The following is a 57,671-nucleotide window of genomic DNA, read 5'->3' as shown; positions in this document are numbered from 1 at the left end:
GTTGCGTGGCTCCAACCTGATCGATACCAACTCTGGCAATGTAGAGCGGGGCATCTGTGCACTGCCTTACGTACGTCAATCCGATCAGCAAACCGTGTACTTCCCGTCCAACCTCTTGGAAAACCTGTTTCTAAGTAACGGTATGAGTGCCGGTAATAATATTTATGAAGCCAAAGTGCAGTGTCTGTCAGAAATCTTTGAGCGGGCAGTGAAACGCCAGATCATCGAAGAAGAACTGGTTCTGCCTGATGTACCGCAGGAAGTATTGAATAAATACCCGAGTATCGTTGCAGGTATCAAAGGGTTGGAAGAGCAAGGCTTCCCGGTTGTCGTAAAAGACGCATCTCTGGGTGGTTTGTTTCCGGTCATGTGCGTCACCTTGATGAACCCAAGAACGGGCGGTGTATTTGCTTCATTTGGTGCGCACCCAAGCTTTGAAGTGGCGCTTGAGCGCAGCCTGACCGAGCTGTTGCAGGGCCGAAGCTTTGAAGGTTTGAACGACGTACCGCCACCGACATTTAACAGTCTGGCGGTGACTGAGCCGAACAACTTCGTTGAACACTTTATCGATTCAACAGGGGTTATCTCCTGGCGTTTCTTCAGCGCCAAGCATGATTTCGAGTTCTGTGAGTGGGATTTCTCCGGCACCAACGAAGAAGAAAATGCCGCGCTTATGGATATCCTGAACGAGCTGGGCAAAGAAGTGTACGTGGCTACCTTCGATGATTTTGGTGCGTCTGCCTGCCGTATCTTAGTGCCGGGATATTCAGAAGTGTACCCGGTTGAAGATCTGGTCTGGGATAACACCAACAAGGCACTTCAGTTCCGTGAAGACATCCTCACTATCCACTCATTGGGTGATGAGCAGCTGGTGGATCTGGTCGAGCGTCTGGAAGAGAGCGGTGAAGACAACTACACCTTTATCCGCACCCTGATCGGTGTTGAGTTTGATGAAAACACCGTCTGGGGCCAGCTCACTGTGCTGGAACTGAAGATACTGATCCACCTAGCGCTGCAGCAGTTTGAAGAAGCGATCGAGCTGGTGGAAACCTTCTTGCAGTTTAACGATAACACCGTTGAACGTGGTCTGTTCTACCGGGCAGTCAACGCGGTGCTGGAGATTGCGCTGGACGAAGAGTTGGAACTGGAAGACTACCACCACAATCTGAGCCGTATGTTTGGTGAAGAGGTGATGGCAAACGTGGTTGATTCCCTTAACGGAGACGTGAAGTTCTACGGTCTGACTCCAACCAATATGCAGCTGGAAGGCCTTGATAAACACCTGCGCCTGATTGAGAGTTACAAGAAACTTCACGCGGCGCGTGCGGCCCGGACTGCTAAGTAAGCAGTATGACCAGAGCGTTTATTGAGCTTTATGAATACAAAACCCAGCTTACTCAGCTGGGTTTTTTTATGCCAGATCATTGCTAACCACAACATTAAAAGAGCGCTTGGGATTTGCGTCTGTTGTAGTTATCTAGACTGTGCACGGGCCTGCGAGTATCGATGCTTGGAGCAGCGTTATATAACCTCAACAATCGCAGAGATATCAACAGCAGCACCCATTGGCAAGCTGGTACAACCGATAACCGTTCTGATATGACCAGATCGTTCACTCAGTACTTTGTAAAGCAGATCGGATGCTCCATTCAGCACCGCTGCATGCCGGTATCAGTGATCTGGCAGAGGTGGGCACCAATAGGAGTAAGCGGCTTCCGCCCTGGTTCACGTTAAAGACAACAAGGATGTAGTGTCCCTCAACACGCTTTGAAACGCATGGTTGTCGGGAGGCTGTGCACCTGCACATACGTGTGTACAATCCACGATGGCGAATGAGGCGGTTCCGGTTGAAGTAACCTTTATCGGCGCCTTGTAAGGATTTGTTGCGGTTACCTTTCTATAGTTGGGTTACAGACTCCAACCTTCCCCTAAAATCTTAGCCCTGTAACGATAACGTTATAGGGGTTCGGACAATGAGACACAAATCATGGATATCATCCGTAAACGTACTAATGAAAAGGTCAGCCGTATAGTCGTTCATAACGATACGGTATACCTGTGTGGACAGGTCGCTCTTGATGCGAACGAAGATATCGTTGGTCAAACCAAGTCGGTATTGGCGCGAATTGACGATCATCTGGAGGAAGCTGGCACGGACAAAAGTAAGATTCTGTCTGCGTTGATTCATGTGAAGGAGACTAAAGATATTGGTGCCTTTAATGAGCTTTGGAATGCATGGCTTCCAGACGGTTGTGCCCCAGCCCGCACTTGTGTTCAGGCCTTGATGGCGCGTGAAACTTTGCTGGTAGAAGTGACCGTGACGGCGAGCCTGTAAACGAGGCCTCTGTCTTTTGTAAGCGTTGAGTTCTCTTCGTACGCGTAATCATCAATTACCCGTTTTACAGTACCCAACGCTCTCTCCAACTCCTCCAACTCCTCCAACTCAACTGACCCAAGCGCCAGCCTCAACCCAGAGGCAGGTGAGGATGGTCATCAAGCCCTATGTTCTCCAGTTCTACATATACCCGAGATGCTGAGGCTAGGGCGATACTGTGTTGTGCTGCAAGCTGCCGGGTGGTGAGAAAGAGCATTATGTGACGCTGGCAATTAGCCATATTGAACCGTTCCTCAAGGCTGATGTGGTGCGGAGCTAAGGGTTGTTATCAGAGTGAAGCTCCGAAAAACATGTCCGCAAAGAGGGAAGTGGGCCTATAGTGGAACAAGTGATCATGAATATGTTCTCACTATCACGATTGTCTTTTAGCCTGCGGCAAACCTTGGATAGGAGAGTCCCCTATGAAACAGCAAACCTGTGCGCTACTTCTGTTATTTAGTGGTTCACTACAAAGCGCAGAACTGGTGCTGAAAAACGGTCATATCCTGAAAGTGGATGCTGAGTTTGGACAGGCGAGTGCGCTGGCTATTGATGGTGGCAGGATCGTTGCCATCGGTGATGAGTCTGACATCACCAGTCATATCACCGAGAGCACAGAAGTGATTGATCTCGAAGGGCGGACGGTCATTCCCGGTTTGATCGACAACCACATGCATCTGGTGCGGGCCGCCCAGAATTGGCAACAGCAGATCCGTCTCGAAGGGGTACTCGACTACCGACAAGCTCTCCAGCGTATTGCCGATATCGCCGCAAAGGCGAAGCCCGGACAATGGCTGATCGCCAGTGGGGGCTTTGTCGAACGTCAGTTTTCAGGACGGCCGAAGGCCGGTTTCCTGCGTGTGGATCTGGATAAGGCTGCCCCGAATAATCCTGTTTACCTGCAACACCTTTTCGACTGGGGCTATGCCAATAGCCAAGCCATGAGGCATATCGGAGTTGATGCCACGAATCCGCCACAAATGCCGGGACTGCTGCTCGACGGAAAAGGTTTACCCGAAGGGCCGGTGACCAAGCGCGCCCAATTTCTTATCGAACAGAAGATCGCTGAACTGCGTGGGCAGGAGCAATTGGCGCATAGCCGTCAGGCACTGAAAGACTTGGCGCGCGCGGGACTCACGACGGTGGTTGATGCGGGTGGGTTTGATACCCATGATCGCCTTTACGAGCCGTTTGAGCGTCTCGATTCGCGGGGCGAGATGCCCATCCGGCTGTTTTATATGAAACAGGTTATTCCTTGGGGTAAAGAAGATCTGAGTCCCGATTTGGCCCGTCTTGAGGGTGTCACCTTTAACCGTGGCAGTGCATTTTTCCGCCCGGTGGCAGTGGGTGAGCAGCTAATGCTGTCGGTGCAAGATAGCGCCGGGCGAGCGGCTCGTAGCAGTGAGCAAGTGAAAGCTGAGTTTCTGGCGAATGCCCGCGAGCTGGCGAAACAGGGTTTGCCATTGCATCTGCATGCGGTGCATGACACATCGATTAATCAGCATCTGGATGCCTTTGAAGAGATAAACAAAGAGTACCCGTTGGCTCCGTTGCGTTGGACGTTTGCGCACGTCGACGGCGTCAAGCCCGATACGATTGAGCGCGCAAAGGCTCTGGGTGTCCTGTTTGCCATTCACAGTCGGCCGGTGCTGATTGGCTATCGCTTTCAGGCGAGATTTGGTGCGGCTGCGCAGCAGATGACACCGATGAAAACCTTGAGTGACAAAGGTGTGCTTTGGGGGTTGGGTTCTGACAGTCCGGTGGTTTCGATCTACAACCCGTTTCGCACGTTATGGTGGGCCGTGAACGGGCAGATGATTGATGGTACGCAGATATCCGAGCAGAACGTAGACCGGCGTCAGGCATTGATTGCCCATACCATCAACAATGCCAAACTGGCGTTTATGGAGGATCAGATCGGTTCATTGGAGGTGGGCAAACGTGCCGATCTGCTGATATTGAATCAGGATTACCTGAGTGTCGATCGTCGAAAAATCGCCTCGATCAAGCCGTTGGCGACGATGGTAGAAGGGCGTTGGGTATACCGATCCGGTGAGCTTGGGCCGTTTGTAGATAGGGTTGAGCAAAGCGATACCCAACACTAAGACGTCTATTGGGTATCATCTCTATATTTCTGCTCATCGTAGCAGTTGGCATATGCTGTATGAGTGCCTACGGAGTTCCGTGGAAGCTAAAGTCTGATCCTCTATCTCACTTCAATGTACCGCGTGGGTATGGATGCTGAAATCTGAGCATCTGTATCAATAATACCCAGAATTCTTTCCCAATCCCCGTTGTTTTAATAGGGGGTCTGCAAGGCCATGGTTCTGGCCACAACATGTTGTCTCATATCTCAGGATGTCACCCTCAGATTCATCGCAGTTAACGGGCGTACAAGCGGGATGTTATCTGTTTGAAGGTCGGCCTTTTTAATCTCCATATTCGTGCTTTTAGGGCTCGCTATTACTGGATCTTGTGCTACCGGGCTAGGGATATCTGAGTGATTTATACCATGACTTAGTAGCAATACAGTGAAGGCATCAAAACTGTTGGCCATTAATAAATGAATATGAGAGGGTTATTTAGACTTAGCATCTAGAGAATCGCCGCTTGATGTTGTTTCTAAGTGGACTCGGAGTCGTAATGTTTTTATGGATGAAAAAGAGGCTTTATGAACTCATTGCAATTCAAAATTAGTGCGATAGCTGGCACGACAACTATTATCATCGTGACAGTGCTGACCCTTCTTAGTTTTTTCGAGCTTGATTCGACCAAGAAAAATATGGCGGATCAGTCATCTTCCTTATTCTCAGAGTCGGTATTGGGGCGAATACAAAGCTCAGCAAAATATCAGGCTTCAGAAATTGCAAAACAGCTGAAAGCAACTCAGTTAGTATCCGAGTCTTTGGCTGCGTCCCTTCACCAATATCGAGCATTGCATCAATCGTCACCTCTGCTACGTAAAAACAGCATCGAGATTCTGGCCAGTGTTTTAGATGCAAATCCACAATTTCTGGGCATCTACGGAGCATACGAACCTAACGCTTATGACGGCAGAGATCGGGACTTTATCAATGATAAATTAACCGCGAGTGATCAGTCCGGGCGCTTTATCTCTTATGTGGCACGGTCTGATACGGGGGTCGTGTGGGAAGCTCTGGTCGATTATGAAAATGCCAGCCGGGATAAAAACGGCATCCGGGCGGGAGAATATTATCTGTGCCCTAAAGACCGCAAAGTCACCTGCATTACAGATCCCTATACCTATCCGATTAATGGCAAAGATGTGCTGTTGGCGAGTATCACATCACCGGTTGTTGAATCGGGACAATTCCAGGGCATTGTAGGTGTTGATATCGGTCTGGAATTTATTCAAAAGTTTATCGAAAACCAGAATAAAGACTTTTTTGGTGGGCAGGGCTCTATGGCGATCGTCAGTCAGAATGGCATTGTCTCTGGCTTTACCGGGCGCTCAAACTTGCTGGGAAAAACGTTAGAAGGTGACGAGTTTTCCAATTGGAATCAATTAAGAAAGACCGCAAACAATGAGCCGAAAGTGGTGATCTATGAGCATCAGGTTTATGCCATATCGCCAATCATAATTAATGATAAACCGACCGGTTGGTCGATCTTAATTGCACTGCCTGACACCGTTATTAGTGGTTCTGTCGATCAACTGACAGCCATTATTTCAAAAAGTATCGACAGCCTGAATCAGAACAATGTGCTGTTCGGTTTATTAGGCGCGATCATCGCCGTACTGAGTATCGCATGGGTTATTGGGCGCGTATTGAAGCCTATCCGTTATACCGTGGATATGCTCAAAGATCTTGCTGAAGGTGACGGTGATTTAACGGCAAGGCTGGCTGTGAAATCTAAAGATGAAATTGGTGAAATGGCCGCGTGCCTGAACCAGTTTCTTGATCAGATGCACAACATCATCAGCGAGATTGAAAGCACCAGCGTTCTACTATCTGAAACGGCTGAGAAGAGTTATCGCTCTGCTGAAGTAAGCCACACTAGCATGCAGCAACAACAAAGCGAACTGAACATGACTGTGTCTGCGGTGGAGGAGATGAATAACTCCTCAACAGAAGTGGCAGGCAGTGCAGCGAACGCATCCTCTGAAGCAGATAAGACCTTTGCGTCGGTTCAATCCAGCAAAACGACGGTTATTGAAGCCGTGAACTCGATCAATAAGTTAGCCAGTGAGGTCAAGGCAGCGTCTTCCGATATGGATGACCTGGCCAAACAAAGCGACGACATCAGCAAAATCATTGTGACCATTCAGTCGATCGCAGAACAGACAAACTTACTTGCGCTGAATGCTGCGATTGAAGCGGCGAGGGCAGGGGAAAGTGGTCGCGGATTTGCGGTAGTCGCTGATGAAGTCCGGCTGCTCGCACAGCGAACACAAGTTGCAACCAGTGAGATTCAAGCAGTGATAGAGCAGCTGCAATCAGGCAGCAGTCAGGTGTCCGCGATTATGAAGAACAGCCAACAATACTCGTTGCAGAGTGTTGAGAAGGTGGATGAAGCGAAAGGATCGCTGGATGAGATTCAAAGCCATGTGCACCTTATCAAAGACATGAGTCAGCAGATCGCTGTTGCTTCTTCGGAGCAAAGTCAGGTGACCGAAGAGATCAACCGTAACATGTCCAATGTCGATATGGCCTCTGTATCTATTGGTGAGCAGGTGGAGAAAAGCAATCATTACGCGAAAGACCTTCACTCCCTTGCCGAGACGTTAAACACGATGGTGAGGCGCTTTAAACTATAAGCGCTTTATCCACTATGAGGTTCTAAGGTACCGCACCACTCTGAATGATTTTATTGATGGCTCTTTGTAGGTTGGGTTGAGCAACGCGATACCCAATACACCGCAGCAATTGGCATATGCTGTATGGGTTCCCACAGTAAGACCGTGGGAACCGGAGTGTGCCTAGATCTACCTCGTTCCCATGCTCCCGCGTGGGAGCGCATATTGAAGCCTGAACCGCTCAGGCAATAGCATCCAAACCTTTCTCCTTGACCAAAATGAGTAGCTTCAAGGCGGCCCCCGAAGGCTGTTTTTCACCCCGTTCCCATTTCTGAACACTCTCCGTGGACATATTTAGATACTTGGCAAACACGCTCTGACTGACATGGCTTTCAGCGCGAATACGCTTGATCTCGGCAGCAGACAGCGGTGTCACCTCAGTCAGACACGCCGCGTTTAACTCACGCATGGTTGTTTCGTTAACAAGGTCCGCATTTTTCAGCGCCGTCATATCGTTCTGCAATGATTTCAGCAAGTTACTCATTGTTGTCGTCCTACGCTCTATCAATGTGGCAATCTACGTCATCCGTCTGAAATATAGTGTTCAGTACTACGATCCTCAGTGCTACGGTCCCTGCTTCACAATATAGATAATGGGTGTTCGATTGGAAAACGAATAGCTCTGATTGTAGAGGATATGCGTATTTGATCCGTATGAACCCGCTAAGCGATTGGTGTATCCTTACCGTCTTATCGATAATTGATTGAATGATTATTTTATCTACGCGACAAGGAGCTGCTGCGTGGCCATCCCCGATATAATGCCCGTTTCATCTGTATCTATTATTACTCTAAACGGCTTCATCCACTGTATTCATCAAGGTTAAGTATTACTTCATGGCAAAAGCACCGGCAAAGAAGCAGGCTAAAAACCAGAAAGGCTTCGAAGAAACCCTGTGGGATTCCGCTAACAAACTGCGTGGCAGCGTTGAGTCCTCCGAATACAAGCACATTGTATTGAGCCTTATCTTCCTCAAATTTATCAGCGACAAGTTCGAAACCCGTCGTCAGGCGATGATTGATGAGGGGCAGGGTGATTACGTGGATATGGTGGAGTTCTACACCATGGAAAACGTATTCTACCTGCCGGAAGAATCGCGCTGGAATTACATTCTCAAACACGCCAAGCAAGATGATGTGGCCGTTAAGATCGATACCGCGCTGCATACGGTCGAGAAGAACAACCCGGCGTTGCGAGGCGCATTGCCGGATAACTACTTCTCCCGTTTGGGGCTGGATGTTGCCAAACTGGCGGCACTGATCGACACCATCAACAATATCCAGACCCTCGCTGACGAATGCCATATGACCGAGCAGGATCTGGTGGGTCGTGTGTATGAATACTTCCTTGGCAAATTTGCGGCCAATGAAGGTAAAGGCGGAGGCGAGTTCTATACGCCTAAATCGGTGGTAACACTGATTGCCGAGATGATCGAGCCGTATAAAGGCAAGATTTATGACCCCTGCTGCGGTTCTGGCGGCATGTTTGTGCAGTCGATCAAATTCATCAACAGTCACAACGGTAACCAGAAAGACATCTCCATCTACGGTCAGGAGTACACCGGTACCACCTATAAACTGGCCAAGATGAATCTGGCGATCCGCGGTATTGCGGGCAATCTGGGTGATGTGGCCGGTGATTCCTTCTTTAAAGACCAGCACCCGGATCTGAAAGCCGATTACATCATGGCCAACCCGCCGTTTAATCAGAAGCAGTGGCGTGCCACGGACGAGCTGGTGGACGACCCACGCTGGGCCGGGTACCCGGTGCCACCCACCGGCAACGCCAACTACGCCTGGATTCTGCATATGATCGCCAAGCTAAGCGAAAACGGCACCGCCGGTTTTGTGCTGGCCAACGGCTCTATGTCCTCCAATACCAGCGGCGAAGGTGATATCCGCAAGCAGATGGTTGAAAACGATCTGGTGGATTGCATGATCGCGCTGCCGGGGCAGTTGTTCTACACCACCCAGATTCCGGTCTGCCTCTGGTTCCTGACCAAGAATAAAAACGCCGATTCTGAGCGTGGCTTTCGCCGCCGTATTAACCAGACCTTGTTTATTGATGCCCGCAATATGGGCACCATGATCAGCCGTACCCATAAAGAGCTGACCACGGAAGACCTTGCCGAGATCACCCGGACCTACCATGTATGGCGTGGCGAAGCGGGGAATGGGGAGTACGAAGACAAGGCTGGATTCTGCAAGTCTGCCACCTTTGATGAGATCGAAGCCAACGACTTTGTTCTGACACCGGGCCGCTATGTCGGTGCCGCTGAGATTGAAGATGACGGTATCCCGTTTGAAACCAAGATGGCTGAACTGAGCCAAACCCTCTATCAACAGATGGACGAAGCGGCAAAGCTGGATAAGGCGATTCGGAAGAATTTGGGGGTGTTGGGTTATGGGGACTAAATGGATTGATACCACTATTGGCGACATAGTTACGTTGCAAAGAGGGCATGATTTGCCATCGCAGGATCGCAATGAGGGTGTCGTTCCTATTATGGGGTCATCTGGCCTAACCGGGTTTCATGATGAAGTGAAAATCAAAGGGCCGGGAGTTGTTATAGGACGAAGTGGGAACTCGATGGGCGTGGTTAATTATACGCAGAAGGACTACTGGCCGTTGAACACCTGCCTTTATGTTAAAGATTTTAAAGGTAATGATGAGCGATTTATTTATTACTACCTTCAAGGGATTGATTTCGACCAATTCAATTCAGGCAGTGCTCAAAAATCGTTAAATAGAAATGCTGTGTACCCTTATCAAATTAAGTTCCCAGCAGAGCTATGTGAACAGAAAGCTATTGGAGAATTTCTTGGCAGTTTAGAAAATAAAATCGAACTCAATTGCCAAATGAATGAAACCCTCGAACAGATGGCGCAAGCCCTGTTTAAAAGCTGGTTTGTGGATTTTGATCCGGTGATTGATAACGCACTGGATGCGGGCAACCCGATTCCTGAAGCGTTGGCCGTCAGAGCCGAGCAGCGTAAACAGCTGCGTGCAACGGCAGAAAAGGGAGAGGCTGAAGTTCCAGCCCTGCCTGATGATATCCGTTCACTCTTCCCAAGCGAATTTGAATTCACAGAAGAGATGGGGTGGATTCCGAAGGAGTGGGAGATTGATTGCCTTAGCAGTAGGGTTTCCATCTTGAATGGCTTTGCCTTTAAAAGTAAAGATTATGCTGATGAGGGGACTTTTGTTCTTAGGACGAAAAACTTCGATGCTAATAAAGTGAAAAGGTTAGAAGATGATGTGAATCTCCCTGAAATATTCTTAACCAGCCACGAAAAATACCTGTGCAGCGCATTTGACTACCATTTGGTTATGGTTGGAGCGAGTGTGGGGAATAGAGCGATTATTTATCCTCATTCACTTCCCGCTTTGCGTAACCAGAATATGTGGTGTTTTCGTACGAAAAATCAGAACATAGTTTCGCAGTCATTTGTGAAGTACGTTGTTGATCTTGTTACTGAGAGATCTCTTGGGTTGGCCTCAGGAAGCGCTAGAGAGTTTTTTAGGAAAGGTGATTTTGGCGATCAGTTTGTATGTTGGGGTAACGAGACCGTACAAGCATGCTTTGATTCTTTATGTACTAAGTACCTAGAAAAAATGGGGAAATTGGACAGTGAAGCAATTCGATTGCAAGAGCTACGTGATTTATTGCTACCCAAACTAATCTCCGGCGAACTCCAGATCCCCGAAGCCGAAAAACTGATCGCTGAAGCACTGAGCTAAAAAGGATATCAGGATGAAATCCATTAATGCCAAACCGGAACAGGCCTCCACGCAACTGCGATCACATAGCAGGAGATCACAATGACCCTGTCAACCCTGCCCATGGAGATCTTTACCTCGGAAGATGGTTCGATCCGCCTGCAGCTGAAGTTAGTGGACGATACCCTGTGGCTGACGCAGCGACAGATCGCTGAGCTGTATGAAAAGTCGCCCAAAACCATTAGCGAGCATCTGGTTAATATCTACGATGAAGGTGAGCTAGAGCCTGATTCAACGATCCGGAAATTCCGGACAGTTGCCCGCGAAGGCACGCGGGACGTGGAGCGGCTGCTGGATCACTACAATCTGGAAGCGGTACTGGCGGTGGGGTATCGGGTGCGTTCCAACCGAGGTGTGCAGTTCCGTCAGTGGGCGACACGGGTACTGAAAGCGTACCTGATCAAAGGCTTCGCCATGGATGACGAGCGCCTGAAAAATCCGGGTCGCGACCTCAGTGCTGATTACTTTGATGAGCTGCTGGCGCGTATCCGCGATATCCGGGCATCGGAACGGCGTTTCTATCAGAAGATCACCGATATCTATGTAACGGCGGCGGATTACAACAAAAACGCAGAGCTAAGCCAGCAGTTCTTTGCCTCGGTGCAGAACAAACTGCATTGGGCGATTCATGGCCATACCACAGCAGAACTGATTCAGGCACGGGCCGATAACACCCAGCCCAATATGGGGCTAACCAGTTGGTCGGGCAGTCGGGTGCATAAAAAAGATGTCAGCGTTGCGAAAAATTACCTGACGCAGGACGAGATGACCGGGTTGAACCGGATTGTGACCATGTATCTGGATTATGCTGAGAATCAGGCCGCCAAACAGAGCCCGATGACGATGCAAAGTTGGGCCGATAAATTAGATGTCTTTTTGGAATTTAACGAACACGATGTCTTGCAGAATGCCGGGAATGTCTCTGCTGCGGTGGCGAAACAGCTGGCAGAGGCTGAGTTTGATCAGTTTGAAATGCGGCGACGTGAGGCCTTAGCTGAGCAGAAAAGTGATTTTGACGCACTCATCGAACAGACGAAACAGCTCAAATCTAAAACCACGGGCAAGGGCAAGCCGTAAGCTCATTTTAACAGGGAATCAGGGATATGAAGTTCACCGAAGCCAAACTGGAACAGGCGATTATCCAACTGCTGGGCGAGCAGGGTTACACCCATCAGCCAGGTGGGGAATTGGTGCGTTCTTTAGATCAGGTATTAATAAAAGATGATCTGAGCAGCTATCTGGCCAAACGCTATGCCGGAGAAGGGATCACCCCCGGCGAAATTGAGTCGGTGGTGCGGATGCTGGATACCTTGCCTGCCAGTGACCTTTACGACAGTAACAAGCAGTTTATGAAGTGGTTGTCGGACGGCTTTCTACTCAAGCGTGAAGACCGCAACCAGAAAGACCTCTATATCCAGCTGGTGGACTACCGGGGTACCAAGCAGGCATTTGCCCAGTCTATTCAGTCTATGGACGAAGCATTGCCAATGGCGGCAGAAACATCGGCAGGTTACATGGTGGATCAGAATATCTACCGGATGGTCACTCAGTTGGAGATCGAGGGTGTTGCTTCATCCGAGGCCGGTGAGAAGCGTATCCCGGATGGAATACTCTATCTCAACGGGTTGCCGCTGGTGGTGTTCGAGTTTAAGAGCGCTATCCGGGAAGAAGCGACCATCCATGATGCCTACGTGCAGTTAGCCACCCGTTATCGCCGTGCGATTCCGCAACTGTTTGTGTACAACGCCCTCTGCGTCATCAGTGATGGTGTGAACAATAAGATGGGCTCTATCTTTGCACCTTACGAGTTCTTCTACGCCTGGCGTAAAGTGACGGGCGATGAATCGGTCGAGAAAGACGGCATCAATTCCTTACATACAATGATCAACGGCCTGTTTGATCGTGACCGCCTGCGCGATGTGATCCGCCACTTTATCTATTTCCCAGACAGTTCCAAACACGAGGTGAAAATTGTCTGCCGCTATCCCCAGTATTACGCGGCGAACAAGCTCTACCGGAATATTCTGGCGCACAAAAAACCGCACGGCGACGGTAAAGGTGGTACTTACTTTGGTGCGACCGGCTGCGGCAAGAGTTATACCATGCAGTTCCTCTGCCGCTTACTGATGAAGAGCGTGGATTTTGAAAGCCCGACCCTTGTATTAATCACTGACCGTACCGATCTGGATGATCAGCTCTCAGCGCAGTTCACCAATGCCAAAGAATACATCGGGGATCAGAACGTGATCAGTGTGGAGAGCCGCGACCAGTTGCGAGCGTTGTTGAAAGGGCGTAACAGCGGCGGGGTTTTCCTCACCACTATCCATAAGTTTACCGAAGATACCGAGCTGCTTACAGATCGCAACAATGTGATCTGTATCTCCGATGAGGCGCACCGCAGTCAGGTCAATCTGGACCAAAAGGTTCGGGTGACCGAGAAGGGTGTTAAGCGTACCTACGGTTTTGCCAAGTACCTGCACGACTCGCTGCCTGGGGCGACATTTGTGGGCTTCACCGGCACCCCGATTGACGCCACTCTGGATGTATTCGGAGAAGTGGTGGATGCCTATACGATGACGGAATCCGTCCATGATGAGATTACGGTGCGTATCGTCTATGAAGGCCGTGCAGCCAGAGTTACGCTGGATAACAGTAAGCTCGATGATATTGAGGCGTACTACAAGCAGTGCGCTGAAGATGGTTCGAACGACTATCAGATCGAAGAGAGTAAAAAAGCCGTACTCAGTATGAACACGATTCTGGGGGACGAGGATCGTATTCGAGCGCTGGCGGCTGATTTTGTGAAGCACTATGACAAACGGGTGGCTGAAGGTTCGACCGTCAAAGGTAAAGCGATCTTTGTCAGCAGCGCCCGCCCCATTGCGTATGACCTTTATAAAGAAATTAGAGCGCTGCGTCCGGCGTGGTTTGAAGTGAAAGCCTGTGATGAAGGTATCACCCTGACCGACAAAGAACGCAAAGAGATCAAGCCGTCGGAACAAGTCAAAATGGTCATGACCCGTGGCAAAGATGACAGCAAAGCGCTGTGGGACCTACTGGGCACTAAAGATTACCGCAAAGAACTGGACCGTCAGTTTAAGAACCCCAAGTCCAATTTCAAAATCGCTATCGTCGTGGATATGTGGCTCACCGGCTTTGATGTGCCGTTTCTGGATACGATCTATATCGACAAACCTGTGCAGCGGCACAATCTCATTCAGACGATCTCCCGTGTAAACCGTAAGTTCGAAGGGAAAGAGAAAGGGCTGGTGGTGGATTACATCAGCATCAAGTCACAGATGAATAAGGCGCTGGCGCAGTACTCCAAGTCGGAAGAAACTAACTTTGAAGATATTAAGCAGTCAGTGATCGCGGTGAAGGATCATCTGGATCTGCTTAACCGGATGTTCCACCGCTTTGATATGCAGCCGTACCTGAGGGGTGAACCACTCGCACAGCTGAACTGCCTCAATATGGCAGCAGAATACGCCATGATCACCGATAAGCAGGAGAAGCGCTTTATGGCGCTGGTGAAACGCCTGAAAGCCGCGTATGACATCTGCTGTGGTAATGAGAGTTTAAGCCAACAAGAGCGAGACTTAGTGCACTTCTATCTGGCCGTGCGCTCTATCGTTTTTAAACTGACCAAAGGTGATGCTCCGGATACTGCACAGATGAACGCCAAAGTGCGTGCAATGATCGAAGATGCACTGAAAAGTGATGGTGTGCAGGAGATCTTTAAACTGGGCAGTGATGACGAGTCGGAGATCGATATCTTTGATGATGATTATCTGGCGAAGATCGAAAAGATTAAACTGCCCAATACCAAGATCAAATTGCTACAGCAGATGTTGGCGAAGGCCATCGGCCAGTTCAGCCAGACCAATCGCTCACAGGGTATTGAGTTCACCAAACGTTTCAGAGCGCTGGTAGACAAATACAATGAGCGTAAAGAAGATGATGTGCTGGTCAGCGATGTGCTGGAAGATTTCTCAGACGAGATCATCAAGCTTTATAACGCGCTGCGGGAGGAGATGAGCTCCTTTGAAGCGTTGGGTATAGATTTTGAAGAGAAAGCCTTTTACGACATCCTGAAAACCCTCGCCATTAAATATGACTTCAGTTACCCCGAGGAAAAGCTGATTGCATTGGCCAAAGACGTAAAACTAACCGTCGATGATAAAGCCAAATACACCGACTGGAGCGAGCGCGAGGATATTAAGGCCGAGTTGAAAGTAGGACTTATTATGTTGCTGGCTAAGCATGGATATCCACCTGTTACCAAGGATGAAGTGTATAAAGAGATCTTTGAACAGGCTAAAAATTTTCGTAAGAACAGGACGGACAAAACGTCTGTTATTAGTTAGCGGAAATTGGATTTGGCAGGGGGTTATTTTCCAGTACTCCCTTCTGGTCTGAGGGTCTACCAGTCGGCTTTCTTGTTCTGGCAAGGGGAGGCCCTGGTTATTAATTACGCCTATTACACTGATGATTTTACGTAGCATTTTCTTTTCTCTTGATGTTCGGGAGATAATTAAGGAATAAATCGCTGTGTATGGGTTCCCACGGAGGACCGTGGGAACCAGAGTTTCCAGAGTGCGCCTTACCTCGTTCCCATGCTCCCGCGTGGGAACGCATACCACTACGACATACCACCCAGCCTACCGATGACTTCCGTATGGGTTCCCACGGAGGACCATGGGAACCAGAAACACCCTCGTGTCACACCCTTTCAGGCTAAATTTAACCTCTCCGTATTACCAATACTTCGGATAATTCGCCTGCCGACTCACGTTGTTGTATATCAGCGCAACGGCGACAAGCAGTACGGCCCCTACAAGTGTGGGAAACAGCAGAAAATCCCACGCAGGTTGAGTCAAAAACACAATCACGGGGTTAGAACCCGCCGGAGGGTGAACGGTCCGTGTCGCCATCATTAGGGCAATTGCCGTACCTACAGCCAGTGCGACAGACCACCACGTAGGGCCGCAGAGTGTCAGGAAAACTAATCCAACCAATGAACTCAAAAAGTGTCCGGCGACAACGTTTCTTGGTTGAGAAAACGGCGCGTCCGAAAAACCAAAGACCAGCACACATGAGGCACCGAAGGAGCCAAGTACCAGTGCTGCCTGAAGGTTATCTGCGATACCTGCGATCACCGCAATAGCAATAAAACCACCCATTCCAGCCAGAAGGATGTTCTTTAGCGGGTGCTTTGGCGGCAGAGCTGCTCCATCGCCTTTAAGTTTATTTAACAACGCAGACATAGCGTATCTCCTGAAGTCCCGGTTTTTAGGGTGTGGAAAGAGGTAGACCGACTTGTCTACTTTTGTGCATGGTAGACAGGTCAGTCTACCTGTGTCAATATCATTTTTCTTATCGGGAACCTTGAGTCTTATGTCTGCGAAACGACTTCATCTGATCACTACTGCGTTTGAGCTTTTCTACCAAAAAGGTGTTCATGCGGTGGGTATCAACGAAATCCTATCTGAATCGGGTGTGGCCAAGAAAACCCTTTATCACCATTTTGCAGGTAAAGATGAGCTGGTATTGGCGGTGCTGGAGTATCGCGATCAGCGCTTTTGTCACTGGCTTCAAGGCAGCCTTGATGCGGCGACGTCTGTGACGGATAAAATCGATGCTCTATTTGATGCGCTGGATGACTGGTTCAATGATCGGGTAGATGCACTGCGGCCATTTCACGGTTGCTTCTTTATCAACGTCAGCGGTGAATACAGTGCGCCTGATCATCCTATCCACCTACAATGCACGCGCCATAAGATCAATGTGGCGATGCTGTTGCGCGAACAGTTCGAGGCGCTTGGCATGGCGTCTTCACTGGGTTCAAGACTGACTGATGATCTTTGCCTGTTGAAAGAGGGGGCGATCACGCTGGCCTACGTGCAGGGTGATTGCAATGCGGCGCTTAAAGCGAAAGACACTGCAACACGATTGGTTGCAGCGGTCCTGTAGAAAGGGGCGTCATCAACATCCCAGTTTAAACTGCCCAACTAACTGTTGCTGCTGCTCGGCCAGTGAGATCATTCCTTCGCTTTCGTTAGCGATACGATCCGCGTCGCCTGAGCACTCTTCTGACATTTTGGCAATCTTCTGCACGCTGGTGGATATTTCAGTGCAGGTATAACTTTGCTCTTCGGCGGCAGTAGCGATCTGTTCACTCATGGCGCGGATAGAAGCCAGATGCTCGACCATATCGGTCAGGTCATTGCCAGAACGTTCTATGTTATCCATGCTTTTCTTCACTTCACCGGAACTGTGATTCATGATGGTGACCGCTTCTGATGCGCCTTGTTGCAGACGTTCGATGATCTCCTGAATATCCGACGTGGCATTTTGAGTACTGGCGGCGAGTGAACGTACTTCATCGGCCACCACCGCAAACCCCCGTCCATGATCGCCCGCACGGGCCGCTTCGATGGCGGCATTCAGCGCCAACAGATTGGTTTGCTCAGCGATCCCACTGATTACTTCAAGAATGTGCCCAATGGAGTCTGAACAGCCATGGAGCTGATTCACTACCTGAGTGGCATTGCCAATATCTGCGGCGAGTTGCTGAACCATGCGGATATTGTCGTCCATCGATTGATGATTACGATGGGCGTTTTGGTCCATTTTGATAATGGCGTTCTGAGCCAATTCTGCACTTTGAGCCACTTGTTGAACGCAGTCCAGCATCTCATCCATCGAGCTGACGACGATAGCGGTCTGGTCGCTTTGACGTTCCATGTTGTTGCGGGTTTTCTGACTCAGCTCGGCGGTGCCGCCAATTGATTGTGCGACTTGCCCTGAACCACGACATATCTCGCTGATGGTGCTGCTCAATCGTTCAGCTAATTGATTGATCCAGTTGGACAGCTCGCCAAATTCATCCTGCCGAGAGACTTTGATTCGATGGCTCATATCACCCTCAGCCATCAGACTGAGCATCTTCATGATTTCCTGTAGCGGTGTCCGGATGCTCTTGTAAACCGAAATACCGATCAACGTTGCGATAAGGATCGAGACCAGACCGATGATGATATTGGTTGTTTGCGCGGAGTTAGCTGAGGAGCCGGCCTGTGTTTGTTCTGCGCGGCTGAGTTGTTCAACCTTCGCCATCAATTGGTTGATTTTACCGGTCGCGGCGTTGATTGAGCGGGCGAGTGTAGTGAGTAGCTGATCAATGTCCTGAGTGCGCTTAAGCTGAAGGGTGGCAAGATCAAGCAGGCCGTTATCACCGTCGAGAAATGCTTTGATCTCATTGAAACGGTTCTCAAAGCCGGAGGCTGTTTTGGGGTGAGTTTTTGCCAGGCTACTGATCCGCTCGGCTATTCCCTCCATATCGCCAGTAATCATATGTATCTGGGAGCGCAGGTCCGTTGCGTCTTTTGTATCCCGTAGCATCCCCAGAGTTTCAGTGACGGTCGCAAGCCTTGCCGAAAGCGTCGTGGCGGCTGAAATTTCGCGGTGGTCATCACCGTAATTGGCAACGTCATCCAGCTCGGTTGCAAAGACACTGAGGAGTTGTTTTACACCCTCAAGCTTGATCAAAAAGCCGGGCGCAGTTTTGACGAACTGCAGGTGGAGGTTACGAATTTCCTGTGAACCTTTCAGAAACGCGTCGCCATCTTTGTTTGATAAGGCGAGATCGTCGCTGATCTCAGGGAAGGGGCTGGATAGCGTTTCCAGATCGGATCGGCGTTGATCATATCTGGCCTGCTGTTCCTTAAAAATCGTGTTGTGAGTGGTTATCTGTTTGGGATTATCGGATGCAAGATATTGCATCAGTGTTTTGTTCGCGGAGAGCAACGCAACACCCATCGCTCCGCTGGTGACGAGCATGGGGGTGATCTGTTCACCTGATCGAGTCATCTGTTCATTGAGTTGTTTGATGCCCTGATAGGAGCTGAAACTCATGAACAGCATGAGAATGACGAGCAAGCCGAAGCCCGCGCCGATGCGCTGATTTATTGTTATTTTCATATGTCTTGCTGTTCCCGTTTAGAATCATATAAAAGAATCTAAAAATGCATTAAACGATACTTGGAGAATCAAATATAGTTGAAAATGTTATTTGTGTGTGATCTATTGTTGTACAGAGCAGTTGGGGAACCCCTGCTAGGAGTACGCAACGTTGTCTTGGAAAGGAGGAGATAGCGATCGGGTTCTGTTCAGAAAAACGTCAATATGAGGTGAATGTATGCTGCCCGAGGTCAAACACATTTTGTACGCATCCGATATGGGGAAGGCATCTCGTCCGGCTTTTCTTAAGGCGGTGAGTGAAGCGGTTAATCATGGCGCTGAGATTACGTATCTGCATGTGATGGAACCCATGAACCGCTCGACTGAGACAATGATCGAAAGCTACCTCTCAGAGGACGTCCTGGAGTCGTTGCGTGATAAGGGCGTTGAGGCGCTGAAGGATAAAATGATTGAGCGAATTGATGTAGCGATCAGTGAAGAGCTCGAAGGCATCACGCTCCCTCATGGCACACCACATAACCGCATTGAGGCAGGTGCACCGCATGATGTGATTATGCAGGTGGCAGGAGAGATCGGTGCGGATCTGATAGTCATGGGCACTCGCACACACTCGTCACTGAGCAAACTGCTGGTGGGTTCAACCGCGCAGAAGGTACTACAAGCATCGGATATTCCGGTCATGGTTGTACCACTGAAGTAATCGTTGTTAGATTAGTTCGTCAGTCCTGAACTCAAACAGGCGTAATACTTTAATTCGGTAGGAGTAAACCTATGGGTCTTGGTGGAATTAGTCTCTGGCAGATCGCAATTGTTCTGGTCATTGTGGTCGTACTATTCGGTACTAAAAAGCTAAGAGGGGCTGGCGGCGATCTGGGTGGCGCTTTTAAAGGTTTTAAGAAAGCTCTGAACGAAGGCGATGCAGCAAAGGTTGAAAGTAAGGCGCAGAAACCTTCGTAAGACCTGTGGTTGATTTGTGCTTCGACCGGAAGGCACCCTGAGCGGTGCCTTCGTAATTTTGAGTGTTGGGCCGGGTCTGCTGTTCGGCTATGCACTTTTAAACTTATCCCGTGCATGGCTCGGTGACAGGCCAAAGTAGTCCTTGAAGCAATTGCTGAAATGACTGGACGTAACGAAACCACAGGCCAGTGCAATGTTGGTCACAGGTTCATTACTCTGCATCAGTAAGCGACGCGCATGGGTGAGGCGCAGTTCAAGGTAATATCGGCTGGGCGAGGTGTCTAAGTGGTTCTGGAATAATCTTTCCAACTGACGACGAGAGATGCCAATAATGGCACTCAGCTCTTCCATACTCATGGGTTCTTCAATATTCGCGGCCATGAGTTCCATAATGTCGCGCAAATTCTGCGGCAGACAGGGGTCATCACCGATACGGCTTAAGCAGGTATTGCTGTTTTCAGAGGTCTGATCACAGCTCAGGATCTCGCGAATTGCACGAACCACCTCTGTCCCCTGAGTCTGCCCGATCATGCTGAGCATCATCTCCAATGCACTTGCCGGTCCCGCACTGGTCAGACGTGCCTGATCACTCACAATGACCTGATCTGAAACCCTGACCCGGGGGAAATGCTCCTGCATAAAGGCATGGTTGTCGGGATGCAACGCACATTCCTGATCGTCCAATAATCCCGCATGGGCCAACGCTATGGCACCGTTCCATAAGCTGCCAATCGTCACATTATGTCGCTGGGCATCTTTCAGAAACTGGCTCAGATGAGGTTGTTGCTCCGTGGAGCAGCGATACCCGCCACACACCACCAGAATATTGGGCAGTTTGTGTCGACCGTTTGTAAAGTCACGAATGGTATCTTGTGCGGCAATACCGATCCCCAGATCACTGGTCACGGGGGAGCTATCCACCGCCAGTGTCTGATAGCTAAAGAGGGGGGTGGTACGCACGAGGTTGGCGGTAATCAGTGCATCGACCGCTGCGGTAAACGCCATCATCGAAAAGTGTTCCTGTAAGACAAACCCCACCGTCGTGGTGTTGAGCGGAGCATCTTCGTTTGCCAGAAACGGACTGTTGGTATCGCGCATCAATGAACTGAAATGGCGTTTATCTTTTATACAGGTCATGGCTCCCACCTTTGTGCAATTTGGATAATTATTATTTTTATCTGTTATAGCAGATTGTTTATGCGTTGAGTAATAAGCCCATCTGTCGTAAACCTCTATATGTAAAAAGATGTTTAAAGATGTAAATGGTCATTAATAAATCAAAGTTATTTGGTTTTATAATGTTTACATAGAACAGGTTTTGTAAGTTTATAAAATTAAAATTCGGTTGGAGAGGTGGGTTTCTTTAGAGGCATGTAATAAGCCGTTTACAAACCGGGTTGTGAAAATATTTCATATCCTGTTTTTCGAATTTAGGGTGGCTGTAAATAGGTTTTTTATGGGTGTATAAAAATAAGTGTCGATGGGTTGCACGGTATTCGAGTGCAGTCATCTGCTTTGTACATAAATATAAAAACCTTCAGTACGAAAGATCCGGAGAAAATAATGAAAACTACGAAAACCCGTTTCTGCCTCAAATCTATTCTCGCATCCAGCCTGGTGATGGGTGCGCTCGCAACCACCTCTGCGGAAGCGGCAACTGTGCTGCGTATCGCCAGTCAGCATGCTCCTGATCAGTACGCATCCGAAGTACTGCGCGATATCAAAAAAGAGTTGGAAGGTGCGGGTGTTGATCTGAAAATCAAGCTGTATCCAGCCGGTCAGCTGGGTTCAGGTGAGCAGCTGCTAGGTGAAGCCGTGCGTGGCAGCATCGATATCGTTCACTCCTTCGTCTACAGCCATAAGGACCCGGTGCTTGAGATCAACTCTCTGCCGTATCTGGTATCCAACTATGACGAGATGGAGAAGGTGTTTAGCCCTGGCTCTAACTTCTACAGCATCTTCGATCAGCGCATGGATAAGATCGGTCTGAAGCTGCTGGGTGTTACGGCGGAAGGTTTTATCGGTGTGATGTCATCCTCTACGCCGGATAACTACAAAGATACCGGCGCTAAAGGCCAGAACATCCGCGTTTGGAGCGCACAGTCTGCAAAATTGGCAACTCAGGACATGGGGTACAACACCACTACCATAGACTGGGGTGATGCATTCCCGGCGATCCAGCAGGGTGTGGTTGACGGCATGATCGGCGCAACGCCGGAAGCGACCTACACCACGTTTAAAGAAGCGATCAAAAACTACGTACCGTACAACGCTTTTGTTGAAAACTACGCGTACTACGCGAGCAAGAAAACCTGGGAGAAAAAGCTCAACGAAGAGCAGCGTAAAGTGGTGTCTGAGGTGTTTGCTAAAGCTGCCGCGAAGTTTGTGGACTGGAGCCGTCAAAACGACGCAGCCAACCTGAAAAAACTGGAAGAGTTTGGTGTGGCTATCCTGCCGATCTCCGATGCGGAACGTGGCGCCATCGCCCAAGAGATCCGTAATGTAACCTGGCCGAAGCTGGAAGACCGTCTGGGTAAAGACGTGTTGCAGCAGATTACTGCTGATCTGAACTAACGGCCCTGCATTGCTCTGTGTCGGTCGTCGGCACAGAGCCTTTTTTATACGAGCAATATCATTCAGTTTCTTCACGGAAGGTATCTGCTCGTCTTCTAAGAATAATAAACGAGTGTTGCAGTATGCATTTAAATATTCCGCATCCGCTACATCGTCTGGTTAATGTTCTGCTTCGCCTTAAAGAGTATTTTTTGGCGGCAGCCAGTTTGGTTATGGCATTTGTGTTTTTCTTTGTCGTTATCTTACGTTACTGGTTTGAAGCTGATCTTTTTGCTTATGAAGAGTGGGTCTTAATGATCGCCTTCTGGGTCTATTTTCTGGGCGGTGCGATGGGTAGTTATGAAAATACCCATGTTAAGGCTGACTTTCTTTTATCCGTCATTGATAGCGTTCGTACTAAATGGATCGTGGTCAATTTTACGATCTTGCTTGAGACACTAATTGGTTGCGTGCTGACGTATTGGGGCTGGTTAATGCTGGAGGAAGAGATTAGCGCCTATCCCGACTGGCAGCGTACAACGGGTTTGGAACTTCCGTTCTTTATTCCAAAACTGGGTATTTTCCTCGGTTTCGTACTGATGACCTTTTACACCGCTCTGCATCTTTACAGTGGCCTGCGTGACGGACCGAGTGAAGAGTGGGAGTCGGACGAAGCGCCGCCTCATATCTAAGCGAACATTCGACGAGTATTTCTGATGTTGATTTTACTGACCCTTCTCGTGATCTGTGTCGCCCTGGTTATTGGTATTCCGGTACCTTTTGCTTTTGGTTTGGCGCTGATCTACATGTCTCTGACCGGTGATCATGACCCGGCAGGTTTCCTCACCTCCGGTCACTGGCGCATGAATGTGCTGGTGTTACTGGCGATCCCGCTGTTTATCATGGCGGGTACAATCATGGAACGCGGCAAAATTGCGCAACCGCTGGTAGAACTGGCAGAGCTGTTTGTCGGCCGATTTAAAGGCGGTATTGCCTATTCTGCGGTCGGTGCCAGTGCCATATTCGGTTCCATTGCAGGCAGTGCAACGGCAACGCTGACCTGTATCGGCAGTATCATGATGCCGCAGCTGCGCCGGGCCAATTATCCTGAAGGTTTGTCAGCGGCACTGATTACCAATGCAGCGCCGTTGGGCCTGTTGATTCCCCCCAGTGCGATACAGATTATCTACGCATGGGTTACACGCCAATCAGTACTGAAGTGTTTTTTGGCGACCATCGTACCCGGAATGATACTGATTGCTTTGCTGTGTATTGTGAATTACGTGATGTTGCGCAAATACAAAGACATCAAAGTGCTGCCTAAGTCCGATAACTTTACCGGCGAAGTGGTGAAAAAGAGCCGTTATGCGCTGCCTGCGTTGCTGATGCCTTTTATCATCTTGGGTGGCATCTACGGCGGTATTATGACGCCAACCGAAGCGGCGGGTATCGCTGTGGTATACGCCATTCCGGTGGGTTTCTTTATCTACAAAGGCCTGAACAAATCTAACTTTAAAGAAGCGCTGGTTCAGTCAGCAACCACCACCGGTGTGGTGATGGTGATGTTCTTTATGGTGATGATTGTCAGCCGGCTGCTGATTTTTGAAGACATCCCGGATCTGGCCAAAGATCTGATCTTCTCCGTGTCTGATAACCCGATCATTGTACTAATCATGATCAACGTGGTGATGATCCTGATCGGTATGCTGATGGATGATGTCAGTGGTGTATTGCTGGCGTCGCCATTGCTCTTCCCGATTGTGGTTGAGTTGGGTGTCGATCCGATCCAGTTTGCGGCCATTGTGGGTGTAAATCTGGGTATGGGTAACATCACACCACCGACTGCACCGTTGCTGTACCTTGGTTCTCGGGTCACACAGGTGAGGGTGAGTGCGATGCTGAAGCCAACCCTGATCATGATTTTGTTTGCATGGATTCCGACACTGATTATCACAACCTATGTGCCTGAAGTGTCCCTGTTTCTGCCGGAGCTGTTCTTGGGTTGATCGGTTGGCAGATAAAATAACGGATGCATGGTGTAATGCTGTAACTCCGTACACAAACCCTGTGGATTGGGCTCCACAGGGTTTTTTTCGTTTTTGCACAGTAGAGAAAAACTCCATGAATGGATTAACGCCATCATCACCCGACATACAGGCCATACCGGTGAATGAGTGTCATGAACCGCTGGTGGACCTTACCCAGTGTTCAGATCTGAGAGTCGGGCCTCCACCGGAATGCCCGGAGACAGAACCCGATTATTGCTGGGTTCGGCAGGGTGTGAGGGATCGACTGATTCAAGCGCAGGCGCTTTTACCCGAGGGTATCTATCTACGGTTGTATGAAGGGTATCGCAGCGCGGCAGTGCAACAGATGTTGTTTGTAAATCATCTGGCTCAGGTGAAACAGGATCAACCGGATCTGAGTGACCAGCAGGCGTATGTGACGTCAACACAGTTAGTGTCGGCTCCGAGTCGGCCAGATGGAACGATCAATACGCCGCCACATTCAACCGGTGCCGCAGTGGATGTAGAGCTGGTGGATGAGCGCGGTACAGTGCTGGATTTCGGTATGGAGATTGCGGATTGGAGCCGGGTGCCGCCAACCTTGTGTGAGAGTGACTGCGCGGGGTTGTCTGAGCACGCACAGCATAACCGCCAACACTTGCTGGATGTGATGCAGCGTGTGGGATTTGTGAACTATCCGCAGGAGTGGTGGCACTTCTCCTACGGTGACCAATTCTGGGCGTATATGGTAGGGCAGCCTGTAGCGATCTATGGCCGGGTTAACCGTTAATGATCGATCAGGCCTTCCAGTCACGGGCCAATGCCAGCGAACGGTCCATCGTGTGACTCAACTCTTCCAGCAGAGCGTCTTCAGGCAGAGTGCCCTGATCCGCCAAGTCTTCTAACTTACGCAGGACGTGGCTGGCTCGGGAAAATCCAATCGTATCGCAGGCGCCTGCGAGTTTATGGGCCAGCTGTCCGCAATCGTAGGCATCACCCGCCGCGATACTGTTCTGCAGGCTGGGCCAGAGTTCATCAAATACGTTGCAGAATCCTTTCATCAGCGTTGCGAGCTTGTCCGCGCCCAGCATCTGTAGATGGACCCCCACAATACTCTGATCCAACAGCGGAACATTATTCATATCATCGGCTGGCTCGGTACTGGTTTGGGGTAAAGGGTCGGGCAGTGGAGATAGCCCCATAATAGCGGCGAAAAGCTGCTCTTTTTGTACTGGCTTGGCGATGACGCTGCTGATTCCGGCCTCAAGATAGTTATGGATATCTTCGGGTCTCACGCTGGCAGTCAGCGCAATGATCCGGGTGTGTTGATTGATACAGTCTGGATCATTGGTCAGACGACGGCTGACCTCGATGCCGCTCAGCCCCGGTAGGTGCATATCCATCAGGATCAGATCGAAGCGCTGCTGTTGGCCTAACTCCAGTGCGAGGATTCCGTCTCCGGCAATTGTCACCTTGTGCTGATGCTCTTCCAATAATCCGAGCACAACCTGCTGATTGATCTCCACATCTTCGACCAGAAGGATACGTTGCGGGGTAATTGATCCCTGTATGTTGGCTACTGGCTGAGAGATGGACGGCCCTGAGTCTGCCAGTGATAGCTCTATCTCAAGCCAGAATGTACTACCTTTGCCGGGCTGGCTATTGAGGCCGATTTCCCCGCTCTGATGTTCAGCCAGCTCTTTGCAGATCGCCAGTCCTAAACCTGTACCACCAAAACGGCGGGTGATGGTCTCGTCGGCCTGAGTGAAACGGTCAAAAATATGCTCTTGTAGCTCCGGTTCAATACCAATGCCGGAGTCGGAAATTTCAAAACGTAGTTTCTGGCATGTGGCTGTCTGTTCGATACAGCGCACGCGCAACTGGACGGCTCCCCGATCGGTAAATTTAATCGCATTGGCGAGCAGATTGGTCAGAATCTGGCGAAGGCTGCTCTCTTCGGCCAGACAAAGATCGGCTACATCATCGGCATAATCTAATGTCAGATTTAGTTTCTTGCGATCTGCTTCCGGTGACAGCAAGGTCGTGAGGTTGTGCAGCAAATTATGCAGGGAAAAGCGGGTGGGACTGACGCTGTATGCGCCTTCCACCAAACGCCCGTATTCCAGCACGTTGTTAAAGGTTTCCAGCAGGGCATTGGTGGAATCGTGCAACACCCGTATATATTCGCGCTGCTTGGCGTCCAGCTCGCTGCTTTCCAGTAGCTGGATCATCCCCAGCATTCCGTTCATTGGGGTGCGGATCTCATGGCTCATGGTCGAGAGGAAACGTGACTTAGCGTTGCTGGCTTCCTCGGCGGCTTCTTTCGCCGTTTGCAGGCTCAACGTCCGTCGTTCAACCATCTCTTGCAGCTGGTCACGGTTATAGCGCAACCGTTGTTCTTGCTGTTCGCGGCGGGCGATATCGAGGCGAATCGACTGACGCATATCGTTCAATGCGGTAACCAGCTGATCCAGTTCATCACGTTTTTTCGGTGACTGGCGGCTGAGTTGCAGGCTGTGTTCCAGCTCTCCTGCCCCTATGTTACGGCTGTAGTTGGCCATCGCTTCTAGGTGGCGGGTGATCTGGCGCTGAAAGATCACCAGAATCACTAAAACGATCAGTAACACCAGCAGGGTCTGATTTAAGAAAACACTAAAACTACGCTTGAGAATACGGGTGTTGATGGCGTGCAGGTCAAAACTGACATCCAGGCGCCCAAGGGTACGCAGTGTTTGCTGCGTACTATGCACCAGTTCAAAGCTGTGGGTCTGCACGCGGTGATCCGGTGAGGGAAGGGTTAAACCTTCGATGTTCACGTCTTTGCTGTCCAGTGACAGATAGGCCACATCGGGCAGGTTCTGAATCCCCTTGAGCTGCAATTCGATCTGGCCCTGATCCAGGTCCCAGAGGCTTTTCGCAAGACTGGCGAGGTAACTGCTGCGGATCAGCTCGATCTGTTGATCAATGGCTTTATGCTCGCGTCGGTAATCGAGCGTGAGCTGTAATGCGGTTGAGAGCAGGATAAAAAGAAAGCTACAGGCGCACACATACACCATCACCCGATATCCCAGTGGGTGTTCGCTGGAATAGCGGGCTATTTTAGGCAGCAGTCCTTTTGGTCCTTTCATATGTGATCAGTCACCTTTGATTGAGATGTTCGGGGGCATCGAGATATTTAAGGCTGTAGCGATCGGTGAGCCGTTTGATCGTGCCGTCCTGATGCATCTCTTGCAGACGATTATTGATAAAGGGCAGGTGCTTTTTCAGGTCGCTCTGGTGACCCACGGCCAGATAATAAAACTCGATACTGACACGGTAGTCCAGTGGCATCACCTGTTCATGAAAGCCCATTTTCCGGCTCTGTAAGCGGCCACTTAACAAACCCACCGGCATAAAATCGATCCGCCGACGGGCAAGCTTTTCAAAATTCTGCCGGTTGCGTGATACATGCTCGATACGGGTGTTTTCCTGTAGAAAGCGGTCGAACTGCTCACCGAAGCTGTCTCCCAGCAGTAACCCCGCTGTTTTACTACGCAGATCGCCCAGCCCTGTAAAACTGATCGGCGTCTGTCGATTCACAAACAGTGCGACGGGGTCGGCAATAACCGGTTCCTGACTGAACCATAGATACTGCTCGCGGCTCGGAATGCGATAGGCCGCGACCACAACATCGACATTACCCAGCTGCACTTCCAGCAAGCAACGTTTCCAGTTGTAGTTGGCGCTGAGCTGAACGTGGTAACCCAGCTCAGCAAACAGTTGACGGGTCACTGCCGGTGCCAGCCCGATGAGCTGATCTCCCTGCGCCCAGGATACGGGTGGATAGAACGGATGGCCGCAGGCGGTGAGAGATCGGGCGTTGCTGGCAGGGGCGTAGATGAAAACGAAAGCCAGCAGCGTGAGCACTGCCAGCCGAATGCCTCTCATGCCATATCCACGGGTTTGGGGGTAAACAGGTATCCGGCCCCGTGTACGGTGAGGATGGTTTTAGGGTTGGCGGGATCATCGCCCAGCTTACGGCGCAGACGGCCGATCAGCACATCCACCGTGCGATCGCTCGGTACCCATTCCCGGTTGCGAATCTGTTCCAGAATCTCTTCACGGGTCATGACGCGCCCTGCATGGATCATTAGCGTATTCAGCAGCTGGAACTCACCTTCGGTCAGCTGTATCGCTTGCTGTTGCTCGTCAATCAATTGGCGGCGGTCCAGATTCAGTTTCCAACGCTCAAAGGATTTAAAGGTGTGGGGCAGGGAGTCGGTGGGTTTGGCGTGACTGCAATGGCGGACGCGTCGCACCAGATTTTTGGTACGTGCCAGAATCTCACGGGGATTAAACGGCTTGGTGACATAGTCATCCGCGCCACACTCCAGACCGATCAGGCGATCCACCTCATCCAGACGGCCGGTGACCAGAATAATGCCGACTTCGGTATGCACGCGCAGTTCGCGGGTCAGGGTTAAACCGTCTTTTCCGGGCAAACGGATATCCAACAGCACCACGTCAATCGCTTCGCTGCTGAGAATGGCTTCTGCCTGTTCAGCGGTATCTGCCGTGAAAACGGTATAGCCTTCCTCCTTGAAATAGCTACTGAGGCACTCGCGAGTCAGTGCTTCGTCATCGACCACTAGTATTTTAGAGTCTGTATTCATCGGATATTGATCCGTACGACCTGAAGTTATTGTTATTATATGCAGCGCACTCGAGGTACGCGCTCTGTCCCTAAACCTAGTGTGTTGCCTACCCCTTTGGCAAGCTTCATTTACATCGTGTTTACAACCTTTTACAGCTTCGAACGTATGGCAAGGTATATACGGCATCGTATTGAGTCTGTGAATTGATCAAGACCCTGTAGGGTCGGATTTATCCGACTGGCAGCCTAAAGGGCTGCGCTGCATCTGTTCGGTGTGGTGTATTTCTGGTTCCCACGGTCCTCCGTGGGAATCCATATGGAAGTTATCGGTTAGCTGAATGGTAATAACCGCTGTATGCATTCCCACGCGGGAGCGTGGGAACGAGATGATCCTCGGCCGGGTGTGTGGGGTTGTCGCGTTGAGGCTGTGGCGCGGGGTTGCTTCTGGTTACCACGGTCCTCCGTGGGAATCCATATGGAAGTTATGGTTAGCTGAATGGTAATAACCGCTGTGTGCATTCCCACGCGGGAGCGTGGGAACGAAGCAGCCCCGGTTTGTATTGCCGTGTGTGGGGCGCGCGTTAAGGCTGTGGTACAGGGTCGTTTCTGGTTCCCACGGTCCTCCGTGGGAATCCATATGGAAGTCATCGGATAGCTGGGTGGTAATAACCGCTGTATGCATTCCCACGCGGGAGCATGGGAACGAGGTAGTCGATCAGACCCTGTAGGGTCGGATTTATCCGACCGGCAGCCTAAAGCGCTGCCCTACATCTGATCGCACAAGTTTTGTTACACCGTAATTGAGGTGGCGGAATGTCTGGTTCCCATACTTCTGGTTACCATGGTCCTCCGTGGGAACCCATACGGACGTTTTCAGTAGGCTGGGTGGTATGTCGCCGCTGTATGCATTCCCACGTGGGAACGAGGTAGTCGATCAAGACCCTGTAGGGTCGGATTTATCCGACCGGCAGCCTAACGGGCTGCGCTGCATCTGATCGCACAAGTGTTGCTACACCGTAATTGAGGTGGCGGAATGTCTGGTTCCCATATTTCTGGTTCCTATGGTCCTCCGTGGGAACCCATACGGAAGTCATCGGTAGGCCGGGTGATATGTCGCCGTTGTATGCATTCCCACGCGGGAGCGTGGGAACGAGGTAATCGATCAAGACCCTGTATTTCTGGTTCCCATGGTCCTCCGTGGGAACCCATACGGACGTTTTCAGTAGGCTGGGTGATATGTCGCCGCTGTATGCATTCCCACGCGGGAGCATGGGAACGAGGTAGTCGATCAAGACCCTGTAGGGTCGGATTTATCCGACCGGCAGCCTAAAGGGCAGCCCTACATCTGATCGCACAGGTTTTGCTACACCGTAATTGAAGTGGAGAAATTACAGGCAAAAAAACGCCCTCACAGGGAGGGCGCATGGCGAAATCCAATCAACGGACGCAAATGATAGGTGTGGGTTGGTGTTGTTACGGACCTCCCCACAGATGGAACTCTTGCTTGTTGGTACTTATCGACGCGTTGGCTTAACGGCCACCGGCGCCTTGGCGGGAAGCTTCGCTGTTTTCAACCAGCACGCCAGCACCCAGACGATTGATCTCTGCCCAGAGTTCATCGTCAATTTCTACACCGTGTTCAACGGTTAAGTCTTTATTCTTCGCAACCTGCTCAGCGCTGATGTAACGGGCTTCGCTGTTGCCACGAGACTCCTGCAGGGACGAGGTCAGGTCAACACGGGAGCTGCAGATAATGGTCAGTGCTTGCGCATCGACTTCACTGGTTTCCAGGCTGGTAGTCGCTTCGCTGTAGCTTGGGTAGCGTTGACCCGCCTTGATTGCAGCGGTGTGTTCGGTCACTTTCTGGCTGCCGTTCTGCCAGTATGCTGCCACGCTGATGCCGCGACGACCGCAGTCTGTCAGGGCTTTCAGGATGAACATACGGTTATGACAGTTGTGTACGGTTACGGTGGCGATACCGCTTTCCAGCGCTTTCGCGTGGGCCAGATCAACCGACGCAGCGATGCAGTTCAGTGCACTGCGACCGTGGCTGTCGATGATCGCAGATGTGCTGTCTTCATAGACAACGCTGCCCAGTGGTTTTTCCCGATCCTGATCGATGTAAGGCAGCGCACGCTGCAGTTCACCCAGACCGTTCAAACCGTGTTTTTCCAGCCACAGAATCATGTTGGCGGCATCTTCGTAGTTACCCACGAAGTAACCGGTCGCTTCAAAGCAGCGGCGCAGAGCAGCTTTCAGTTCATTCATAGAAATATTCATTGTGCTTCTCCTTACTGCTTTGGCGACAGTGGCATGAACCAGTCATCGTTAAAAGTTTGTCCGATATCTTCCAGCAGTGGTGCGCCCTGGAACATCGTGTTACGTACCCACAGACGGGAACGTGGATCAAACTTGCTCACACCAAAGAATGCCAGCTTGCAGCGCAGCAAGTGCATCGGCAGGATATTGCGATCCAGCAGGTTCGCCTGAATATCACCGTAGATGCAGCGATTCATGCTCTGGATACGACGCACGATACCGCGCATCTTCGGACGGGCCACCATAAAGCGGGCGGTGGTGTGGTCCGGGTGTTCCTGCATGTATTCGCTCAGCTGGTCGTAGCACTTGCGCACTGCGTAACCGACACCCAGCGCCATCTGTTTGTTCTTCGCTTCAGCATCCGCCACGCTGCCCAGACGCGGTTCCATCTTCTCTTCGGAACGGTACCAGCAGGTTTCACGTGCGCCTTCGGCATCAAAATCGATATCCAAAGCCCAGTCGTAGCGGGTTTCGATCACAGACTTCAGCGTCTGCAACGGCATCAGCGGGTCCAGATCCAAAAACTCTTCAGCGGAGTGATACTCTTCCAGATCATCAACCAGCTCTGGATACAGCTCCAGCATGATGGAAACCAGCATCTCCTGACCTTGTACGGAGCAGTGTTCTTCACTCCAGTTCAGCAGGGCATTCCAGTCATTGAAGTCGCTGTCGATGTACGCTTTGAGCGCGTCCAGATCTTTCAGTACCAGCTGATTGTTGTTGGTCTGCCACTCATCTTCAGTGATGGTTTCAGCGGTATGCAGTGCGCAACGCTCGATCAGTTCGTCGAGTCCCTGACGGGTGCGGTTATTGATGTTACCCAGTACACGGATGCGGGCCAGTGCCAACTCGCGCATCTCGATCCACTGATTGATCAGCAGCGGGTGGTTCACCAGATACGGCGCCATACCCAGACCGGTAGAGTTACCGATACCGAAGTAACGCTTGATATCCGCGTCCATCGGCTGGAAAGTCTCTGGGGATTTGTGACGTGCAATATGTTCCGCCTGAGTCAGGCTGAAGTTACGCAGCATCAGGCAGACAAACATCTCGCCAGCAAACGGGCGGGCGAAATCTTTATGTTTGGTACGGACTTTTTCCCAGTCAGCCATGCCCAGTTTGCCGCTGCCGTATACAGCAGTGGTGCGGTACAGATAACCGACCTTGGCAATCTTTTCGACATCCGGCTGCTCACCTTGAGACAGCTGATCAACAACGTAGTCAAAGTTACGCGCACTGCGGTTGGCACGGGAGAGGACAAACACACGTGCATCAACGCGACCAGCTTCCTGTTTAGGCACATTCTGGCGCAGTTTTTCCAGATAGATATCGTCGACAGAACCTTCTACCAACGCCATCGTGAGATCCCACTTAGTGGCGATTACGCGGTCGTTGCGCTCTTCTGGTGACAGATAGTCGGAGAACAATACAAAGCTGAACAGGCCGTGGGGTGCATGCACCTCATACACGACGGTGCCATAGCCATCATTATCCAGCTCGAAACGAGCAGGCTCAATCTGCCAGCGCTCACGCATGATACGGCGTACCAATGTACGCATAAAACTCAGGCGGCTCTGGTGCAGAGCACCGAGGCGTTCCAGATCCATGACCTGACTGGCTGGACGCAGTGGCAGTGCATTATCACCCCTCAACGAGGTTTGGATAGCTGCAGGCGTTGTCATTATTATGATCCTCTTTTGCTACACATCTTTATAGTTTCTTGGGACCGGCGTTGCTTATCCGGCAGCAGCATAGATGTGTTGGAAACCGACGTACTCTGTATCTCTGCTGGTTTCGCATTTAATTATTGTCTGCAGAGAGAGCCACACCCGTATGGTTAATCATTAACGCTTTTTCGGGTGCTAACAAATCAAGGCATTCATTTCGACGCCCATGACCATCGCCGACAACCACCTTGGCCGATTGCCTGCGACCGTTTTATCTTGGGCCAAAGGTTTATCCGCACACAAATCAAAAGGTTATATCGCGTGATAAGTGAACCTTATCAAAGTAGTGAAAAGTATTATTTTTTCTATGGTTATGAGCGGTTTGGGTGAGTGGGTCGGATAGCGATTATTTTGGAAGGGTGATTGGCGGTGTCGAGATTTAAGGGTTTAAGGGGCGTTGGGGCGGTGTGGTTAGGGTGTAGGTGTGTTGTTGGGAATCGCTGTGCTCGTCCCAACCTACGATGTGGTGAGGTGGTCGACTGTGTGTGTTGGGAATCGCTGCGCTCGTCCCAACCTACGGGAGCTCCGGAGATTGGGACTGTGTAGGTTGGGACGAGCAACGCGATTCCCAACACCTATCGGCCAAATCAATCGACTTACTCCGACTGCTGGGCATGCTCCAAAATAAACTTCACCAACGAATCCGCTGCAGGTGTGAGCGACTTGTTGCTCATCTGCACGATACCGATCTGGCGGATCACGCTAGGAGAGGTCAACGGGATGAACTTCAGCTTGGTGCTTTCTTCAGGAAAGGCAAACCACGGCAGGGTGGTGATACCCATACCCGCTTCCAGCATCGCGACGAGCGAGATCATGTTGGAGATATAGAACTGTGAATCGCCCAGCAAAGGTTCCGCTTCGGTATCTTGCAACAGGCGAGACGTACCGTTACTGATCAGGCGGTGTTCGCGCAGCGTTTCCCAATGCAATGTTTTGCGACGGGCCAACGGATGATCAACACGGCATACCACGCCGATCTGATCTTCCCATATCGGTGTAAAGGTTTTGTCGCTGTGCTCATGCGCGTGCCACAAGCTGGCGATACCAAAATCCACCTGCTGGTTTTCCACCATATTGAGTACGGCACCTGCATTATCGTCATAGAAGCTGATATGCAGGTCAGGGGCGTTCTCGATAAATTTGGAAAGAATCTCCGGCAACATACGGCTTGCAATCGAGGGTACTGACGCCAGACGCAGGTGACCGGTTTTATGATTGGCCATCAACGTCATATCTTGCGCAATGCGATCATGATGGGCGATCAGTTCTTTCGCCTGCGGCATAAAGTGTTTACCGAAGGGCGTCAGCTCCGCATTGGCCGCTTTTGCATTGCGCTTCTCAAACAGGGATTCCCCCAGTTTGTTCTCCAGATCCTTAATCGATAACGAAATAGCAGGCTGGGTGCGATGCGCTTTTTCGGCGGCGGCATGAAATCCCTTTAACTCAGCAACCCATACGAAGTGTCTCAGCTGGGCGATTTTCAGTTCAGGCAACATGGCGACTCTCTCCTGAATATGCGTAATTTCATGTTGTTACGTCTGGTGATAAATAAACCTTATCGCCAAATATTATTTATTAATTTTTATTATTAAAACATGCGCCATAAGATGAATCCATCAACTTTGTGGAGGTAAACATGTCTGAATCAGTTTTTCGTAATTACATCGCAGGTGAGTGGGTAGAAGGTTCCGGTACCGTGGCAAACATCAGCCCGGCCGACACCAGCGACGTCATTGGTCACTACGCGCAGGCTGATAAAGCGCAGACTGAAGCAGCAATTGCTGCTGCCATCCAGGGTCAGGAAGAATGGCAGAAGAGTGGTCTGGAACAGCGCTACTCTGTGCTGATGGCAATCGGTGACGAGCTGATCGCCCGTAAAGACGAGCTGGGTGAAATCCTGGCACGTGAAGAAGGTAAAACACTGGCTGAAGGCGTGGGTGAAACTTACCGCTCCGGTCAGTTCTTCCACTACTACGCGGCTGAAGTCCTGCGTCAGATGGGTGAAACAGCCGACTCTGTACGTCCGGGTGTTGAAATCGAAACACGCCGTGAGCCTGTTGGTGTTGTTGGCATCATCACTCCGTGGAACTTCCCGACTGCAACCGGCGCTTGGAAAATTGCTCCAGCACTGGCATTCGGTAACGCGATTGTTTGGAAACCAGCAAACCAGGTCCCTGCATCTGCATGGGCACTGACTGAGATCATCTCCCGTCAGGGTCTGCCTGCTGGCACGTTCAACCTGGTCATGGGCCCTGGCTCTCAGGTGGGCGATGTGATGATCAACTCCCGCGACATCAACGCACTGACATTCACCGGTTCTCTTGAAACAGGTCGTAAAGTGGCAGCCGCTACTGCAGTGAATCTGGTTAAGTGTCAGCTGGAAATGGGCAGCAAGAACGCGCTGATCGTTCTGGATGATGCGGATCTGGACAACGCAGTTGAGTGCGCTGTCGGTGGTGCATTCGGTGGTACCGGTCAGAAATGTACTGCATCTTCCCGTTTGATCGTGACTGAAGGCATCCATGATCGTTTCGTTGAAGCGATGGTTGCTCGCATGCAGAAACTGGTTGTCGGTCATCCGCTGAAAGAAGGCGTTCACATCGGTGCTGTTGCTGACGCGCGTCAGATGGAACAGAACCTGGAATATCTGGAGCTGGCTAAGAAAGAAGGCGGCAACCTGATCTGCGGCGGTGAAGTGCTGAACGAAGAGAAAGAAGGCTACTACATGCAGCCAGCTCTGTTCACAGAAACCACCAACGATATGACGATCAACCGTGAAGAAGCGTTCGCGCCAATCGCGTGCATCATCAAGGTTAAAGACTACGAAGAAGCACTGGCGACTCTGAACGACACCAACTTCGGTCTGACTGGCGGTATCTGCACAGAATCCCTGAAGTACGCAACTGACTTTAAACGTCGTGCGAAAACCGGTTGTGCAATGGTGAACCTGCCAACAGCGGGTACTGATTACCACGTACCGTTTGGCGGTCGTAAAGATTCCAGCTTCGGTCCACGCGAACAGGGCACGTACGCGAAAGAGTTCTACACCGTTGTGAAAACCACCTACATCCGTGCGTAACCGGAGCAGGCCTATGAACCAAAATCTGCATAAAGACCTGATCGTTGTCGACGGTCTCCAGTATTCCAACTGGAACCGTCAGATCTTCGAACAGCTGCGCGAAGGTGGGGTAACGATGGTGCATGTCACCATCGTATACCACGAGCAGATTCGCGAGACCTTGCTGCGTATTGCGGAGTGGAACCGTCACTTCGAGTACAACAGCGATCTGATCATGCCAATCAAGAGCACGGCGGATATCCGTCTGGCGAAAGAGTTGGGCAAAGTAGGCATCATGTTCGGCGCGCAGAACTGCTCGCCGATCGAAGATGACATCGGCATGGTTGAGGTGATGCGCGAGCTGAACCTGATGATCATGCAGCTCACCTACAACAACCAGAGCCTGCTGGCCTGCGGTTGTTACGAAGCGGAAGACAGTGGTGTTACCCGCTTCGGTAAACAGGTGATTCAAGAGATGAACCGCGTTGGCATGGTGGTGGACATGAGCCACAGCGGCGAACGTAGCACGCTGGATGCGATTGAGCTGTCGGAACGTCCGATTGTGATCTCCCACGCGAATCCTACCAGCTTCCACGCGGCGAAACGTAACAAGTCTGACACGGTGCTGAAGGCATTGGGTGAGTCTGGCGGCCTGTTGGGCTTCAGTCTTTATCCGTTCCACCTGAAGAACGGATCAGATTGCACGCTGGATGATTTCTGCGACATGGTGGCCAGCACGGCTGACCTGATGGGCATAGATCATATCGGCATCGGGACTGACCTGTGTCAGGACCAGCCACTGTCTGTCCTCGAATGGATGCGAAACGGACGTTGGTCGAAAGAGAAAGATTACGGTGAAGGTTCCAAGTCCAATGCGGACTGGCCAAGCCCACTGTCATGGTTCCGTGACAGCCGGGATTTTCCAAACATCACAGCGGGACTGCAAGCACGCGGTTTCAGTGATGAGGATGTGGCTAAGGTGATGGGCCTGAACTGGGTGAACTATCTGGATGAAGCACTGAGGCCACAGCGCTAATCCAACCCTGAACTACTCACTACATTCGAATGGAAAACCACACAGCATCTCTGGTGCACCGGATAGCTGTGTGGGTTCCGAAGCACTCTGACTGAGAAATCATAAATATAAGAGCCCCGTCAGGAGACTAATATGAATACAACGACACAGGCACCGACTTCTAATCAGGAGCTGCAGATGCCAGACAAAAAATCACTGCTGGCAGGGGTGGATCTTCCCGTCTTCCTGATCAGTGGAGGTGTGCTCGCGCTGTTCGCCGCGTTTGCTCTGTACGACATCGAACTGGTGTCCGGTTGGGTAAACACTGCGTTCGCCTCTTCGACGAAGATGTTCGGCGCATACTGGCAGATTCTGTTGCTGCTGACCTTTATTATCGGCCTGTTTCTGGCTGTTGGCCGCACCGGTGCGGTTGTTCTGGGTGGTATCAAAACACCTGAGATCACCACCTTCCAGTGGATCTCCATCATCATGTGTACCTTACTTGCAGGTGGTGGTGTGTTCTGGGCGGCGGCTGAACCGATGGCTCACTTCACGTCTCCGCCGCCGTTGTTTGCGGGCGAGGGTGCTGAAACCGGTACTGCACAGGCAGCGTATAACGCACTGGCACAGAGCTTCATGCACTGGGGTTTCCTGGCATGGGCGATTCTGGGCAGCCTGACAGGTATCGTCTTCATGTACCTGCACTATGAAAAAGGCCTGCCGCTGAAGCCGCGTACACTGCTGTACCCAGTATTTGGTGACCGCGTCATGAAAGGCCCGCTGGGTGCAATTGTTGATTCCAGCTGTGTATTGGCGGTTGTGGCCGGTACGGTCGGCCCGATCGGTTTCCTGGGTCTGCAGGTGAGCTTTGGTCTGGAAAAACTGTTTGGTATCCCGAATACCTACGGCACTCAGGTAGCGATTCTTATCGGTCTGATCGGTATCTACACGCTGTCTGCTGTAAGCGGTGTTAACCGTGGTATCCAGATTCTGAGTCGTGCCAACGTCATTCTGGCGGTGGGTCTGATGGCATTCATTCTGGTGTTTGGCCCAACCGCCTTCATCATCGACGGTTACCTGCACTCTTTCGGTATCTACGTTAAAGAGTTCATCCCGATGGCTACCTTCCGTGCAAATACGGGCTGGTTGGACTGGTGGACTGTGTTCTTCTGGGGTTGGTTCCTGGGTTACGGCCCGCTGATGGCGATGTTCGTAGCACGTATCTCCCGTGGCCGTACGATCCGTGAAATGGTCCTGCTGATCTCTGTTGTTGCACCGATCATCACCTGCTTCTGGTTCACTATCGTCGGTGGTGCGGGTCTGTCATTCGAACTGGCTAACCCGGGTGTTATCTCCGAGCCGTTCACTGGCTTTAACCTGCCAGCTGCACTCTTGGCGATCACTGAACAGCTGCCGATGGGCTTCCTGATCTCTGTACTGTTCCTGATCCTGACGACGATCTTTGTTGCGACCACCGGTGACTCCATGACCTACGCGGTATCCATGGTAATGACCGGTACCGATCACCCGCAGTCTGGTGTGCGTGTGTTCTGGGGCATCATGATGGGTGTGATGGCTGCACTGCTTATCTCCATCGGTTCCGGTGGTATCTCAGCGCTACAGTCCTTCATTGTTGTGACCGCTGTACCGGTATCTCTGGTACTGCTGCCATCACTTTGGACCGCACCACAGATCGCCAACAAAATGGCAAAAGAGCAGGGCCTGTAATCAGCGCCTGACGCTCAACCTATCGCAGCTGCGCCAAACGCCCTGACGGGGCAGGTAGCTGCGATAGGTGATTCATTCCTTCTTTTTATTGTTAGATAAACGTTGAACACTCCTATGAAAAAAGCAGTTAAGACCGAACTTTTTGCATCTAAAGCGCCACTGGAATGGGCGATCATCGCTAACGGCACTTTGTCTACCGCACAGATCCCTATCGATGCTGAAGGTAACGTAGTCGAGGGCGGTATCGAAGCTCAGGCACGTCAGACGATGGACAACTTCAAGCACACCATCGAAGCCGCTGAGCTGACCATGGATGATGTGACACAGGTCCTGATCTACGTAACTGATCGTTCTCAGTTGCCTGTGTTCAACAAGGTATACGCAGAATACTTCGAAGCACCGTATCCAAACCGCGCAGCGATGATCGTTGCCGGTCTGGCACGTGAAGAGATGTTGTGTGAAGTCGTTGCTTACGCAGCGGTGCCACAGAGCTAATTTCAGGAATTGTCCCTTTTTCTGAGATGGTTGTTTCACGAATTGTCCCTACTCGTGAAACCAAGAGCCGGCCTAGTGCCGGTTTTTTGCGTTTTGGAGGTGGGGATATTTGAAAGTGGGTAGACGTAACTGGCGGGGCGACGAGCAGCAATCAGCTAAGTCCTTCCATCACGCCCTTTACCGCAATAGCTGCGGTGTTGATCCAATACCTAGTCTAGAAACCACACCTGAATGCACGTCTCAACAGTCGTAGGGATGCGCAACACTTCGCCCAAAAATTACACCTGATTTTTTTCGTTGAACTCTGAGCCAGAGCTATGTCAGGATAGTGTATCAATTTGATGCATTTCCCCGGATGGGAATCGAAGAGACGTTAAGGAAAACGTATGCATATCATCGTATTACCCTTCCTTTCTTCCCAAACCTTCCTCGGGGATATATATCAAACTGACGCGTTTAAACACGTCAAATTGACGTCTATTTAGCTGTTATAGCTCTATTTAAATAAGGATGTTCACGTTGAGAAAGCTGTTATTACTAGCTTTAGTTGTTGCCGCTGGGTGGCAGTACTACCAAAAGTCTACAAACACCCCTAACCCCGTTTATGCTGAGCCATTACGGGAGCAGGCGGTGGAATCCGTACGTTATACCCCAGATCCACAGTTCTCATGCGATGGGCGTCAGCACTGCAGTCAAATGACCTCACGTGCAGAGGCAGTGTATTTCATTAACCATTGCCCTAATACCAAAATGGACGGTGATCGTGATGGTGTGCCTTGTGAAAACGACTCCCGTTTTTAGCGTATGAGCTATAACAAGGCACGCCACAATCGCCCGCGAGCGGGCTGGACTCGTCGCTTCGCTCCTCGCCTGTGCGCTGAGCGTTATGTTTCAGGGAGAGTTAAGTGCCATATAGGATGAACGAAAAACAGTTCGACGCAGTCTTGGCGCTTGATAGCTTCGATAGATACGGCCACTTCGTAAGTAAGGTCGCAGACTGGGAACAGCTGTGGGGTGTCAAAAGTGATGAGGGCTGGCTCGTTCCTGCAGCTCCAGAAGAGTTTGAATACTTTCCATTGTGGCCGCATCCTGAATACGCACAGAAAATCGCAGATGAAAATTTTCCTGGCCACAGTGCAACAGAAATAGGTCTCGGGGAATTACTTGATCACTGGTTGCCACTACTCGAACAAGACCAAGCTAAAGTGGCCGTGTTTCCAAACAAAGAATGGACATTTTGGTGTATTGAACCACACGATTTAAAAGAAGAGCTATTAAATGAAATGGCAAAATACGAGTAATTAGCTGTTATTAGTCATCAGGCATCGAGTATTGAAAAGTAAAATAGTCATTGGATTTCTTTCTCTGCTGATAATCGGCTATATCAGTTTACGAGCATTGATCTATTTCTTTGATGGAGTGGATTACGATATATCGTCAAGCAAAAGATCACCTGATGGTCGCCATCTCATTACAGAGATACAGTCAATGAGCGAAGGGTCTCATGCCCCATATGGACAACATCTGGTTTTTTCTTGGAGGCCTGTGAACACCCCAGATAAAGGCTATGTGATATTTGCCGGATATTGTGATGATCTTACATACTCATGGATCTCTGATATCGAAATTACCATTTCATGTAGTGGTTCAGGCGAACAAAAGGTAAGGTCTCGTGCAGTCAATGCATATGGAATTCAAATCAACTATGAGTAAACTCATAACAAGTTTAGGCAATCGGACAAATTACTCCGCCTTCGGCTCCGTAATTTTCCGTTGCTAAAGGCGTTATGCATCCGAGTTAATGAGGTAAATATTGAATGAAGTCATTTTCGAATCGGTTCGGATATCAGGAGGTGGCAGAAGCAGAAATTTCTATTCGAGAAGATGCTCCAGAAGGTTTTCGCGGTTTCTTAGTTCAGCTTGCATATGATAATGGGTTTGATCCTAATAAATTAAGAGACTTGACATGTCGTGTTCTTAGAGTAAGACCTGATCCAAATAACTGGAGTATGTACCCCAATATCGATAATGAAGTTAGAGAATTAATCGATAATTGCAAGTGGTATAAGGTATATGATCTTTATGAACGATTGCTGGAAGTGATGTCTTTCAACACATATGACTATGATATTGACGCTGTCGAAATAGAAATAAACGAGTATTTGGTGGAAAACGGTATTGGCTGGAAAGTAGTTGAGGGATTGTTTGAGTTTCGAGGGCCTGATTCCTTTGAGAAAATTGTTAAATCCTCTCAAAAGATAGAGGAAGAGTCTGGGCATTTAACGGCAAGTAAAGAGTTACATGAAGCAATTAGAGACCTATCCCGTCGGCCTTCCCCAGACAACACGGGCGCTATCCAGCACGCAATGGCATCTCTTGAATGTGTTGCGAGAGAAATTGTTGGCGACCCCAAATCGAATCTTGGACATATCATGAAGCGCGTTGATAACCTGATCCCCCCTCCACTAGATGACGCTGTTGTGAAGGCATGGGGTTACGCTTCAGAAAATGGTCGCCATATACGTGAAGGCCGTGAGCCAACAGAAGCAGAAGCCGAACTTATAGTTGGATTATGTGCTTCAGTCGGCAACTACCTTGTACGAAAAAGTGCATAACAAGCGGCTGTTGTCGCCACTACGTGGCTGGGACTGCCTTTTCGCTGCTTCGCAGCAACAAGTCAGCCCCAAAGCCGGGCGTTATAAACCTTAGGAGAGAACCCTTGACCTCTGTCGAAGTCAAAAATGGTCAGGTGAGCAAATGGAATTACTCTGAGGGAGGTAAATCTCTTGATGGGTCAGTAATTTCTCATATAGTCGGCCGTGAAGAAGATTTCATCATTTTTTATTGTGAAGACGGAGCTCTTAGCTGGGAGCATAGAGACATTCCAGATTGGGCTTACTCGGCATTAGAACAATATGAAAAATTGAATAGTAAAATCCCAAGTTATCTTGGCCAAATTCATAAGAGTGATATTAAGTCGAAAATGGCTATATCCCTACTTTCAGCATTTCGCTCTAGAAAGCATGATGAAACATCAATATTAAACTGCTTTGAAGAGGCGATGCAGTTTGTTTCAGACTTTGAATCAAGGGATGTCCTTTTCGCAGGTGAAGGTTTCTATTTGTTCGAGAAAGATGGAAATCTTTTATCAATAGAGTCATCTTTAAGTGATGAGCTTTTAGATAAAGCTTTTATAGAGGCATCATATTTATCCCAACAAGCAAAGCACTCACTCTCTGGGGATAAATTACATCAATCTAACCGGTTAATTGCGAACGCTTTTTCTTCATACAAAAAATGTGATGAAGAAGATATATTTTCCAAAGCTAATGATTTTATTGAAACACAAGTAAATGATTCTGCAAGAATAAATTATTTGTCTATTTCTGTTTTTGTTTCTTTTATAGCTTGCTTGATATTACTGCTGGTTTACTACAATGCAGAAGGCTTGGGCGAGTCAATGAAAAAAATAATACTATGTTCTTTTGCTGGCGTTATCGGAGCAACTATTTCGATTCTGCAAAGAAGCAAAGAAATAAAACCAATGCCATATTCATCCAATGCGCTTTTGGGGTTTCAGGGTGTGGTACGAATATTTTTAGGAGTTGTATTTGGTGCATTGGTTCCTGTATGTGCAAATGCTGATATTGCATTAGGGTTGGCAAAAGATAACGTGAATGCCATCTTCCTAGTTGCATTTTTCGCAGGTATAAATGAACGCTTCATACCTGATTTGCTTGAGAAAAATGTGTCCAAGCCTGGTTTGTAATAAATGCATCAAAGTGGACGCCTAAGGCTTGGCTGGCGCCCATTCTTTGCTAATTTTAGCTAAGCCTTATCCGCAATACATGCGGGCGTTATATTAATAAAAAACTGTATCTACACTTTTTAACGGAGAGTTACCATGAGTGTGTCAATAAGTGATTTGAAAGTTATTGCTAGCAAAGGCGGAGGGATGGTTCTTGATGCTAGAACGATATCACCGTCAGATCTGAAGGTTATCGCATCAAAGGCTAGTGATACGCAAGCACAAATAACCTTGAAAAATCCAAATGCATTAAGTTCTAGTGATTTGAAAGTAATTGCATCGAAGGCTAATGGCTGCGTCGTTTTTGATTTTTACAACACTTAAAAATATAACAAACGGCTGTTGTTGCCACTTTGTGGCTGGGACTGTCTTTTCGCTGCTTCGCAGCTACAAGTCAGCCCCAAAGCCGGGCGTTAGGTTGATTGGTGCAAGGATGAGATCAATTGCAAGAAGCAAGTGGGGAGCAGGATTAGCATCTAGTCCCCTTTATATCTTCATAGCGATCCTGCTAAGTTCTTTGCCTGTTGTGGCCTGGATCCTGGCTATCATCGCAACATCGATACTTGTTGATTTTCTCTATTCAAAAGCACTGAACAACTTTTCAGAAACTAATCGAAGCCACATGGCTTTCATGGGGTTTTGGATTCTTATTCAAATACTTATTATCGGCTCATGGTTTGTTGGGGTAGGCTTGATCAATGAAACAACCTAACAAGGCCGTCAACGTTCAGCCCAGCTGCGCTGGTCTTGGACTGTCGCTGCTGCGCAGCGCCAGCCCGTTACGGCGGCGTTATGTGTCAAAGTAAGCAGGGAGTTATAAGTTGAGTAAAGGTATTAAAATGGAATTTTCTAAAAAGAATGATTCCGGAGACGCTATTTACCATATCTCAAAATTAAAAAAATCTGACAATGGAAACCTCAACTGCAGATACTGTGGGACTGACGTTCAATATGTATCTGCTTACACGAGAGGGGCTTCGAATACACCTGTTGCGGCATATTTAAAGCTATGGCAAGACGCAGAGCATAGTAATGAATGTGGTTACTCTGTAAAAGGAGCTGTCGATCTTTTAGTTGCAGAGTCAAACTCAGTAGAAGATACCAACCCTATATTTGAGCTGCAGGATGATGGTAGTTATCTATTTAGGATGAATATTTTGGTAGATGCCCAGAAGGTGGCGCAGGATCTTTCGAAATCTGGTAAAGAGTTCGAGGCAAGTGAGCATTTATCATCGCGAAGAAATTATATTCGTTCTGAAAAGCAATTAGCTTCATATTTTCGCTCTGCAGCTGGCATCGCTAAGCTAAGAGCGCTCATCCAGGAATCCTCTGATGTTGAAGTGTTAAAAAATGCTATAAAAATACAATACAAAGATAGCTTCGTTTCTTGGAATGATTTTTATTATGATGAAACGAGATACAAAATACTATTCAACCGCCTTCTTAAAGGGCGAGTATCACACCCAATCGCAGTAAACATCACCCTAAAGGGTGAAGCAAGCCTCTACAAAGAAGCAAAGTATTTCCCATGGAGCTTCCGAAATTATAGCCAAACTGTAACCACTGATGGTGAAAAGCTTGTTTATATACCTAAGTTACAACTTGCCAAGGAGAGCTTTACAAAGAACATTTCGGGTGGCGATACATTATTGGTGATTGGTGATGTTTGGGCGAATAAGGTAAAGGATGAATCCTCAATTTTTAGAGGTTTTAATATTTCAGTTTTTAATAGGTCACAGTTTAAGAAAGAAATTGAATCAGAGTAAAACACATAACAAGTCAATCAACTACGCTCCTTTCAGTCGCCGGACACAGAAAAGCTGTGCCGGTTATTGAGGCGTTATGTTTCTTTAGAGATACTGTTATGGAAATGGTTACTATTCATGGAGATGAATGGAAAAAAGAAGATGTAGAAGAACCCATTGCATGGGCTAAAACAAAAAAATGGTCGAAAACCCAATGGTACTCTGATTCTGAAAACTGGGATCATGACCACTGCCAAATATGCTGGTGGAAACTTTATAAAAGTGAACAGCCTGAACATTCTATTGGCTATCATAATTCTGAAAATGATAATTGGCTATGTACTGAATGTTTTGAACAATTTGTTGAAATCGAAACATAACAAGCCAATCAAGCGGGACTTTTAACTGTTGGCTAGGTTTCGCTCCGCTACACATTTTAGCCAACAATTAAAAGCCCCTTATTGGGGCGTTACAAGGCATAAGGAAAGTTCCGTGAAAAGGGAAAGTTTGTACGTCCAAGAAGCAGAGGCTCAAGCGGAATATGCATTAATGGCATATGAAAGCTACAAGAGAGCTTTGGAAGGCAAAGATGTGAAGTCTGTGTTTTATCATCTTCATCACTTTGTCGTTCATGTGACGAATATAGACAAGATCCTATTTCCAAATAAGAATAGGTTTAGGAGTGAGATCCTAAAGGAAACTCAATCAAAGACAAGCATAGATATCAGTTCTATTCGGAGATTACGAAATCACCTTGAACACTTTGACGAAAGAATGGACAACTATGTCAAAAACTATAAAGGGCAAGCCTACTTTGACAATAACCTTATTACAGGGGCTAAGGATTTCCCTAAACACAACTGCTTGCGGGCGTTAGACGGCGATACTTATATCTTCTACGGTGAAGAATTCAACTTGGATGAAATCTATGACCACTTACGACCGCTGCAAATAATCCTACAGGATGCCGTATAACAAGGTGGTGTTGTCGCCTACGGCTCGGACTTGCCACTACGTGGCTCGCCCCAAACCACGGCGTTACATATAAAGAGAAGTATGGAAACAATATTAGATAATCTGAGTGATCCGTCTTGGTGGTTTACCGGATTGCTTTTTGGAGTAGTTGTCCCGCTAATAGTAAAGAAGCTTCCGTCAGCACTTAGGCCTTTTGCTAGGAAGTATGTCGCAAAGCAAAAATGGAGGATAAAAAGATCTAGAAATTCAATAGCAGATCTGAATTATGAAATATCTAAAGCCAATGCAAAATCATTGATGTTCTTTATGACTTGTTGCTTGTATTTGGTTTGGTTTGTGTCTGGGACTCTGAGTAACTTGCTATCCGAGAATACGGTTCTTTTTATTTTGGCCATCCTGCCAATATACATCGTAGAGTTTATGTGGATTTTCCAAGACCAACTAACACAGAAAGCTATCAAAGAGCATAACCGTATACGTGTAATAAGGCACTCAAGTAAGGAAGCGATCACGCGCCGATTAGCGTTGCGTTAGTTAATATAATAGGGAAGTTACTATGGATATGTTTACTAGATTTAATCGGAAAAATATTCAGGATCGACAAATTGATACTTTGATTGGGCTTAGTAAGGGATTGATTGCTGATGGAAAGATAAACCAAGCTGAAGCGGAATTCCTGTATGGCTGGCTTATTCAGAATCGTCAGGCGAGTGAAAACCCTCTTATCGTCAATTTGCTAGAAAAAGTCTCCTCAATGCTTGAAGATCGAGTTCTTGATTTGGAAGAATCTGCTGAATTACTCCGTATACTTCAGCAGGTTTCCGGGGAGGCATCGGACATTGGAGAGTTGGCAAAAACTACAACTCTCCCCATCAATCAACCATTACCTCCTATTAGTTTCAAGGAAAGATCATTCTTGTTCACTGGTACGTGTACCTTTGGAACTAGAAAGCAATGTAATGAGGCGACGGAGTCATTAGGGGGGCTCATTGCGAAAAGCGTAACCAAGAAACTCGATTACCTTGTCTTAGGTACATACGTAACCGACAGTTGGGCACATGAGAGCTACGGTCGGAAAATCGAGAAGGCAATGGAGTACCGTGATGATGGCTTACCTATCGTCATTGTTACGGAAGAGCATTGGGCTAATGCTGGAAAACTCTAATTACGCATGCAATTTTAATAGGGAGGTATATGGCTGCTCATGGATGTGAAAAGTAAGTTAAGTAATACTCAGAAAAGAAATGTTTTGGATAAACCTATTTTTTCTTGGGTCATCACCGGATTGATTTTGTATTCAATGGTTTGCTTTTCTATAGAAACGCTTCCTGACTTAAGTGATGATACTCGCTTATTTCTTGGTTATTCTGAAGTTGTAGTTGTCGTAATATTTACATTAGAGTATTTGTATCGTTTTTTCTTCGCAAGAAGTCGAATAAAGTTTGTTTTTAGTTTTTATGGCCTTGTCGATCTCTTAGCTATTCTTCCTTTCTATCTAGCTTTTGCCGTAGATATGCGTACTTTGCGTTTGGTTAGGTTGTTGAGAGTGGCCCGATTACTGAAACTAACAAGGTATAACAGTGCGATTTATAGGTTTAGTCGAGCTCTATATATTGCAAAAGAAGAACTGGTGATTTTTACGTTGGGCAGCTTTGTTATGCTCTACTTGGCAGCGGTAGGTATCTATCACTTTGAACATCATGTACAGCCTGAGGTCTTTCGTTCCATTTTTGATTGTTTGTGGTGGGCAGTGGCGACACTAACAACGGTGGGCTACGGAGATATATATCCAATTACAACCGGTGGTAGATTATTTACTTTCGCTATATTAATGGTTGGTTTGGGTCTGGTTGCAGTGCCTACCGGAATAGTGGCCTCTGCATTATCATCCATACGCCTAGAGCAAGGAGAGGCTAGAAAATCAATCAACACCGAAGAGGTAAGCCAAGACGGTTCTTGAAGCGCTATATGGCGGTACTTTGATCTCTCTACATCAAACAAATAGGGACGTAGTAAGTTGTACTGCATTGCTAAGCATTAAATGAAAAAATACAAGGAATGATATTTGAAATTCATATTCGTTGATGCAGAAAATATAGGGCTTAAAGAGGTGGAAGCTATAAGTGCATCTATTTCCGATAAAGTGCTTGTGTTCTCAAAAAATGACGCTGTAAAGGAAGCGTGTGCAAGAAAGCTATTCCTTTCTATTTCAACTTATCCAAGTGGATCAAATCAAGCTGATTTCTATATAATCGGTAATTTGGTAGGGATTGTCGCCTCTCTTACTGAGCAACAACGAGAGGTTTGTGAATTTATTTTGTATTCGCAAGATAACGCATTGGTTACAGCTTTCTCATTTCAGTGCAATCTTCACAAGATAAAGTACACAGTTGCTTTGGAACCTAAAATACAGTCCAAACCTAAATCTGTCATAGAAGCAAAGGAAGTAGTAGCTCCGAGTCTTGAACAAAGGATTTATGATCACTTCGAGAAAGAGCAAACGACAGAAATAGTGCGAAAAAAGCTTAAACAGCCAAAATCTGATTTCACTAGGGCGTTGAATACGTTGATTAAAACAAACAAAATTGTACGTGTTTCAAAAAATAAAAAAACGTGGGTTCGTGCACGTTGTATGTAGCCAATTCTTGGCGGTCATTGCCATGACTAGCTGAACAGTTAAGGATGCATTTGATCTTCCATTGCGGATGGTGTCAGATAAATCACCATGATTGAAATTAAACATCCACACGATCTCAAACGCCTACGCCGACTTGCTCTAGCAACACAAGGGTTGCTGCAAGCTCAGCCCTATGGGGCAGGCTTGGTGGGGGCACGTAAGGCGATTAACCACCTGGGATACGTACAGATCGACACCATATCGGTGGTGGAGCGGGCGCATCATCATGTTCTGCACTCTCGTGTACCCAAGTTCAAGCCTGCGATGACAAATCAAATGCTGCTCGATGGAGAGGTGTTTGAGTATTGGTCGCACGCGGCGGCGTTTCTCCCCATCGATGATTTTCGCTTCTCTTTGCCCTACAAGCACGCCATTAAATCCGGTCAAACCCATTGGTATAAGAACCCTGATAAGAAGCTGATGGGTGAGTTACTGGCACGCATACGTTCTGACGGCCCGCTACGATCCCGCGATTTAGAAACCAATACGACAAAGCGTGCAGGGTGGTGGGATTGGAAACCCGCGAAGAAGGCAATCGAACAACTGTATATGGAAGGCGATCTGATGGTTTGTGATCGTGAGGGTTTCCAGAAAACATACGACCTCACCGAGCGGGTACTGCCATCTCACGTCAATTCGACGATGCCCAGTATGGACGAATATGCGGCGCACTTGTTGGATCAGCAGTTACGTTGTCATGGATTTGCTTCGCTCAAAGGACTGACCTATCTGCGTCGAAATACTGAACTGCGCAAGACGATGAAGACTTTGGTGAATGAGCGATTAGCGCAAGGGTTGTTAGAGCAAGTACAAGTGCCCAGTGGTGAATTCTTTGTATTGGAAACAGGTGCTCTTGAGCGCCGTCTTCCCCGCTTGAATGACCGTATGTTGATTCTCTCGCCATTCGATAACAGCGTCATCCAGCGTGACAGACTGAAGGCGGTGTTCCAATACGATTACCAATTAGAATGCTATGTGCCAGCCGCTAAACGTCAGTACGGCTACTTCTCCCTACCGCTGCTCTACAAGGGTGAATTTATCGGGCGAATGGATTCTAAGGCGCATCGAAAAACCGGTCAGTTGGAAATCAAGCTGCTGCATTTTGAACAACACAGTTTTGATGAAGATAGGGTGATTGCGGCGTTTGTAGAGGCCATCACACACTTCAGTCATTTTCAGGCATGTGATTCCGTGTCTTTGGCGACAGTCCATCCCAAACAGTTAACTCAGCGTTTGCACCGTGCACTAAAGTCGCTAGAGTGACACTCAGATAGCGGCGGGGGGAGTCGATCCCTTTCGTGTTGCGCATGATGATTCAAGGAGATTACGTTGCCTCATTGTATAGTCGAGTACTCAGTTGAGTTGGAAGATGTGTTAACGCCCGCCATGCTAATGGAGGCCGTTCACGATGGGGCATTGGGTTCGGGGCTTTTTGACGGTCCGGATATTAAAACTCGGTTGGTCGCATACACACACTACCAAGTTGGAAACGAGAAGAAGCCATTTGTGCACGTGTCTGCAAAGATCCTTTCGGGGCGTAGCAGTGAGCAAAAGCAGGTGTTGGCGCAGTCCATCTTAGACAAGATGCGTGTGCTGGCGTTGGCCAATATTTCGTTGACGGTTGAGGTCCTTGATATGGATCGCAGCAGTTATGCTAAGTGCGTTAACTAATCCTATGAATGACTTCACTCACACCCATAGCAGCCAGAACAATCGAGATTGAATGACTAAGCAATTCCACCTCAAAGGACTCTATCGTGGAGTACCGACCCAGCGTTACGGGTTTGAAACGGCGATCGACAAGTCTCCGGTGTCCACACGCATCTATCTTTCACCTGAAGGGCTGGAAGGGGATCAGTGTGCAGACAAACGGCATCATGGCGGCCTGGAGCGTGCACTGCATCAGTATCCGTTTGAGCACTATACATACTGGCGACAAAAATACGGTGCTGAGATCGATTGGCAGGCACCAGGCATGGGTGAGAACCTCTGCACTGAAGGTATGACAGAAGCCTCCGTGTGTTTGGGTGATCGCTATCAGTGGGGTGAGGCGGTGATTGAGGTGAGCCAGCCGCGTTCTCCATGCTTTAAGCTGAACGAGCGCTGGGGGATCGAAGGTTTCTCTGTGGATATGCAGACGATCAGTCGCTGCGGTTGGCTGTATCGGGTTGTTCAACCCGGTTGGGTGAGTGCTGATGAACCTCTGGCGCTGATCGAACGCGTACCTAATAGGATGACGGTACGCGAGGTATGTGATCTGTTCTTTGGCGATCCTCTCAATGAGGAAGGGTTGTTGAAGCTAAAAGATCAAAGCCGGTTGTCTGATAGTTGGATGAGTAAGGTTGAAGCGCGCCTTAAGACGAACGAGGTTGAGAACTGGAACTTTCGATTGTTGGGGCGTGCAGGCCCCTGAACTCAGTTCAGCCAATGCTCGACTTCTTTTATTAAACCCGTCGTCCACACAGTGTTTAATAAAAGTGCCCTATATTCACGTATTGTCGCTATTCCTGCTCGTCATGTTTTTCTGGTACGAAAATAATGACAGTCACTACGATCAAAATAACGGCACCCAATATATAGCCAAAGCGCGCCAAGCCTATGCCTTCCATACCATGTGCTTGATAAAACAGATAAATGGCCAGGCAAACGGCTACAATTGCTCCAAGTATTTTCATTATTACCCCTTAGGTTCTGCGACATCGGCCTGATGTCGAATACGATTATATCTAAGATTTTATTATAACCGACTGGTTTCTGCGTATTGCTAAGTATCGATTCCTAGGCGATGCACAGTAGGCCGGGAGACCTACCGTTCTTTATTTCTCAGCGCGCAGTTATAGGCTCGCTAATATCGCTTCGGCTTTGCTAACTTCGAATGCTTTTGGGGCTTCGACGTTGAGCTGTGTTACGACGCCGTTATCGATCACCATCGCATAGCGTTGTGAGCGTACGCCGCCAAAACCCGCCGTATCCATCTCTAATCCGAGTGATTTTGTGAAGCTGGCATCGCCATCACCCAGCATCATGATCTCGTCGGCGTTTTGTGCGTCACCCCATGCTTTCATCACAAATGCATCGTTGACGGATACGCAGGCGATAATATCGACACCTTTCGCTTTGAGCTGATCTGCCAGTACCACGTATCCCGGCAGATGGGCGTTAGAGCAGGTTGGGGTAAAAGCACCGGGGACGGCAAACAGAACCACTTTCTTATCGGCAAATAATTCAGTGACTTGGTGATTAGCCATGCCCTCGTCGGTCAGTTGGCTCAAGCTGCTTGCAGGGAGTGTTTGGCCTTGCGCTATCATCGTTTTTTCCATGGTTGAATGAGTCATTCACAGTCTAGTCTCGAATCTGTGTCATAACCACGGACAGATACTAAGGCTAAGTGGTGTTGAGTGGCAGGATAGGTGTCGACTCGATGCTGTTTGTCCGTAGTGGGTTTCATTCATTCTGGTGGGTTGATGGTAAGATCATTGCCAGCATTGGTGTGGTGACATAGTGATCGCAACTTTACGTTCAATGATATGATCAGTGCAGGATAAAGACTGGGTCTTGATGTAAGGAGAGAGGATGCTGCTCACTGAGTTTTTAATTACCACCTTTGTCATCGTGTTGATTCCAGGGACAGGTGTTTTGTATACGTTGTCGACCGGGTTAACGCAGGGGTGGCGAGCGAGTCTGTTTGCGGCTCTGGGCTGTACCGCTGGCATTGTGCCGCATCTGATCGCTAGTATTCTTGGACTAGCGGCAATACTGCACACAAGCGCACTGGCGTTCCAGATCTTTAAGTTTCTGGGCGTGCTGTATTTGGCTTATCTGGCGTGGGGTATGTGGAAAGAATCAGGTTCGATTCAACTTGAAAGCGGCAAGGTGGAGTCTGGCTATGGGCGTATTGCGTTACGTGCGGTCCTCGTCAATATTCTGAATCCCAAACTGTCGATCTTTTTTCTCGCCTTCCTGCCGCAATTTGTCCCTGCGGATGCAGCATCACCGATGCCTTACATGTTGTTTCTAAGTGGGATATTTATGCTGATGACGCTGATTGTATTTGCAGGCTACGGCGTATTGGCGCATCGGGTACGTAGCTATGTTTCGCAGTCGCCGCGTATTGTGCAACGTATTCAGCGTGTGTTCTCTGGGTTATTTGTTGCGATGGGCGTTAAGCTTGCGGCGATGGATAGGTGATCTTCATCTAAGTGGAAAAGCGGGCGGCTCTTCATTCTGAAAGAGCGGCCCGGTCAGTATTAAACCGTTTCGGCTTCCAGTTCATACGCGCCTTCGGCGTTGTGAACTTCTTTGCCATTCAGAGGCGGGTTAAATACGCAGGCCATCTGCATCTCTTCAAAGGCGCGAAGAATATGCTTGTCGTGCTTATCCAAAATATAGAGCGTACCCGGCTTAATCGGGTACTTCTTACCATCCGCCAGCGTTTCAACTTCACCTTCACCTGATACGCAGTAAACGGATTCCAGATGGTTCTGATAATGCATCTGGAAGTCTGCGCCTTTATAAATGGTGGTGATATGGAAAGAGAAACCCATGTTGTCTTCTTTGAGCAGCATCCGGGTGCTTTCCCAGTTGCCGTCAGGGGATACAACTCGACGTTGGCTTTGCTCTGCTGAGTTTAGATCACGTACAATCATTCTTATTCCTTACCTTATGCTCATGTGGTTCTACGTAGCGCTGGCGCGTGATCACCTACCCTTGCGTAGCGGCATACTCCAAGGGCCAGGCAGGTGTCACGCGATCATGTGTTAGGCGGCAGATTCGATTGTGCCTCACATGCCTACGTTTTTGGTTGCGATATGATTAGCTTGCGAGATCAACAGGCGGGAAGTACTTCTTCTGTACCGGAATTGAGCTTTCTCCCGCGCAGACGTCGCGAATCGCGTCTTCCAGAATATCGATGCCTTTCGCAAGATTGTCGATATCGATAATCAGAGGGCAGAGTAGCTTAACCACGTGATCATCTGCGCCACTGGTTTCGATAATCAGACCGTTCTGGAAGGCTTTTTTGGTGATCTTACCGGCCAGTTCGCCGTTTACGCAGTTGATGCCCTGGAACATACCGCGTCCACGGGTGGTGAAGTTGCCGTTACCGTATTTCTCGACGATATCTTCAAGGCGCTCAGACACATAGCGGCCTTTGCTCATGATCTCGTTGGAGAAACGATTATCCGACCAGTAGTGATCGATCGCCGCTTTAGCAGTGACAAATGCGAAGTTGTTACCACGGAAGGTGCCGTTGTGCTCACCCGGTTTCCACTGGTCCAGCTCCGGCTTGAACAGTACAACCGCAAATGGCAGACCATAGCCGCCCAGTGACTTAGACAGTGTCACGATGTCTGGCTTGATGCCTGCCTGTTCAAAGCTGAAGTATGTGCCGGTGCGACCACAACCTGCCTGAATATCATCAACAATCAGCAGGACTTCGTGTTTTTTGCACACTTCGTCCAGTTTCTTCAACCAACCGAAATCAGCTGCGTTGATGCCGCCTTCACCCTGCACGGTTTCTACAATCACGGCTGCCGGTTTATCGATACCGCTGCTGGAGTCGCACAGGACTTTGTCCAGATACACGGTGGTATCGATGTCTTCACCCAAATAGCCGTCATACGGCATACGGCTTACGCCGCTCAGGCTGACGCCCGCCGCACCACGGTGGTGAGAGTTACCTGTTGCTGCAAGTGAACCCATGCTGACGCCGTGGAATCCGTTGGTGAAGCTGATAACGTTTTCACGGCCGGTGATGTTGCGCGCCAGTTTCAGGGCTGCTTCTACCGCGTTGGTTCCGGTAGGGCCGGTGAACTGCATCACATAATTGAGATCTCTAGGCTTCAGAATCTTTTCGTTAAAGGCTTCCATGAATTCGCCTTTAGCTTTGGTGTGTAGATCCAGACCGTGAGTGATGCCGTCACTGTGGATGTAGTCCAGCAGTTTTTCTTTGAAGATCGGGTTGTTGTGGCCGTAATTCAGCGTGCCGGCACCCGCCAGAAAATCGAGGTACTGATTGCCATCCTCGTCGTACAGGAACTCGCCCTGCGCTTTGTTGAAGATGCGGGGAAACGCGCGGGCATAGGACTGAACTTCTGATTCAATCTCGTCGAAAATTTTCATATCAGTATTCTCAATAATCTATTGTGTGGCTTGTTTAGAAAGGCGAAGTATCGGCGGTGGCGATGGTGAGATCAGCGCGATAAAGAACCGATGCGGACAAGTAGCTCTGAATCGTGCTCATCATTGAAGTGCGTCACCCGATCAAACATCGGTGAGCGTTCCAGAGAGGCATTAAAGTGTTTTGCTAATCGTGTGAACAACGCCCATGAAGCGGCATTGTCTTCGGTGATCGTTGTTTCTAAGTGGGTAACCGCTGCGAGTTCCTTGCGTCCCAAAAGTTGTTGCAACATCTGGCTGCCAAGTCCCATTCCGCGGGCATTTCCGCCTACTGCAACCTGCCAGATGAACAGTGTTTTGGGATGTGACGGTTTCAAATAACCACTGATAAAACCCAGAACTTCTCCTTCCCGTTCGGCAAGAATGGAGGTTTCAGCAAAGTGGCTGCACTGCAGTAAGTTGCAGTAGCAGGAATTGCTATCTAATTCAGGGGTTTGGGTAATAAGCTGATGTACTGAAAGACCATCGATATCAGTGGGTTTGCGTAAGGTTACGCCGGAGATATTCATTGAGTTCCTAATAATTTGAACCGCTAATATTTAGTAATGCTATATATTATAGAACATACTGATCGGCGTTATACAAGCTGAAATCGCTGGAAATCCCGTATAAACGGTCGATTGAATAGTTTGAAACACGAACAAACGTAGAGGGCATAGGGGCTGGATAGCTAAAGAAAAAAAAAGTACGTAAAATGAGCCACCACAAAATCTGAGCTGGAAAATCCATGGAAAACAGCCAAAGAACACTGGTCCTGCTGCGACAGATCATTCGATCCACGGATATGCAGGACAAAGAGATCAGCCGCAGTACCGGGCTGACGCTACCGCAATTGATGGTTATGCAAACATTGCGAGAATCTTTGCGACTGACGACAGGTGAGTTGGCGAAAGAGATGGCGCTAACACAGGCTACCGTGACCAGCATTCTGGATCGCCTTGAGAAGAAATCACTGATTGCCCGAGAGCGTGGTACAGAAGATAAACGCAAGGTGTGGGTGAGTCTCACCGACTCAGGACTAGAGTTGATGAAAGGCGCACCAACCACACAGCAGGATATCTTTGTGCGCCACTTTGAAGATATGCAGACGTGGGAGCAATCCATGGTGGTTGCTAGCTTGGAGCGCGTTGCGTTCATGCTGAACGCACAACATCTGGACGCTGCACCGGTACTGGATATCGGTCAGCTCGACCGTGCGCAGGATGAGCATTTAAAGAACTAATTACTGTGCCGGACAACGTGTTCCGGTATGGGTGAATTCCTTCCGGCGATCTGTCCTTCCTGATCGCCGTTTTATTGCTTTTCCTCTGCCCAAAAGGGCCGTTAGCTATACTGGACTTACCGGTGGTAATACCTGCATCGGAAACCCCAATGTTTAGAGTGGCTAAAGGTTTCATGTTTAGGGTTGAGGTGGTTACTCGTCCTTAGTCATACCTGTAGCTGCAAGTGCTTCTCGCAAGGCAGCCCATGCTCAGTACTGTTGCTTTATTCGCCATCCTGTTGCTGTTCGCGATGCTGATCGAGCCATTGGCTGAACGGCTCAAACTCCCGTTCTCCAGCTTCCTTGTCATCGTTGGATTTGCTGGCTCAGAACTGATTGTGATGATGGGTTTTGATACCGGCCTTCGCTGGTACGAATTTGTCGATATTATCCTGCATTTGTTAGTGCCGATTATCATCTTCGAGTCGGCATTTAACGCCAATTTCAAAGCACTTATCAGCAACTTACCCGCAGTACTGTTCTTGGCGGTGCCTGCGATGCTGTGCGCGGCACTGTTAACCGGAGTGCTTATTTTCTGGGGGATCGGTAGTGCCGAACATTTTCCATTGCTCACGGCGCTGTTGGCGGGTGTTATTTTGTCTGCAACCGATCCTGTGGCGGTTGTCGCTATTTTCAAGAAGCTGGGCGCCCCTGATCGGCTCAATGCGCTGCTGGAAGGGGAGAGTCTGTTTAACGATGTCACCGTGATCGTGGTTTACAGCATTCTGGTATCGGTATCGCTCAATCCTGAAGTAGATCTGACGATGACTGATGCAACCCTGATATTTACGCAAAGCTTAGTTGGCGGCGTGCTGGTTGGAATCGTCATCGCGTATGTGGCTCGCTACCTGTACGGCTGGTGCAGTGGCCATTTCAGACATACGTTGCTGGGCATTATCGCGGCGATTGTATCGTTTTATGTGGCTGAGCATTGGTTGGCTGTATCGGGTGTGGTGGCCGTATTGAGTGCCGGTTTGGTATTGGGTGAGTTCTGCCGTAAGAAACCACAAGGTGATCACCTGTTTGCCGGTGAATTTTGGGAGCTTAACGCGTATATCGCCAATGCCATTCTGTTCATATTGGTAGGCGTGACGGTGACGGTTTCTATGTTTAGCAGCCAATGGCTTGCGATGCTGGTGGGCATCGGTGCGGCGACCGTGGTGCGGTTTGCGGTGGTGTATGGCCTGTTTCCGGTTTTTTGTTTGCTACCGAGAGTGGAGCCTTCCGATAAACATTACAAACAGGTGCTGATGTGGGGTGGGTTGCGCGGTGCCGTTTCGCTGGCGTTGGCGTTATCGATCCCCGTGGAAATTGAAGGTTGGTACACCGTGCAGTCGATTGTGTATGCCGTGGTGACTTTTACATTGTTTGTACAAGCGCCGTTTATGGATCGATTGGTGATGAAAACCATTAAGTGATCTGTGTGAGCGTGGGAGTGGGCGTTGTGTTGGGAATCGCTGCGCTCGTCCCAACCTACGTTGGCTGGTGGCGGATATGGATTTAGTAGATACCATCTCTCCATATGTGCCTCAAGTGATTGATTAGGTCATTTGAGGTACATATTCAGTTTGCTGTTTCAG

52 protein-coding genes (1 of these 52 running past the window's edge) are annotated in these 57,671 nt (G+C 49.1%); 37 read left to right on the top strand and 15 right to left on the bottom strand.

All coding sequences use genetic code 11. From position 1 onward, the window contains the following. The 4 genes from IOQ59_RS10345 to IOQ59_RS10330 all read left to right on the top strand — a co-directional run. Window positions 1-1,345 carry the 3' portion of an OsmC domain/YcaO domain-containing protein gene (locus tag IOQ59_RS10345; RefSeq protein ID WP_193953215.1) on the top strand. 842 nt of this gene lie to the left of the window's left edge, so the window shows 1,345 of its 2,187 coding nt (coding positions 843-2,187); its start codon lies beyond the left edge, outside the window; it ends in the stop codon at window positions 1,343-1,345. 642 nt (window positions 1,346-1,987) lie between these two features. Continuing rightward, window positions 1,988-2,335 (top strand): RidA family protein, encoded by a 348-nt coding sequence (locus IOQ59_RS10340; RefSeq protein WP_193953214.1) that lies wholly within the window; start codon window positions 1,988-1,990, stop codon window positions 2,333-2,335. 461 nt (window positions 2,336-2,796) lie between these two features. Next, window positions 2,797-4,479 carry an amidohydrolase gene (locus tag IOQ59_RS10335; protein ID WP_193953213.1) on the top strand — a complete coding sequence of 561 codons (1,683 nt, stop codon included), beginning with the start codon at window positions 2,797-2,799 and terminating at the stop codon, window positions 4,477-4,479. Between the two features lie 566 nt (window positions 4,480-5,045). After that, window positions 5,046-7,154: a methyl-accepting chemotaxis protein gene (locus IOQ59_RS10330; RefSeq protein WP_193953212.1), complete on the top strand. Its 2,109-nt coding sequence runs from the start codon at window positions 5,046-5,048 to the stop codon at window positions 7,152-7,154. Window positions 7,155-7,374: 220 nt separating this feature from the next. On the opposite strand, the gene IOQ59_RS10325 is transcribed toward IOQ59_RS10330, so the two are convergent. Beyond that, entirely contained in the window at window positions 7,375-7,677 is a 303-nt protein-coding gene (locus IOQ59_RS10325) for a helix-turn-helix domain-containing protein (RefSeq protein WP_193953211.1), read from the bottom strand. Window positions 7,678-8,030: 353 nt separating this feature from the next. On the opposite strand from IOQ59_RS10325, the gene IOQ59_RS10320 reads away from it, so the two are divergent. The 4 genes from IOQ59_RS10320 to IOQ59_RS10305 all read left to right on the top strand — a co-directional run bounded on the left by IOQ59_RS10320 (window position 8,031) and on the right by IOQ59_RS10305 (window position 15,341). After that, the gene (locus tag IOQ59_RS10320) at window positions 8,031-9,608 is read left to right on the top strand and encodes a class I SAM-dependent DNA methyltransferase (RefSeq protein WP_193953210.1); all 1,578 of its coding nucleotides are present in this window, start codon (window positions 8,031-8,033) and stop codon (window positions 9,606-9,608) included. Next, complete coding sequence (locus tag IOQ59_RS10315) at window positions 9,598-10,935, top strand: restriction endonuclease subunit S (protein ID WP_193953209.1); 1,338 nt, start codon at window positions 9,598-9,600, stop codon at window positions 10,933-10,935. The genes IOQ59_RS10320 and IOQ59_RS10315 overlap by 11 nt, the downstream gene beginning before the upstream one ends. 81 nt (window positions 10,936-11,016) lie before the next feature. Beyond that, the gene (locus tag IOQ59_RS10310; RefSeq protein ID WP_193953208.1) at window positions 11,017-12,051 is read left to right on the top strand and encodes a virulence RhuM family protein; all 1,035 of its coding nucleotides are present in this window, start codon (window positions 11,017-11,019) and stop codon (window positions 12,049-12,051) included. Window positions 12,052-12,077: 26 nt separating this feature from the next. After that, window positions 12,078-15,341 carry a type I restriction endonuclease subunit R gene (locus tag IOQ59_RS10305; protein WP_193953207.1) on the top strand — a complete coding sequence of 1,088 codons (3,264 nt, stop codon included), beginning with the start codon at window positions 12,078-12,080 and terminating at the stop codon, window positions 15,339-15,341. A 390-nt stretch (window positions 15,342-15,731) separates the two neighbouring features. Here the strand turns inward: IOQ59_RS10305 and IOQ59_RS10300 are convergent, their stop codons facing one another. Further along, complete coding sequence (locus IOQ59_RS10300; RefSeq protein WP_193953206.1) at window positions 15,732-16,241, bottom strand: HPP family protein; 510 nt, start codon at window positions 16,239-16,241, stop codon at window positions 15,732-15,734. Window positions 16,242-16,371: 130 nt separating this feature from the next. Here IOQ59_RS10300 and IOQ59_RS10295 point away from each other — a divergent pair, with 130 nt between their 5' ends. Next, a complete protein-coding gene (locus tag IOQ59_RS10295; protein WP_193953205.1) occupies window positions 16,372-16,947 on the top strand; it encodes a TetR/AcrR family transcriptional regulator in 576 nt (191 codons plus the stop codon). Between the two features lie 12 nt (window positions 16,948-16,959). On the opposite strand, the gene IOQ59_RS10290 is transcribed toward IOQ59_RS10295, so the two are convergent. Beyond that, a complete protein-coding gene (locus IOQ59_RS10290) occupies window positions 16,960-18,957 on the bottom strand; it encodes a methyl-accepting chemotaxis protein (protein WP_193953204.1) in 1,998 nt (665 codons plus the stop codon). Window positions 18,958-19,174: 217 nt separating this feature from the next. On the opposite strand from IOQ59_RS10290, the gene IOQ59_RS10285 reads away from it, so the two are divergent. Beyond that, window positions 19,175-19,657, top strand: a complete 483-nt coding sequence (locus IOQ59_RS10285) for a universal stress protein (protein ID WP_193953203.1) — start codon at window positions 19,175-19,177, stop codon at window positions 19,655-19,657. 71 nt (window positions 19,658-19,728) lie between these two features. Continuing rightward, entirely contained in the window at window positions 19,729-19,914 is a 186-nt protein-coding gene (gene tatA, locus IOQ59_RS10280) for a twin-arginine translocase TatA/TatE family subunit (protein ID WP_193953202.1), read from the top strand. An 87-nt stretch (window positions 19,915-20,001) separates the two neighbouring features. Here tatA and IOQ59_RS10275 read toward each other — a convergent pair whose 3' ends face one another. Continuing rightward, entirely contained in the window at window positions 20,002-21,051 is a 1,050-nt protein-coding gene (locus IOQ59_RS10275; RefSeq protein ID WP_193953201.1) for a GlxA family transcriptional regulator, read from the bottom strand. Window positions 21,052-21,477: 426 nt separating this feature from the next. On the opposite strand from IOQ59_RS10275, the gene dctP reads away from it, so the two are divergent. The 4 genes from dctP to IOQ59_RS10255 all read left to right on the top strand — a co-directional run bounded on the left by dctP (window position 21,478) and on the right by IOQ59_RS10255 (window position 25,263). After that, complete coding sequence (dctP, locus tag IOQ59_RS10270; RefSeq protein ID WP_193953200.1) at window positions 21,478-22,488, top strand: TRAP transporter substrate-binding protein DctP; 1,011 nt, start codon at window positions 21,478-21,480, stop codon at window positions 22,486-22,488. Window positions 22,489-22,610: 122 nt separating this feature from the next. Next, a complete protein-coding gene (locus IOQ59_RS10265) occupies window positions 22,611-23,159 on the top strand; it encodes a TRAP transporter small permease (protein WP_193953199.1) in 549 nt (182 codons plus the stop codon). 24 nt (window positions 23,160-23,183) lie between these two features. Then, window positions 23,184-24,473 carry a TRAP transporter large permease gene (locus tag IOQ59_RS10260; protein ID WP_193953198.1) on the top strand — a complete coding sequence of 430 codons (1,290 nt, stop codon included), beginning with the start codon at window positions 23,184-23,186 and terminating at the stop codon, window positions 24,471-24,473. 115 nt (window positions 24,474-24,588) lie between these two features. Next, window positions 24,589-25,263 (top strand): M15 family metallopeptidase, encoded by a 675-nt coding sequence (locus IOQ59_RS10255; RefSeq protein ID WP_193953197.1) that lies wholly within the window; start codon window positions 24,589-24,591, stop codon window positions 25,261-25,263. A 7-nt stretch (window positions 25,264-25,270) separates the two neighbouring features. Here the strand turns inward: IOQ59_RS10255 and IOQ59_RS10250 are convergent, their stop codons facing one another. The 6 genes from IOQ59_RS10250 to IOQ59_RS10225 form a co-directional block, all read right to left on the bottom strand. After that, window positions 25,271-27,601: an ATP-binding protein gene (locus IOQ59_RS10250; protein ID WP_193953196.1), complete on the bottom strand. Its 2,331-nt coding sequence runs from the start codon at window positions 27,599-27,601 to the stop codon at window positions 25,271-25,273. 10 nt (window positions 27,602-27,611) lie between these two features. After that, window positions 27,612-28,400 (bottom strand): substrate-binding periplasmic protein, encoded by a 789-nt coding sequence (locus IOQ59_RS10245; RefSeq protein ID WP_193953195.1) that lies wholly within the window; start codon window positions 28,398-28,400, stop codon window positions 27,612-27,614. After that, the gene (locus IOQ59_RS10240) at window positions 28,397-29,125 is read right to left on the bottom strand and encodes a response regulator (RefSeq protein WP_193953194.1); all 729 of its coding nucleotides are present in this window, start codon (window positions 29,123-29,125) and stop codon (window positions 28,397-28,399) included. Before IOQ59_RS10240 ends, IOQ59_RS10245 begins: the two co-directional genes overlap by 4 nt. Before the next feature lie 1,511 nt (window positions 29,126-30,636). Beyond that, window positions 30,637-31,386 carry a DUF3726 domain-containing protein gene (locus IOQ59_RS10235; protein ID WP_193953193.1) on the bottom strand — a complete coding sequence of 250 codons (750 nt, stop codon included), beginning with the start codon at window positions 31,384-31,386 and terminating at the stop codon, window positions 30,637-30,639. A gap of 11 nt (window positions 31,387-31,397) precedes the next feature. Beyond that, window positions 31,398-33,107 (bottom strand): hypothetical protein, encoded by a 1,710-nt coding sequence (locus IOQ59_RS10230; protein ID WP_193953192.1) that lies wholly within the window; start codon window positions 33,105-33,107, stop codon window positions 31,398-31,400. A 641-nt stretch (window positions 33,108-33,748) separates the two neighbouring features. Next, complete coding sequence (locus tag IOQ59_RS10225) at window positions 33,749-34,648, bottom strand: LysR family transcriptional regulator (protein ID WP_193953191.1); 900 nt, start codon at window positions 34,646-34,648, stop codon at window positions 33,749-33,751. Window positions 34,649-34,788: 140 nt separating this feature from the next. On the opposite strand from IOQ59_RS10225, the gene IOQ59_RS10220 reads away from it, so the two are divergent. From IOQ59_RS10220 to IOQ59_RS10130, 19 genes are all read left to right on the top strand, one after another. Next, window positions 34,789-36,231 (top strand): aldehyde dehydrogenase family protein, encoded by a 1,443-nt coding sequence (locus IOQ59_RS10220; RefSeq protein ID WP_193953190.1) that lies wholly within the window; start codon window positions 34,789-34,791, stop codon window positions 36,229-36,231. A gap of 13 nt (window positions 36,232-36,244) precedes the next feature. Continuing rightward, on the top strand, window positions 36,245-37,246 hold the full coding sequence (locus IOQ59_RS10215; protein WP_228050831.1) for a dipeptidase: 1,002 nt from the start codon (window positions 36,245-36,247) through the stop codon (window positions 37,244-37,246). 132 nt (window positions 37,247-37,378) lie between these two features. Continuing rightward, on the top strand, window positions 37,379-38,953 hold the full coding sequence (locus IOQ59_RS10210; RefSeq protein WP_193953189.1) for a BCCT family transporter: 1,575 nt from the start codon (window positions 37,379-37,381) through the stop codon (window positions 38,951-38,953). A gap of 114 nt (window positions 38,954-39,067) precedes the next feature. Beyond that, window positions 39,068-39,448, top strand: coding sequence for a RidA family protein (locus tag IOQ59_RS10205; protein WP_193953188.1), 381 nt, complete (start codon window positions 39,068-39,070; stop codon window positions 39,446-39,448). A 519-nt stretch (window positions 39,449-39,967) separates the two neighbouring features. Then, a complete protein-coding gene (locus IOQ59_RS10200) occupies window positions 39,968-40,249 on the top strand; it encodes an excalibur calcium-binding domain-containing protein (protein WP_228050830.1) in 282 nt (93 codons plus the stop codon). 116 nt (window positions 40,250-40,365) lie between these two features. Beyond that, entirely contained in the window at window positions 40,366-40,749 is a 384-nt protein-coding gene (locus IOQ59_RS10195; protein ID WP_193953186.1) for a DUF2750 domain-containing protein, read from the top strand. Window positions 40,750-41,265: 516 nt separating this feature from the next. Next, the gene (locus IOQ59_RS10190; protein WP_193953185.1) at window positions 41,266-42,063 is read left to right on the top strand and encodes an AbiJ-NTD4 domain-containing protein; all 798 of its coding nucleotides are present in this window, start codon (window positions 41,266-41,268) and stop codon (window positions 42,061-42,063) included. A 104-nt stretch (window positions 42,064-42,167) separates the two neighbouring features. Continuing rightward, a complete protein-coding gene (locus IOQ59_RS10185; protein WP_193953184.1) occupies window positions 42,168-43,217 on the top strand; it encodes a hypothetical protein in 1,050 nt (349 codons plus the stop codon). Window positions 43,218-43,352: 135 nt separating this feature from the next. Next, on the top strand, window positions 43,353-43,580 hold the full coding sequence (locus IOQ59_RS10180; protein ID WP_193953183.1) for a hypothetical protein: 228 nt from the start codon (window positions 43,353-43,355) through the stop codon (window positions 43,578-43,580). 109 nt (window positions 43,581-43,689) lie between these two features. Further along, window positions 43,690-43,968 (top strand): hypothetical protein, encoded by a 279-nt coding sequence (locus tag IOQ59_RS10175; RefSeq protein ID WP_193953182.1) that lies wholly within the window; start codon window positions 43,690-43,692, stop codon window positions 43,966-43,968. Between the two features lie 109 nt (window positions 43,969-44,077). After that, complete coding sequence (locus tag IOQ59_RS10170) at window positions 44,078-45,022, top strand: hypothetical protein (protein ID WP_193953181.1); 945 nt, start codon at window positions 44,078-44,080, stop codon at window positions 45,020-45,022. Between the two features lie 98 nt (window positions 45,023-45,120). Then, on the top strand, window positions 45,121-45,381 hold the full coding sequence (locus IOQ59_RS10165; protein ID WP_193953180.1) for a hypothetical protein: 261 nt from the start codon (window positions 45,121-45,123) through the stop codon (window positions 45,379-45,381). A 112-nt stretch (window positions 45,382-45,493) separates the two neighbouring features. Next, window positions 45,494-45,976 carry a hypothetical protein gene (locus tag IOQ59_RS10160; RefSeq protein ID WP_193953179.1) on the top strand — a complete coding sequence of 161 codons (483 nt, stop codon included), beginning with the start codon at window positions 45,494-45,496 and terminating at the stop codon, window positions 45,974-45,976. Window positions 45,977-46,532: 556 nt separating this feature from the next. Beyond that, entirely contained in the window at window positions 46,533-47,141 is a 609-nt protein-coding gene (locus IOQ59_RS10155) for a BRCT domain-containing protein (RefSeq protein ID WP_193953178.1), read from the top strand. Between the two features lie 39 nt (window positions 47,142-47,180). Next, window positions 47,181-47,936 carry an ion transporter gene (locus tag IOQ59_RS10150; RefSeq protein ID WP_193953177.1) on the top strand — a complete coding sequence of 252 codons (756 nt, stop codon included), beginning with the start codon at window positions 47,181-47,183 and terminating at the stop codon, window positions 47,934-47,936. A gap of 105 nt (window positions 47,937-48,041) precedes the next feature. Next, a complete protein-coding gene (locus tag IOQ59_RS10145; RefSeq protein ID WP_193953176.1) occupies window positions 48,042-48,614 on the top strand; it encodes a hypothetical protein in 573 nt (190 codons plus the stop codon). Between the two features lie 87 nt (window positions 48,615-48,701). Next, window positions 48,702-49,916 carry a winged helix-turn-helix domain-containing protein gene (locus IOQ59_RS10140; protein ID WP_193953175.1) on the top strand — a complete coding sequence of 405 codons (1,215 nt, stop codon included), beginning with the start codon at window positions 48,702-48,704 and terminating at the stop codon, window positions 49,914-49,916. A gap of 66 nt (window positions 49,917-49,982) precedes the next feature. Next, the gene (locus tag IOQ59_RS10135; protein WP_193953174.1) at window positions 49,983-50,324 is read left to right on the top strand and encodes a 5-carboxymethyl-2-hydroxymuconate Delta-isomerase; all 342 of its coding nucleotides are present in this window, start codon (window positions 49,983-49,985) and stop codon (window positions 50,322-50,324) included. A 52-nt stretch (window positions 50,325-50,376) separates the two neighbouring features. Next, window positions 50,377-51,066, top strand: coding sequence for an MOSC domain-containing protein (locus IOQ59_RS10130; RefSeq protein WP_193953173.1), 690 nt, complete (start codon window positions 50,377-50,379; stop codon window positions 51,064-51,066). 88 nt (window positions 51,067-51,154) lie between these two features. Here the strand turns inward: IOQ59_RS10130 and IOQ59_RS10125 are convergent, their stop codons facing one another. Both IOQ59_RS10125 and IOQ59_RS10120 read right to left on the bottom strand, forming a co-directional pair. Next, window positions 51,155-51,328 carry a hypothetical protein gene (locus IOQ59_RS10125; RefSeq protein ID WP_193953172.1) on the bottom strand — a complete coding sequence of 58 codons (174 nt, stop codon included), beginning with the start codon at window positions 51,326-51,328 and terminating at the stop codon, window positions 51,155-51,157. A 159-nt stretch (window positions 51,329-51,487) separates the two neighbouring features. Next, complete coding sequence (locus IOQ59_RS10120) at window positions 51,488-51,988, bottom strand: peroxiredoxin (protein WP_228050829.1); 501 nt, start codon at window positions 51,986-51,988, stop codon at window positions 51,488-51,490. A 238-nt stretch (window positions 51,989-52,226) separates the two neighbouring features. On the opposite strand from IOQ59_RS10120, the gene IOQ59_RS10115 reads away from it, so the two are divergent. Then, complete coding sequence (locus IOQ59_RS10115) at window positions 52,227-52,841, top strand: LysE family translocator (RefSeq protein ID WP_193953171.1); 615 nt, start codon at window positions 52,227-52,229, stop codon at window positions 52,839-52,841. Window positions 52,842-52,900: 59 nt separating this feature from the next. Here IOQ59_RS10115 and IOQ59_RS10110 read toward each other — a convergent pair whose 3' ends face one another. The 3 genes from IOQ59_RS10110 to ectA all read right to left on the bottom strand — a co-directional run bounded on the left by IOQ59_RS10110 (window position 52,901) and on the right by ectA (window position 55,339). After that, complete coding sequence (locus IOQ59_RS10110; protein ID WP_193953170.1) at window positions 52,901-53,299, bottom strand: ectoine synthase; 399 nt, start codon at window positions 53,297-53,299, stop codon at window positions 52,901-52,903. 166 nt (window positions 53,300-53,465) lie between these two features. Further along, window positions 53,466-54,773 (bottom strand): diaminobutyrate--2-oxoglutarate transaminase, encoded by a 1,308-nt coding sequence (gene ectB / locus IOQ59_RS10105; protein WP_193953169.1) that lies wholly within the window; start codon window positions 54,771-54,773, stop codon window positions 53,466-53,468. Window positions 54,774-54,844: 71 nt separating this feature from the next. Continuing rightward, complete coding sequence (ectA, locus tag IOQ59_RS10100) at window positions 54,845-55,339, bottom strand: diaminobutyrate acetyltransferase (protein ID WP_193953168.1); 495 nt, start codon at window positions 55,337-55,339, stop codon at window positions 54,845-54,847. A gap of 218 nt (window positions 55,340-55,557) precedes the next feature. Between ectA and IOQ59_RS10095 the strand changes: the two genes are divergently transcribed. Continuing rightward, window positions 55,558-56,052 carry a MarR family winged helix-turn-helix transcriptional regulator gene (locus tag IOQ59_RS10095; protein ID WP_193953167.1) on the top strand — a complete coding sequence of 165 codons (495 nt, stop codon included), beginning with the start codon at window positions 55,558-55,560 and terminating at the stop codon, window positions 56,050-56,052. A 245-nt stretch (window positions 56,053-56,297) separates the two neighbouring features. Continuing rightward, window positions 56,298-57,509: a cation:proton antiporter gene (locus tag IOQ59_RS10090; protein ID WP_193953166.1), complete on the top strand. Its 1,212-nt coding sequence runs from the start codon at window positions 56,298-56,300 to the stop codon at window positions 57,507-57,509. Window positions 57,510-57,671 lie beyond the last annotated feature (162 nt).

It is taken from the genome of Pontibacterium sinense (genome assembly GCF_015209595.1).
Classification (GTDB): domain Bacteria; phylum Pseudomonadota; class Gammaproteobacteria; order Pseudomonadales; family Balneatricaceae; genus Pontibacterium; species Pontibacterium sinense.
Note: the sequence above shows the minus strand (reverse complement) of the source record. Positions and strands in the feature narration are given on the sequence as shown.

Bases quoted from the DNA above. Each gene is read 5' to 3' on its own strand.
- IOQ59_RS10340 (WP_193953214.1), top strand. From the start codon at position 1,988: ATGGATATCATCCGTAAACGTACTAATGAAAAGGTCAGCCGTATAGTC.
- IOQ59_RS10335 (WP_193953213.1), top strand. From the start codon at position 2,797: ATGAAACAGCAAACCTGTGCGCTACTTCTGTTATTTAGTGGTTCACTA.
- IOQ59_RS10330 (WP_193953212.1), top strand. From the start codon at position 5,046: ATGAACTCATTGCAATTCAAAATTAGTGCGATAGCTGGCACGACAACT.
- IOQ59_RS10325 (WP_193953211.1), bottom strand. From the start codon at position 7,677: ATGAGTAACTTGCTGAAATCATTGCAGAACGATATGACGGCGCTGAAA.
- IOQ59_RS10320 (WP_193953210.1), top strand. From the start codon at position 8,031: ATGGCAAAAGCACCGGCAAAGAAGCAGGCTAAAAACCAGAAAGGCTTC.
- IOQ59_RS10315 (WP_193953209.1), top strand. From the start codon at position 9,598: ATGGGGACTAAATGGATTGATACCACTATTGGCGACATAGTTACGTTG.
- IOQ59_RS10310 (WP_193953208.1), top strand. From the start codon at position 11,017: ATGACCCTGTCAACCCTGCCCATGGAGATCTTTACCTCGGAAGATGGT.
- IOQ59_RS10305 (WP_193953207.1), top strand. From the start codon at position 12,078: ATGAAGTTCACCGAAGCCAAACTGGAACAGGCGATTATCCAACTGCTG.
- IOQ59_RS10300 (WP_193953206.1), bottom strand. From the start codon at position 16,241: ATGTCTGCGTTGTTAAATAAACTTAAAGGCGATGGAGCAGCTCTGCCG.
- IOQ59_RS10295 (WP_193953205.1), top strand. From the start codon at position 16,372: ATGTCTGCGAAACGACTTCATCTGATCACTACTGCGTTTGAGCTTTTC.
- IOQ59_RS10290 (WP_193953204.1), bottom strand. From the start codon at position 18,957: ATGAAAATAACAATAAATCAGCGCATCGGCGCGGGCTTCGGCTTGCTC.
- IOQ59_RS10285 (WP_193953203.1), top strand. From the start codon at position 19,175: ATGCTGCCCGAGGTCAAACACATTTTGTACGCATCCGATATGGGGAAG.
- tatA (WP_193953202.1), top strand. From the start codon at position 19,729: ATGGGTCTTGGTGGAATTAGTCTCTGGCAGATCGCAATTGTTCTGGTC.
- IOQ59_RS10275 (WP_193953201.1), bottom strand. From the start codon at position 21,051: ATGACCTGTATAAAAGATAAACGCCATTTCAGTTCATTGATGCGCGAT.
- dctP (WP_193953200.1), top strand. From the start codon at position 21,478: ATGAAAACTACGAAAACCCGTTTCTGCCTCAAATCTATTCTCGCATCC.
- IOQ59_RS10265 (WP_193953199.1), top strand. From the start codon at position 22,611: ATGCATTTAAATATTCCGCATCCGCTACATCGTCTGGTTAATGTTCTG.
- IOQ59_RS10260 (WP_193953198.1), top strand. From the start codon at position 23,184: ATGTTGATTTTACTGACCCTTCTCGTGATCTGTGTCGCCCTGGTTATT.
- IOQ59_RS10255 (WP_193953197.1), top strand. From the start codon at position 24,589: ATGAATGGATTAACGCCATCATCACCCGACATACAGGCCATACCGGTG.
- IOQ59_RS10250 (WP_193953196.1), bottom strand. From the start codon at position 27,601: ATGAAAGGACCAAAAGGACTGCTGCCTAAAATAGCCCGCTATTCCAGC.
- IOQ59_RS10245 (WP_193953195.1), bottom strand. From the start codon at position 28,400: ATGAGAGGCATTCGGCTGGCAGTGCTCACGCTGCTGGCTTTCGTTTTC.
- IOQ59_RS10240 (WP_193953194.1), bottom strand. From the start codon at position 29,125: ATGAATACAGACTCTAAAATACTAGTGGTCGATGACGAAGCACTGACT.
- IOQ59_RS10235 (WP_193953193.1), bottom strand. From the start codon at position 31,386: ATGAATATTTCTATGAATGAACTGAAAGCTGCTCTGCGCCGCTGCTTT.
- IOQ59_RS10230 (WP_193953192.1), bottom strand. From the start codon at position 33,107: ATGACAACGCCTGCAGCTATCCAAACCTCGTTGAGGGGTGATAATGCA.
- IOQ59_RS10225 (WP_193953191.1), bottom strand. From the start codon at position 34,648: ATGTTGCCTGAACTGAAAATCGCCCAGCTGAGACACTTCGTATGGGTT.
- IOQ59_RS10220 (WP_193953190.1), top strand. From the start codon at position 34,789: ATGTCTGAATCAGTTTTTCGTAATTACATCGCAGGTGAGTGGGTAGAA.
- IOQ59_RS10215 (WP_228050831.1), top strand. From the start codon at position 36,245: ATGAACCAAAATCTGCATAAAGACCTGATCGTTGTCGACGGTCTCCAG.
- IOQ59_RS10210 (WP_193953189.1), top strand. From the start codon at position 37,379: ATGAATACAACGACACAGGCACCGACTTCTAATCAGGAGCTGCAGATG.
- IOQ59_RS10205 (WP_193953188.1), top strand. From the start codon at position 39,068: ATGAAAAAAGCAGTTAAGACCGAACTTTTTGCATCTAAAGCGCCACTG.
- IOQ59_RS10195 (WP_193953186.1), top strand. From the start codon at position 40,366: ATGAACGAAAAACAGTTCGACGCAGTCTTGGCGCTTGATAGCTTCGAT.
- IOQ59_RS10190 (WP_193953185.1), top strand. From the start codon at position 41,266: ATGAAGTCATTTTCGAATCGGTTCGGATATCAGGAGGTGGCAGAAGCA.
- IOQ59_RS10180 (WP_193953183.1), top strand. From the start codon at position 43,353: ATGAGTGTGTCAATAAGTGATTTGAAAGTTATTGCTAGCAAAGGCGGA.
- IOQ59_RS10175 (WP_193953182.1), top strand. From the start codon at position 43,690: ATGAGATCAATTGCAAGAAGCAAGTGGGGAGCAGGATTAGCATCTAGT.
- IOQ59_RS10165 (WP_193953180.1), top strand. From the start codon at position 45,121: ATGGAAATGGTTACTATTCATGGAGATGAATGGAAAAAAGAAGATGTA.
- IOQ59_RS10155 (WP_193953178.1), top strand. From the start codon at position 46,533: ATGGATATGTTTACTAGATTTAATCGGAAAAATATTCAGGATCGACAA.
- IOQ59_RS10150 (WP_193953177.1), top strand. From the start codon at position 47,181: ATGGATGTGAAAAGTAAGTTAAGTAATACTCAGAAAAGAAATGTTTTG.
- IOQ59_RS10140 (WP_193953175.1), top strand. From the start codon at position 48,702: ATGATTGAAATTAAACATCCACACGATCTCAAACGCCTACGCCGACTT.
- IOQ59_RS10130 (WP_193953173.1), top strand. From the start codon at position 50,377: ATGACTAAGCAATTCCACCTCAAAGGACTCTATCGTGGAGTACCGACC.
- IOQ59_RS10125 (WP_193953172.1), bottom strand. From the start codon at position 51,328: ATGAAAATACTTGGAGCAATTGTAGCCGTTTGCCTGGCCATTTATCTG.
- IOQ59_RS10120 (WP_228050829.1), bottom strand. From the start codon at position 51,988: ATGACTCATTCAACCATGGAAAAAACGATGATAGCGCAAGGCCAAACA.
- IOQ59_RS10115 (WP_193953171.1), top strand. From the start codon at position 52,227: ATGCTGCTCACTGAGTTTTTAATTACCACCTTTGTCATCGTGTTGATT.
- IOQ59_RS10110 (WP_193953170.1), bottom strand. From the start codon at position 53,299: ATGATTGTACGTGATCTAAACTCAGCAGAGCAAAGCCAACGTCGAGTT.
- ectB (WP_193953169.1), bottom strand. From the start codon at position 54,773: ATGAAAATTTTCGACGAGATTGAATCAGAAGTTCAGTCCTATGCCCGC.
- ectA (WP_193953168.1), bottom strand. From the start codon at position 55,339: ATGAATATCTCCGGCGTAACCTTACGCAAACCCACTGATATCGATGGT.
- IOQ59_RS10095 (WP_193953167.1), top strand. From the start codon at position 55,558: ATGGAAAACAGCCAAAGAACACTGGTCCTGCTGCGACAGATCATTCGA.
- IOQ59_RS10090 (WP_193953166.1), top strand. From the start codon at position 56,298: ATGCTCAGTACTGTTGCTTTATTCGCCATCCTGTTGCTGTTCGCGATG.